The following is a 55977-nucleotide window of genomic DNA, read 5'->3' as shown; positions in this document are numbered from 1 at the left end:
TGAAGGCGTCGCGGTAGTAGCTTCCGAAGTCGCGGATACCGTCGAGAAAGATATCGTTGCGTGCGGTGAAGCCGCGAATGGTCAGGTTGTCGCCCTGTGCGCCTGCCTCGCCTGCCGCCAGACTGATGCCTGGCACGTTGCGTAGAGCGTCGCGCAGAGTGGAGACACCCTCATCTTTGAGCACAAACTGCGGCACCACGTTGACGCTCTGCGGCGTGTCGATCAATGGCTCGGTGAACTTCGAGAGTGAGACCGAATTCGTGACCGAATCAGTTACAGAGACGGTATCCTTCGCCTGGACGCCTACGAGCATCGTCGTGGCATCTTCCACGCGGTAGTTCAGGCCAGTTCCTTCCAGCAGCAGGCGCAGCGCTTCATCTTCGCGATAGAGCCCCACGACTCCCTGCGAGTTGAACCCTGCCACAGTTCCTGACGGCAGCACAACCTTCACGGTCAACCCGGTCGCTCTCTCAAACGCCTTCACCGCCGCATCGAGCGGACCTGCCGGAATATCAAACTTCTTTAGAGGCAACGACGCGTCCACCGCCCCACTGGCCGCCGGATCTACTTTCTCGACCGAGGCCATCGCCGCCTTCGTGGCGCCCATCGCCGCATAAGCCGCCAGCGTTCCTGCCGCGATCCACCCGCGACTCCCGCCAATCCTTAACCGGCTCTTCTTCTTCCCTGATGTTGTCGTCTTGCGCGTCGTCTGCTTCATTCTTATCTCCGGATAAGGTTCGTCTCCGTGAAACCGATCGCGTTCTCTTGCCTTCAGAACGGCGTCGATCTTCACGGTCTCCCTGTCAGATCGAAGTGTGAGGGTGAAAAACAGGCGCACCTCACCGTCGACCGCTAATCCTCAAAAGATCCCGGCTAAATCCCGGGAAAAGTTTTGAGGGGCTTACTGATATGCCATGGAGTTTCGAGCCGAGGTAGAACGATCAGCAGATCGAACCTTATAATGCAGAGAACCTGCAGTCACTCGGCTGTAGCTTCCAGGTCCTCGCGGTCTCCGCCAAGAGATACTCCGCGGGGATCTGGTCAAAACACTCCAATCCCAATCAAGCTCCTGTAAATTTAGCGCTGAAATGCAATAAATTGAATATACGACGGGATGGGTCCGATATCAAGTGAATAGGCGACAAATTTAGTCTTAGATTATTTAATCGACCCCGAGGCCAGGATTGGTCGCTTGATTCTGAATCACTACCTTTGAGGAACTTGTGTCCTGCCGACGGCAGAACACTCGAGAGCCCGTCCTTTTCTTTTTGTCTTTGTCCCGTTTCCGGCCTTGATTCCCTCTAAGTCCCGCCTTTTCTTCAGATCATTCTGCCTCTGGAAAATCCGCTTGATCTGGCGGCTTTACCCCGCCAAATCAAGCATTTATCATAGGAATACACATGGCAGACGATCTGTTTCCGCAGGACCCAAAGAATCCCAACGCACCCTCCCCGCAGGACGCGAACTCTAACAACCCTCCCCCGGCAGGATCTCCGCCCGACGGCTCGACCGTTCAGGGCCGCGGCGCCGCGTTTATGCTCTCCATCAATATAGAAGAGGAGATGCGGAGGTCGTACCTCGACTACTCGATGTCGGTGATCATCGGGCGGGCGTTGCCGGACGTCCGCGACGGCTTGAAGCCTGTTCATCGGCGCATCCTCTATGGCATGCAGGAGATGGGTCTTCAGTTCAACAAGAAGTACACGAAGTCCGCCAAGGTCGTTGGTCACGTGATGGGTAACTATCATCCCCACGGCGACTCGGCTATCTACGACACTATGGTCCGGCTGGCTCAGCCATTTTCTCTCCGCTATCTCTTAGTAGATGGTCAGGGGAACTTCGGCTCCGTCGATGGCGACTCCGCTGCTGCCATGCGTTACACCGAGTCGCGCCTCACTCGCCTCGCTGGGGAGATGCTGGCGGACATCGACTACGACACGGTTGACTTCTCTCCTAACTACGATGAGTCGTCGCTTGAGCCTACCGTGCTCCCGGCCCGCGTGCCGAACCTTATCGTCAATGGCAGCTCCGGCATCGCCGTTGGCATGGCGACGAACATTCCGCCGCACAATCTGACGGAGATTGTGAACGCCTGCATCTCGCTGCTGCAGAAGTCTCCGCAGGATCATCGGCCTGATTTGGATCTGGTGCTCGAGCATGTCCTTGGGCCTGACTTCCCGACGGGCGGCTATCTCTTCGGCAAGACGAATATTCCCCAGGCTTATCGCACTGGCCGGGGACGCTTCATGATGCGTGCCAAGTGCAGCATTGAAAACATCTCAGGCGGGCGTCAGGCGATCATCGTCACTGAGATTCCTTATCAGGTCAACAAGTCCAAATTGATCGAACGCATCGCCGAGTTAGTTAATGAGGGCGTCATCACCGACATTGCACGCGATGAGTTTCGTGATGAGTCGGACCGTGATGGCATGCGTATCGTTATCGGCCTCAAGCGTGGAGCCGAGAGCCAGATTGTGCTGAATCAACTGCACAAACATACGCAGATGCAGGAGTCGTTCTCGATGATCTTCCTGGCTGTCCACAACGGCCAGCCGAAGGAGCTTCCGCTCGATCAGGCTATTCGGGCGTTCCTCGATCACCGCACCGAGGTGGTCCGTCGCCGGACTGCGTTCCTGCTCGCGAAGGCTCGCGACCGCGAACATATTCTGCTTGGCTACCAGATTGCGCTTGACCATCTGGACAACGTCATCAAGATTATTCGTCAGTCTTCCAGCCGCGCCGATGCTCGCGAGAACCTGTTCTCTTACTTCTCGAATAAGCGCATCAACCTGCGTGGGACCGAGTTGCGCGGTGTTACGCTCGACCCTGCGAAGTACGGCGTCGATATGACGTTCAGCACAACCGGGACGCTGATTCTCTCCTACAAGCAGATCGATGCGATCCTGGAACTGCAGCTCTATCGCCTGACGCAGCTCTCTATCGATGAGCTGCTGAAGGAGCTCGCTGAAGTTCGCGATAACATCACGGAGTTCGAGTCGATTCTGGCTTCGCCGGCGAAGTTGCGCAAGGTGATCGTCAAGGAGCTTACCGAGATCCGCGACAAGTATGGCGACGCGCGACGTACGCAGATCATCGACGAGACCGCTGAGCTGCAGCTCGAAGACCTTATCACTGATGAGCAGGTCGCCGTTACGGTTTCGAATACTGGATATCTGAAGCGGACGCCTATCTCTATCTATCGACAGCAGCGTCGTGGCGGTACGGGGCGGCTTGGGATGAAGACTCGTGAAGAGGATTTTGTCGCGCAGCTCATCATCGATTCGACGCATGCGTATCTGCTTTGCTTTACAAATACTGGGCGCGTTTATTGGCTCAAGGTGTATGAAGTTCCCGATGTTGGCGCGGCCGGCAAGGGCAAGGCTATGGCTTCGCTGGTGGCGCTGCAGCCTGGGGAGAAGGTCGTTACGATTCTTCCGGTCAAGGATCTTGAGGAAGAGAACAAGTACATCTTGTTTGCGACCCGCAATGGCACTGTGAAGAAGACAGCGCTGAAGGACTTCTCGAATGTGATGGCGCGCGGGATTATCGCTATCAATATTGAGAAGGATGATGAGCTGATCATTGCGCGGATTACGGACGGGCAGCAGGTGATCTTTATCGCTACGCATGATGGGATGGCGATTCGCTTCAATGAGCAGGATCTGCGTCCTATGGGGCGGCCGGCTACGGGAAATCGCGGCATTACGCTGAAGAAGGGCGACTATGTGATTGGGGCGGCGGTGACGCCTTCGAACGAGGCGCGCAACAAGACACGGCTGGAACGTGCTGCTCAGAAAGGGCTTACGGACCAGGTGGAGGCGGCAATCGACGAGGCCACGGAGTCGACTGAGGCGCAGCCGCTGGAGCTTGCGGAGCCTGGGGAGTTGGCTGCTCCGGTGGCTTCGGCTGAGGTTGCGGCGAAGCTTGAAAAGCTGGATAAACAGCTGGGTTTGACGCCTTGCCTGGTGCTTACGGTGAGTGAGAATGGGTTTGGCAAGCGGACCGATGTTGATCAATATCGCCTGCAATCGCGTGGTGGTAAAGGGGTTATCAATATGAAGACAACTCCTAAGATCGGCAAGGTTACGAGCATTCAGCTTGTGGATGACACGACGGAGATGATGGTGATCAGCCAGTTTGGGAAGATCATTCGCATTGATACGAAGAGTGTTAGGGCGGCTGGGCGTAGTACGCAGGGGGTGAAGCTGCTGGACCTGGAGGATCAGGACAAGGTGGCCGCCGCCGTCGTCATACCGCCCGAAGAGGCGAAGATACAGCCTGAAGAAGGCACTTTGTTGCAGTAATTTTTTTGACGTGGTGACGCCCGTTTTTGCTGGGGTTTTCGGCAAAAACGGGCGTTTCTACATGGTGTTTTGGTGGTGTGATCGTGGTGGATTGCGTGGTAGACGTGGTGTTTTGACAGTCACTTTTTGGGGCTCGAAAAATGCGCCACAATTTCCAGATTTATTTTGCGGCTTTCCCATTTTGGGAAAACAGTTTTGAGATATTTGCACAAGCCGCTAACACCAATGCTCGAACAACTAGCTTTTGCACTCCGAAACAACAATCAGGCTAAGCGTAGCAATGTATATCTGCATGAATTTTGAATAGGGCTTCGCGCGCAATCTCAACTTCGCCAGCAATATGTTCGAAATTTACACGGCTCTCTAGGATGATCGGCAGCTCATCTGGAATTAGTGAAGCCACCTGTTGAAAAGCTAGCTTCGCTCCATACGACAAGGCTTCATGCTGACTTTCGCTATTTACCTCACTAAGATGAACCTGCACAAGCCTTTCTTGAAAGGCTGTAAGCATGAGGAAGGCATCTGTCATCGATGAATCACATTGTCGGGAATGGCCCAGATCAAAACACAGACTCGCGTCCGGGAGCTTTTCAAAGACTAGCTCAAGCTCGCGAACATTACGTCCGATTGGTTTTCTGCGATCCATATTTTCGATCGCAACGCGCCGTCCAAATCGCTTCCAAAGTGTTGCATCACTGATTGCATCGGGATGAACAACTATCGGCCACGTCTCAGGAACGTTTGAGTAGAGTAGATCAGCTAACCATGCTTCGTCACCTGCGGAATAGCTACTCGGCGCGTGGAAAGAGACATAGGAATAACTTTCCAAACGAAGATGAGGGATAGCAGCAACTAAGATCTTTACTTCCGACATGCGCAAAGCTGAGAGTTCTATGCAAGCAAGGTTGCTCAAAGCAAGTATGCTCAGAGCTTTTTCAAAGTCCCCATAAGCTACCGCTCCGGTGGAAAATCCAATTTTTCTCATTAGAAAACTCCGTATTCAATCGTCATTCTGCCAAGTTCATTCTTGTCGCTGAGGAAGATAGCTCCGATGGCATCACGATAACGATGACTTATATCACGTCCTCTGCTTGCTGTTTCGTCGCTGCCCAGCCGTTCAACCGGCAACTTGTCAAGATGTTCTCTAATAGTCTGTCCTCCGCATGATGGAGTGTCATCAGCCAGCATCCCGAGAAATTCGTCGTAAGAGTCGAACAACTGCTTGCTCTGTAAATCGAGGTTAGGGTTGCGGAGTAAAGCAGATGCAAGAATCTCGAGAGGCGGTTTCATGAGGACAAGTCGTAGCCGTTCGATTACAGCCTGTACTTGTTTAAGTGAATAGAATTCTTGCCGTTCCTCCTTTGAAGCAAACCCACAATGACATTCAAAACAAGCAACCATTCCGGCAAGAAAAAGAAGCTTCCTTGACATGCGCAGTTTTAGATTTCTAATTGCGAAGCCCTCATTCTGTCTATTGCGCTGTTTGTAAGCAAAATCGACAGTCATCGTTCGCCAATATCGTGCCACATCATTGAACAGAAAGCGAGGGACTTTGTACTCCCCTGAACCCAGCCAGAGTCCACGATCTTCATCCAAATACCGCCACAGCACATTTCGCAAGACACGTTCATACGCGTCTGGGTGTCCTATTGTGTCAGATTCCAATAACAGTAGAATTCGCAGGGTCGTATTAGCATTCGTATCATCTTGTCCTCCGATATGGTGAATTAAGTCGTGACCGGATGCGATCGTGCCAAACACACCCTCGCGTCCGGGCTGCCTAATATCTAAATCTTTGAGACTCTTTCGAATCTCCTGAGCCACCTTGAGATGTTCAGGATGAGAGATGCCGTCGAGTAATAATGTCCAATCGACATCACTTCCGGAGGTAAACTCCTGTCGGGCAAGCGAACCGACAACCACGATGCTGGAATCAGAACTAGTGAAACCGCCCAGAGTGTCTTCAAGCAGCTTTTTTGTCACCCCACTCTGAGATCTCGCAGACCGAATGTTAGGCCATGAAGCTTTGGTGCGTGCCTCTAATAGGTCTAAGGCAGAGATTTCGGAGAGTTTTTCGGCCAAGTGTCTTCCATCCACGGTGCAAGTCGTTGCTTGGCAATTCTACCGCCATACAAAGGAAAGTGTTCCACAATGAGACCGATTGGTCGGATGAGCTTATTTACCGACCATCTCGGCACTCAACCTGATCGCTCCGGTTCCTACCATCATGCTGCGTGACCAATCCTGATAGCCGGTTTTCTTTACAACGATCTGGTGTTTGCCTGGCGTTAGATTCAGCGTTGATGGAGTGCTGCCTACGAAGCTGCCGTCTACTTCTATGTCGCAGTTGGGTACGCTTGCTTCTATCGTCAGGCCGGAGGGTGCTGCGGTTGCGCTCGCTACTGCGACGCCGGAAGGACTTATTGGGGCGAAGTGCGCCATGTCCAGCTTCATGTTTCCTGAGACGAAGGCGGTGACTTCTGTTCCTTTGGGAATGGTGATGTCTTTGCCGTGGATGAAGAGCAGGAGAGGAGCGGCCGGGAAGAAGACGATTGCCGTTCCTACCATTCCTGCAGTCATGGCTCCGGTGTGACCGCCGCCCTTTGCGTTTTGGGTCGCGGCCAGAGCTGCTTTTTCGCCATCGACCAAGCGAACGCTGTCGATGTTGACGTCGAGTTTTCCGGGGCGGCCCATGGCTCGCTTTGGTTCGGCGAATGTGATCGTCGCCAGTGCTTGTGCGCCTTTGGCGATGACCATTACCCCGTCAACGTCGGTCTCGTCGATGGTTTCGAAGGAGACCTGCTGACCCGTCTTCGCGGTCGCAGAGGTAAGGTTCTCCGCTAGCCGCAGCTTGATTGCTGTTCCGTCCTGCAAGGTGTTTGGTGGGGGTGGTCCGGTGGGTGACGCTACCGGTGGGTTGACCGGAGCCGCAGGAGGTTTAGCAGACTGTGCTGATTGTCCGCTTTGTCCAAGGACGGGATTGCCGAATCCAGAGAGAACCAACAGAAGGGAAGCAAAGAGGGAACGCATGTTTTTTCGTACGACCTAGTCTCAACAAGTTTGAAGTCTTTCAGAAGCTACGCTGTCTCGATTCCCAAGACAAGTGGCAACTTGCTAACTTGCCACGAAAGTCGCAGAACCGTTGCCATGATGCGCCTGAGTTACTGCTTCAGCATCTGGCTTTGGCATCTGGCTTCGGCGCCTAGCTCTAAGGTCTAACTTCGGCATCTGGCTTTAAGCATCTAACTGGGGGAACGCGAAAAGAGGAATGAATCGATGTCTCATCCAGATCCGGCACGGCCGCATGAACACGAAGAAGTTGAGAAGTCCAAAGCTCGTACCGCTCACGCGGAACATGTTGAGCCAGAGAAGGGCCCGCATGACCCGAAGGAGATCAATCCGAAGATGTCGTCCGATGTTCACTACTGGGCGAAGGAGTTTGGTGTGACGGGGGATCAGCTGCATGAGGCGATCCGGGTGCATGGGACGCATGTTGAGAAGGTTCGCGCTGCGCTGAGTCATCACAAGAGCTAACTGATACTGAGATGCCCGCTTTCGTGACTGCTGTGTCGTCACGAAAGCGGGCATTGTTTGTTTCTTTGAGTTGTCGTATTTCGCGAGTGCTACTGACCCTTGTATGCGTTGGTATAGCCTTTCACGAATGACTCACGAAACTCCGTCTTGAACGTGTCTTTGTCCATCCCCTTCGGGATCTTCGCGTGAGCGTAGGCCTTGTTCTCAGTAGGACGGAACGACTGACCACGCGATAGGTCGGCCTGGCCCTGGTTGAAGCCTGCAGCATAGCCTTGACGAGCCACCATGTTGGGGGTGCCGTTCTCTGGATAAGCTATATCGTAGCCGCGTGGCGAAGACCAACTATTCACATCGCTGTCGTGCGGAGCTTGCGCCAAACCAGCGGGCACAACGCTGAAAGAAAGCACACCAGCAAGCATTAGATACGCCCAAGCATTTTTGCGAAAAATCATAAGAACCTCCAGACGGGCAGCATTACAGCACTACTCATCTGAGAGGTACGACTCTGTCTGTATCGGGGGGGTTGCCCTGGTTCGCGCGGCGCTGCAACACAAGGGATAGAGCGCAGACAACTGCGTGAAGAGGGTGGGTGGAAAGGGACGAGCGGTTTGGGCAGGTCAAAGTTCATCGGGGGATCCTTCCCCATTCGACTTCGCTCAGGGTCAGGATGACAGCAAAGGACCGCCCCTCTTCGCGGTTTGAAACTTTGCGGAGAGGGGCGGTTTTGTTGCATGAGAACCACGGGCCCACAACTATTACTGCAGCTTTAGTTTCTATTGGTTCAGATCGTGGAGGGTCTGTCCGACGGCTTCGCCGACGTGTCCTGCAGCTTCTTTCACGTTGCCTATGACGCGGTCCGCAGCGCCTTTGGCGGCCAGGTCCTGGTTGCCGATGAGCTTGCCTGCGCCCTGCTTGATGGCGCCGGCGAAAGAACCGACCTTGCCCTCGGCATGCTTCCTGGTGCCCCAGGCGAAGGTCTTGCGGGCGGCGTCGGTGAAACCGTCATAACCGATGTCGTAGGCTGGCTCGGGTTGATCTGAGAGATCGACGAACAGCACGAACGTTACGGCGATGCCGACTCCGATGCCGGCCAGGATCCATGGGAGTCCCTTCATAACAAATCCTCCAGTTGGTAAGATGCAAAGTTTGCGTGCCGGGGATAAAAAATCTCTGGTCCGACCCCTCGTGACTGATGGGACAGGGTGTTAGTGGGTTGCGGCGCCGGTGCGTAGGGGTTGTAGGTCCTGATCGAGCATTCCGGCGAGGTCCATGGCGAGGCCTGCGCCCTTGGCGTCGGTGTAGGTGCCCAGGGTGCCCTTGAGCTCGACGTCCGTCTTTTTGCCTGCGACCTCCTCGGTGCATGGGGTTCCGGTGAGGTAGGAGGCGGTGAAGCCGATGGTGCGTTTGGCGGTGGTCTGCTCCTGGATGACGACGTGGAGGGTGCGGTCGGCGTTGGCGACGCTGTCGACTACGATGACGCCGGTGAGCCCACTGATGGCCTGACGGATCTGGCCTGCGATGGCGCCGGTGGAGTCGTCGCCTGCGACGGTGAGCAGGACGTGGATCTGGCCGGAGGGCGTGGTTCCGCTGGCTGGGCAGACGAGCCAGTGCTTGCGGGGATCGGGCTTCGCGGAGTTGATGAGGCTGGTGAGCTGGGCCTGGGTGAGCTTGTTGAGGCCGTCGGCCTTGAAGTCGTCGGAGGAGAGGCCGAGTGTCTTCTGGACGTCCGGCGACCAGACCGCCATGGTGGTTCTGGAGGAGCTCCTCGGCTTGTGTGGAGCGGGCGTTTGCGCTGACGCGATGGAGCCGGTGAGGCCCAGGCTTATGATTCGCAACCCTATGAGACTTGCGAGCACCCCTGCCGAAATGCCATAGATCCGATCCTTCACATCCCCCTCCAATCCTGCTCTTTGAAAGCTACTGCATGTGAAGACGATCCAGCACGCCAAATAGACGAAATCGGCGTCGGGTTTGTTTGATAGATGAGGTCTGATGTTAGAAGGGATGGACTTATTGCGGATAGAAACCCTTTGGGGTTACTTTTTTGCGATGTGGGGTTTCGATGTGGGGTTTCTGGGGGTTTCCTAACCTGCTGCCGTTCGTGACTTTACCTTCTCTGGCCACGCTCGCGAATTTTAAACTCCACGCGGTGGGGAGATTCCGCATCTAACCGGGAATGACCAAGCTACGAAATGCGGTCCTACTGACTCCTCTGCTGCTCGCGACCGGCATCGCTCCGGCATTTGCGCAGCGTTACGATAACAGCCGTTACGCTAACAACAATGCCTATTATGGCGGGATGCGTAATGGCGGCCGTGGCGGCAACTACTATAACGATCGCGATCGCCGCTACCACGACGACCACTACCGGGATCAGGGCGGCATTGGACCTGGCAAGGGCGCGCTGATCGGTGCAGGCGGCGGGGCGGTTCTTGGCGCGGTGTTCGGCGGCGGCCTGAAGGGCACCATCATTGGCGGAGCGGCGGGTGCCGGGATTGGTGCCGTGGTCGGCCAGGCTGCCCAGAATAACCGCGACGATCGCTATCACCGGTACTAGACGCTTTCTAACCTACGCAACTAAAAGGAACGATCCCATGCGCCTCTTCTCTCGCCTCGCACTCTGCTTTGCTCTGACTACGGTTGCCCTGGGTGCTTCGGCTCAGCAACCGGCGGCCGCCACGATTACGCCGTCTGCGGACTCGACTGCCGCCCACAACTGGACGAAGGAGCAGATTCTGACCTGCACGGTGTCCGACTGCTGGCAGCTTGCGGGCAAGAATGAGGCTACGTTCTTCGATATCGTCCAGCAGCTGGCGGAGATCTCGGCAGAGACGCGGGGCCTGACGCTTCCAGAGAACGCCGAGGCCGGCAAACGCGCGGGCGAGTACATCAAGGCAAAGGCTAAGGCCGATCATGGACAGCTGCTGTATGCCATCGTCGATGCTTCCGTGCGCCGGGTGGGGACCAAGCCGTCGACGCCGCCGGCGAACTGACTCCGGGGACAACACTCCGCTTCCATAACGGGAGCGAGACGCTAAGATAATCTGCATGCGTCTCCTCCTTCTGGTTATCGCTTCGCTTGTTGCGTCCGGAGCAGTTGCTCAGACCCCTGCGGCATCGACACCGCTGCCTGCCTCGATCGATATCGTCAAGCTGGAACAGAATCTTTGGACGACGATGGCTGAAGGCGACTTCGGGACGGTCCGCAGTCTGTTTACGGAAGACTTCATTCTGGTGGACGAACACATTCAGGCTCTGGACACGCTGCTGATCACGCTGAAACACTGCAAGCTCGAGTCGTACGAGCTTCGTGATCTGCAGGTTCGTATTCTGACGCCGGACTCTGCGCTGACCGCGTATCACGTGGTGAATACGTTCCAGTGCGGCACGGCGGACAAACCCACTGTGATGAACAATGACAACAACTCCGTCACGGTCTGGGTTCGGCAACCTAAGAGCGGGAGATGGCTTGCGCAGGTGCACACGGAGACGCCTGCGAAGCCCTAACGATGGGCGCGTAAATTTGGCGGAATCCTTCGAGCCTCTGATTTCAGGTCGCGTCGAACAAGCTGGATAGCTGCTGAATACTGCGCGAGCTTCTCCATCGCGAGACTGCTTTCTCCATCGTGCCGATCACTCCATGTCGTAACAGGTCGCGAAGATCCCGATATGGGCCGTGCGCGGATTTGCCGCCCGCTTTATTCGATAAAAACCGGCTGCCTGGTCAGCGGCGAACTAAAATTCCGGATAGAAGTTCAAGACGAAATGCAAGATAAAAAGCTGCTTAGCCTTCAAGGAAGCGAAAGTATTCATGGAATCGAAACTTTTGTCTGCACTTTGCGTCTTCACTTTCATTGAGATTGCGCCCACCGAGGCACACCTCCCCAGAGGAAAAGATGATTTATGGTTTCAAGCGGTTCGCGATTACGCTGATGCTTCTTTTAGCGCTCAGCTTTGCCTTCGAACGCCAGGCCCACGCGTACGTCGATCCCGGCTCAGGCCTGCTTATGTTTCAAGGCATCAGCGCGGCGATCTCAGGAGCTCTCTTCTACTTTCGCCGCCGGCTCAAGAATCTCTTCGTCAGGACCGAGGAGAAGCCGGGGGACGGAACAACGACTCCATCCCGCACGTAGGGGATTGGCCGGAGATTCAAGGCCAGAAGATTGAAGGCGATTAACATCGGGCGTGGCGGCGGCTTGCTCACTCAGCCGCTGCAGCATCGCGGCTGCTGCTTGGCTTCAGGTCTTGATCGCGCAGCAGAGATCATTTCGGCGAGATCATTTCGGCGAAGACTTACTGCTGCGGATTCTCCGGCATAATCGCCCCTGCCTTCACCCACTGCTCGACCGTCGCGATGTCCGCATCGGAGAGCTTGGGCTGCTTGGGAGGCATAGGCATGGGATCCTTCGCGGGTCCCTCATGGCGAATCAGCCGCACCAGGAGACTGCTCGCGGGATCGCCCGGGATCAGCACCGAGCCATCGTGGCCGCCCTTCAACATCCCTGCCCGCGTCTGAATGTTCAACCCGCCGCGATGGTTGATCCCGCCGTGACACCGGTAGCAGTTGGCCTGAAGGATCGGCTGAACCCTGGTTGTGTAAAACTCGGGCTTCGCTGCCTCATCCTGTGCCGCCTGCACGGTTCCGACCCGAAACCCCCACCCCATCAATCCGATAGCGGCCAGTCCCAATCCCACCCACATCCTCTTCATCCATTCCTCCTGTTAATCGACAAGTATACGGAACCCACCTCGTCACTTACATGCTCTCTTACCAACGTTTAACTTAGGAGTTGCTCTGGCGCTCCGCGCCTCCGAAAACATGATGCGTTTGAACGCCCCCATACCGGCCCTTCTGGCGCTTGCGGCTCTGTGTTTTTCATCCGCAGACAGCCTCGCCAAACCGATGCATCATCCCTCGGCCCATAAGAAGACTGTCGCCGCTGTGGTGGCGAAGCATCCAGACAAACGGAAGGCCGCTGCGAAACCGACGCATGCGGCGCATGGCTCGAAGCATCACAGTACGCCGAAGACCGATCCGCCTATGAGCGCCCGTGTCCGTGCGCGGTCTGCAAACCGACGTCACCTGCGCCACTCGGTCAGCGCCTCGCTCCCGAAGGCGACGCAACCTGAGCTGACCGCCTCTGCCAGAGCATCGCAGAAGGCGACCTCGGAGGACTTCCTCAGGGCTGCTGCAGCGTCGACCCAGGTGGAGACCCAGGCCGCTTTGGCGATCCACGGAGCCTCACGCTCCGACGCGCGCCCCGAAGAGCTCAACGAGACGCGCCAGGCTGCGGCTGCACCTGCGCGTAAAACAGCGTCTTCGCCGAAGCCGGTCTCGGTGGCCAAGCCTGTTCCTGTTATCAGCGTGGTTCGGCCGGCGACGGAGAGGCCGCAACTGGCCAGCGTGGAAGAGGTGGCCTCGACTCCTGTCATTCTGCCTAATCTGTATAACAAGCGTGGGCGGCTCATCGTGCCTCCGCCGCTGAAGGGCTCGCACGAGATTCTCGTTCATCAGAATGAAGTTGCCGATCGCGATGGGCTCTCCCGCATTCAGGATGATGGCGACCTTATGGACATGCGCAGCAAGAAGCTGCTTGTCGCGTTGCCTGAGAACGACGCTCTCCAGGTGGATGATCGGCTTCCGGTTAACCGGCGTTACTGCCGTCCGTGGACCGCGCAGTTTCTCGGGACTCTGGCGCGCGCGCATTATGCTCGCTTCCACACGCCGCTGCAGGTGAACTCTGCGGTGCGCACGGTTGAATTTCAGCAGCACCTGGTGCACATCAACGGCAACGCCGCACCGGCTGAGGGCGACACGGCCTCTCCGCATCTGACGGGGCAGGCTGTGGACATTGCGAAACACGGCCTCTCGCTGGCGGAGATCGCGTGGCTTCGGGGCTATCTTCTTCCGCTCGTGCAATCGGGAAAAGTTGATGTGGAAGAGGAGTTCCAACAGTCGTGCTTCCACGTGAGCGTCTACAAAAGGTATCTGCCGCTGGCGCCTGAGCGCGACCTTGCCATTCTGCATCACGGCGGGACTTCTGCTCTGGCTGCGGCTCTGCGCTAGGATCTCAGTTTTTCGCCAACTACAATCTCTCGCGAGATCCGCTTCGCCAGCTCTTGATCGCCGCATCCAGCGCCTGCATGTTGTGAACGCCATCTTCGCCGGTGGCCGCAAAGTGAGAGCCTCCGCGCAGCGCAACGGCAAAGCTATCGAGCATGCGCGTGTAGCCATCCCCGTTGTCTACTGTGACTCTCTCGACCACCTCGCCCGCGCGCCGCACAACAATCTCCACCGGGCGATCAACCGTGAGACCCCCTTCGGCGGTCATGACGCCATCGCTGCCGTTGATTTCGACCAGAGAGCGGTAGGGTGTTCGCGCACTCGTCGTCACAGTGGCAAAGACGTCGCCCGTCATCTCCATCTGGAGCGAGGCGACGGCCTCCACCTTGCCAGATGAGGCATCCTTCCTGGCCAGAGTATCGACACTGATCACGTCTTCGCCGAGTACGAAGCGCAGCGCGTCGATGCAGTGCACGCCGACATCTCCAATGGGTCCGCCGTAAGCCAGCGTCGCGTCGATAATCCACTTTCGTGCGGAGTTTGTGGCGGGGTAGCAGTACTCGGCACGCGCAAGTTGTGGCCTTCCGATGAGGCCGGCGGTGATCTGCTGGCGCATCCACTCCAGACTTCGGTTGTAGCGAAAGTTCTGCGCCACGCCGAAGAGCAGACCGGCTGCGTTGGCCGCTGCGTTCATCTCTTCAGCCTGCGTTGCGCTCATGGCCAGCGGCTTCTCGCACAGGACTGCCTTGCCGTGCCTCAACGCCAGCAGCGTATCGTCGCGGTGCATCGCGTCGGGCGAAGTGATGAAGACGACGTCGACGTCCGGCGAAGAGCAGAGTTCTTCGCGCGTGGCGAAGCAGTGAGGGATCTTGTAATCCGCGCAGTTGGCGAGAGCAGCCGCATGGTCGCGCCGCCACATTCCGCTCAGGGTTGAATGCTCACACTTCGGAAAGGCAGGCAACAGGCGACGGATTGCGTGATGACCAAAGCCAAGAATCGCGAAGCGCACAGGCGACTGCGTCATGAGACCTCCCGAAGAGAGACGAATGGCGATTGGTGGAGAGTTAGTGGGCGTCGGTCTTGAAGATCTGTTCGGCGAAGAAGTTCTCCACCTTGGCCTGGTCGTGCACCATCTCCAGGTAGGCGCTCTTGAGCAGCTGCGAGCGCACCTCGCGCAACTGCTGGCGGATGGCCTGCTGGACGCGGGGATCGTTTACATCGCGCTGGCCTGCGGGGTCGCGGGAGATGAGCTTGTAGATCGCATAGCCCGCCGGACGCTTCGACTGCGCATCGAGCAGCGGAAGGATCTCGGTGATCTGGCCGGCCTTCAGCTTGGTCACGGCGGTGAAGACGGTGGGATCTGCGTGGAGCTGCGACTCGCCGACGAAGCCCATATCTCCGCCGTTGGGGGCGAATTCGGGCTGCTCCGACCAGTTGCTGGCGATGGTGCCAAAGTCCTCGCCGCTGTCCAGGCGGTTTTTCAATGCTTGAATCTTCTTCTTCGCTTCGACGTCGTTGGTCGCTTTGCTTCCCTGCAGGTTTCCCGGCTGGGGTGACGGCTGATTTGTCACTTGAATCGCTGCCACGTGATATTTGGTCTCAAGCAGATTGAACTCGGCCCTGTGCTGGTTGTAGTAGCTCGCTACATCGGCGTCGGTGACGGTGATCTTCGAGTTGATCTCTTTGTTCAGCAGCTTGTTGATGGTGAGACTGCGGCGCAGCGAGTGTTTTACATCGTCGATGGTCTGGTTGCTCGCCTTCAGCCGTTCTTGAAACTGCTCCTCCGTATAGGGAGCCTTCATCTCGGCGAGCTTAGCGTCGACCTCTTCATTGGTCGCAGTCAGATTCATCTTTGCTGCGCGCTGCTCGACGATCTCTTCATCGATCAACTCGCGGAGGAGGTTCAGCCGCAGCGAATCCGCCTGCTCCTGCGAGGGCTGCTGCTGTTGTTGAGCGGCGTCTCCGAGCTGTAATTTGTAGGCCTTTTCGAGATCGGCCTGCATGATGGCGTGGCCGTTGACTGTGGCGACGACATCGGCGCTGTGCCCGTGGTTGCATCCTGCAACCGGCAAGAGCCCGGCGGCCATCGTCAGCAGCAATGGAAGCGAGGCGGTGCGAAAGGAGCGCGTGTTAGAAGTACGTTCGTTTTCGGTCGACAAGCTCGGCACATCCGTGTTCCGCATCCAGATCTCCTGCATTCTTCTGCTAGTTGCCGGGTTTGGTCGCCGGCGGGGTTTGAGGCTGTGCCTGAATTGGTGGCGGTGGCGGTGGCGGCGTCTGCCCGGAGGCAATCAGCGCGCTATCGATCATACGATACACGTCCTCGAGCGGCTGCGCTCCCTCCACCTTTTCTCCATTGATGAAGAGCGCCGGCGTGGAGTCCACCCCCAGGCTTTCGCCCAGCTTGATCGACGCTTTGATGGCGGTGTCATCCTGCTTCGCGAGGCACGCATTGAGCGACTCCGCGTTGAGATTCTGCTTCTTCCCCTCGTCGCGCGCCAGGGTGTCGAGCGTCTCGTTGGCCTTGGCGAGACTCTTGTCTGCGCCGCCAAGCTCTCCCGCGTGAGCGTGGATATAGTCCACCAGATTCCAATATCCCGCTGGACTGTGGGCGCCTACGCAGTTGGTATCGATCGCCGCACGCATGGCCCAGGGATGCTGATCGAGCGGGAAGTCGCGATAGACGATATGAATCTGATCCTTGTAGCGCTCGGTGAGTGCGGGAAAGAGCTGCTCGTGCATCTTCGCGCAGTAGGGGCACTCGAGGTCGTCGAAGCCGACGATCAGCACCGGCGCATTCGCCGGACCACCGCGTGAAGGACGCCCCTCGCCGCTCACGAGGAGCTTTGGATCTTTGCTGATATCGAACTTGGTGAACTGGGCCAAGGTGTTGCCGTCGGTCGAGAGCAGAAAGTCGGCGGGCTTGCTCGACTTGCCGTCGGCCAGAAACATCACGCTGATTTTGTCAAAGCCGGGAACCTCGCTCCTGGTGCGCGGTCCGATCTGGATCACATAGGCGGGGGGAATCGACGCCCTGGAACGGATCAGCACCTCCACCCTGCGCATGAGTTCGGGAGAGAGCTTGTCCGAAGCGGAGGCGGCAGTCTGGTTCGCAGATTGGGTCGAAGGGGTCTGTGCATGGCAGCCGAGGGCGGCCAGCGTAAAGGCAAAGATCAGGGCTCGGAACGGCTTCACAGCGATTAACACAATACCTCGATTATCTCACGCAGAGGCGATTTACAAGGCAGCGGACCCCTCTGAGCGGCCCCGGGAACGGTCCCAGGAACAGCCGCGCCATCGGCCCTTAGAAGAGGCTCGCCGCCCGGCGCAGATTGCCCGCGGTTCCGATGTTCAGCAGCGTGAAGTTGAATCTCTCTGTTGTCTCGTTTCGCACCGAGCCCAGCTCGTACTTGCGAACCTCGACGCTGAAGCCGCAGCAGTCCCAGTTATAGGAACCCTGCACGGCTCCGTACTGCACCAGGCCGGTGTTATTCGCGTTGAGATCGAGCCCTACATTCCCTGCCACGCCCAGCCCCGGCTTGGTCGGCGAACCGTAACCCAGAAGCAGCCGAAGCTGATTGAAGTCCGAGACCGCGGAACTCACTCCTTCGGTATAGAAGCGTCCCGGAGCGTTCAACCTCGCGTAGCTGAGCCCGGCAAAGACGTTGTTCTCATGCACGTCCACCAGCACGTTGTTCGACGTAAATTTCTTCGCTCCGGTATCGAGATCGAAGTCCCACTCGACATCCATGTGCGACGAGGTCCGCAAACGCAGACGCGAGACCAGAGGCGAGATGGCGCGGGGCTCCGTGAGAAACGCGATTCCGGAGAAGTTCAGCGTCGTGTCGAAGATGTTGCGCCGGCCGTTGATGACGGCTCCGCCAAAGTTCTCGTTGAAGAAGTACTTCTGCGTCAGCCGCCAGCTGAGCAGCGGGTGACTGCCGCAGCTGGGCAGCGCGTCTTTCCCGTTGCCGATCCCATTGCCGATCCCATTGCCGATCTGGCCCCTGGTCTGAACCTTGCCGCTATCGTCATCCCAGTACTGTGTCTGCGCTGCGGCCACGGGCCTATCCTTGCAGGGCCGGGCCTTCGTCGGTCGCAGGAACAGGCGTTGCGTCACTCCATACTCCAACTCGTTCGTGTTGCTTACGATGTCGGCATCGTCGAAGCGGAGGGCGCTCAAAAAGTTATTGACCCCGGTCACGTAGCGGTAGGTCAGCTCCGGCTCGATGGTGTGCTTCACGTCGTTTCCGTCGAACAGCTTTTCGACGCCTGGCGAATCGAAGGTCCGCTCCACCACAGGCGCCCGCAGATCCGCCTCAACCTCAACATCCGACCGGTTCAGCGGGGTCGGAAGCTCGACCGGCACTCCGATTGGCGAGTAGGGAACCTGCCTGCTTCTGCTGTACGCCGTCTCGCGCACCGCAACCGAGGACAACACTCGCCATCCGTCGAAGCCCATTCGATAGGAGAGCTGGGGATGCACGTCGAAGCGCTGCGTCAAACCACCAGTAGAGAAGCCCGGCTGCACCCGCGAGAGTCCAGCGTGCGAGGCGTCTACGCTCCACAGCAAGCCGGTCCTGCCGATCTCATGCTCGGTGCTGCTGAAGTCGAACGACGGCGCATGAAAGATCTTCACCTGTTCTTCCAGAATCGCTGGAGTGGTCGGGGTCGCAGCCACACCCGCCTGTTTCAATCCCTGATATCGATCCACACGCGCCGACGCCGAATATCCGTCCCACTGGTGCACGCCGTACACGATGGAAAGGATGTCGCTCGATACCGCGACGCTGAAGTTCTCGGCGAACGCCTCGCGATAGGCGTACGAACTCAGATACTCCACGTCCCCGGCCACTCTCGTCTGCGAAGTGAAGTCGTGCCGCCCGGAGATCGTGGCATCCTCTCCGCCCTGGTTCAGGTACGCGCCGTTGGTAAAGATCCCACGGTCGAGCAGGCCGGTATATCGGGCCTTCGCGAAGTCGTTACCCAGCCCGCGATATCGAAACGTCGCTGACTGCTCCCACCCGCGGAGGGAGTAGTACTGCGCGCCTACGGTGAGGTCGGTGCTGCGGTTGATCGCCCAGTAAAACTCCTCGCCGAGGATAAATCCCTTGGTCGACGAGTAGCCCGGCACCGGAATCATGAAGCCGGTCTGCCTCTGCTCGGAGTCCGTTGGATGGGTCACGTAGGGTAAAAACAGCACAGGAATATTCATCAGGCGGAAGGTGCTGTTCTGGGCCTTCGCCTTCTCGCTGTCGACCGCAAACTTTCCTGCGTAGAGCATCCAGTCGGGGTGCGGGAGCTGACAGGTCGTCAAGGTTCCGTCGTAGATCTCGTAGGACTGCGGCCCTGTCCGCACGACCATGCGGCCGGTGAACAGAAACGGATTGCTGCTGGAGTAAGTCAGCGTGTGGCCTGCGCTCTTGAGCCCCACCGAGCCGGTTACGTCGTAAAAAGTTGCCGTCTGCTGCTTGAGATTCATGGTGCCGTGACTGGCGGTGAGGTCCTCGTGGTTTGCGCCTCCGCTTACGCGCAGATGGCCTGTGGCGGTCAAATCTCCGGAGGCCTGATCGAATTCGATGTGATCGGCCTTCACGATGCGGTCGCGATAGGTGAGCACGACGGCTCCATCCAAGGTGACGACGCTACCGTTTCTCGACAGCGTGTCTTCCTCTGTCTTTACGTCGGTGGTGTCATCGGTTGCGGGGAGCACCACTGCCACTGGATAACGCGCCGCTCCCGGCTCATCCGGCAGGCTCGTGGACGACTGCTGCGCATCAGAAAGGGGGGTTGCCTGACTCGTCACCTGCTGCGCCGACAGATGTGGATGACTTGCAGGGAGCACCATGATAGTTATCAAGAGGTAAACAGCCGTCCGGAGGTTGCTCGAGCACCTTCCGTGAACCTTCGCGACGGCAGGCAACGGCATCACGCCGCCGAACAGCAAAGGCGGCAAAGGCAGTCGGCGCTGCCTATGGGGCTTTATCCCAGGTTCGTCCGGCTTGAAACTTGATTTGAGTCTGATCAGGCGCACCACTCTTTGAGGCTAAACGATTTTACGGAAGCGAGTTTGGAATTGAGCACAATGAGCTCTGCACAGCGTGACCTGCTACCACTGGACGAAACCGCAGCCGAAACGGAAGCGGGCGCGCCGTTTGCGCTCCGGGAACAGGTAGCTCAGCGCCTGGCTGCCCACCGGGCCCGCCGGACGCAGCAATCGGGCTCGGCGGTCACTCCCATTGCGCAACCTGGTCCTGAGAAGTCACGCTCCTCCCGCATCGCCGCCGCGGTTGCGGAGCGCTACGCGAACTCGCCGAGCTACCGTACGTTCCTCGCCGAGCAGGCCGAAGCTGCGATTCGCGAGGCCGAAGCTGCAGCCGAGGTTGCTGCCCTCAGCGCCAGGGCCGTGGCCGATGCTCAGTACCAGTTGCTGGCGGATCTGGACCAGTGGACGCTGACTCCTCCGACGCCTGCGCCGCCTGCGCTAGTCGCCGCGCCGAAACTCTCTGCTGTGGAGCTCTCTGACACCGCAGCTCTCGCGCATACTCTTCCAGCGACCACTCAGGTTTTGTCGCCGGCACTCACGGTAAGACGCTACGAAGACGCAACCCGCGGCCCGCTGCGGGAACAAGTCTCGCCCCCCAGCCGCCCCCTGATCTACGAGACCTACGAAGCCTTGAATGAGGAAGAGACTCTCGCGCTCGATGAGGAGATCGCCTTCCGTCAGGCTCCCGTCTTCGAAGAGTCCGGCCCACCGATCGAGATTCCGGCTAACCTTATCGAGTTTCCCCGTCAGCTGGTGGCGGCCAGAAAAGCTCGCCCGCGGCTGGCGGAAGGTCCGCTGCGCGAAGAGGCCGACCAGGCGTCTCACAGCAATCAGACGACGCAGCTTCGCATCTTCGAGGTGGAGGCTGCCCAGATCTCAACCACTCCAGTGGTGGAATCGGTTGCGCCGGAGTGGTCCTCGATTCTGCTTGCGGCACATCCGGTTGCTGCACCGGTCGAAACTCCTGAGGCCCCCTTCCAGCTCGAGCATCGACCGGAGGCCGCGCCTCTCAACCTGCGGCTGATGGCTACGATGGTGGATGGCTGCATCATTACGGCCTCTTTTTTGTGCTTCGTTGCAGCCTTCGCGCTGACCGTCGGGAAGCTATCTGCCAACCCGGCGAATCTTGCTGCCAACAGCATGCATATGAGCCTGCAGACCGCCGCCATCGGTGCGGGTGGAACTCTTGCAGTTTTCTCACTGCTCTATCAGCTTCTCTTCTTTACCTTCAGCGAGGCGACCCCCGGTATGCGGTACGCCCGCATCGGCCTCTGCACTCTTTCGGATGACAACCCTACGCGCTCGGCCATGCGCCGACGTATCTTCGCGACGGTCCTTGCTGCCTGTCCGGTTGGTATCGGCTTCCTTTGGGCGTGGATGGATGAAGACGGTCTCGGGTGGCATGACCGCATCTCCCGCATGTATCAGCGTAGCTACTAAAAGATAGGTCCTGCCGGACGGGCCTCCTGCGCGGAGAGCGCCCACTTCGTGGGGTGTATACCGGTCTGGGCAGGATAATCTGTGCAGGGCCTCCCGTTGGTCGGAAGCATCTTCCGTCGCGACCAACGGGAGCGCCAACTGAAAGGACATACAAGTCATGAAGTAACCGCGGCCCGCGCAGGGCGCACTTCCGGCAGGACATACCTTCGAGCGTCTAGAAGGTCGTGCTTACCGTCAAGCGGAACGTCTTTCTGGGCTCACGCAGGATGTAATCAGCCCCATAGAACTGAAGGGCCTGCTGATAACTGAACTGACCAGCTCCATCGCTCGGGAAGTAGCTCTTGAACGTATTCACGTTGTCCGGACCAGAGTTCGGAACCGCCAACTCCTGCGGAACGGTCTTGTAAAGACGCAGCGGATTGTAGGCGTAGAAGATCCGGAACGGCGCATTGACGATCGGCAGAATCACCTGCAGCTCGGCGCCGAGGGAGTCCCGCGGAACGAAGTTTGTTCCTGGCACAATCTTCAGCAGATTCGGGAACTGCACCGACTTGCCGCCGAAGCAGGCGCCGTTGACGATCGTGGGACATCCATATTGCGCTCCATCGATCAGCGACTGACCTGCCGTGCTCTGCCGCAACTGGCCGTGCAATGCGTCGAAGGTCATACCGAAGTCGTTGAAGAAGGCAAAGGTCACCTGGTTCACGATCGGAATGCGGTACTCGATGTTCGAGACGAGCTGCGTGTCTCCGCCGATGGAGACCATGCGGTAGATCGGCAGCGGAATCTGGACCGGGCCAAGTGCGGGGTTGGTCGGATCGCGCGGAACCGAGGTTCCATCGGGGTTGGTGAGGATGTACTGAACTTTATTCGGAATGAAGGTGTAGGGGCCGACCGACCGGATGTCGAAGCCGCGCAGATCGGATTCGCCTCCGCTATAGAGACGATGCGTTGGGGGAGCGACCTCGCCTGCAAAGCCCTGGGCATGAGTCAGCTGGATACGATACCCCAGCACGTTGTGGCCCTCGCGATTCACCCTGAGGCCCTTCATCGGGAAGAACTGACGATAGCTGGCGGCGGGCAAGATGTACTTGACGTTGCCGCCTACGCCCGCCACCTGCATCGACACATTGAAGTCTTTGCCGTTATGCGGTCCAACCGCGCGATCGAGGCTTGAGAACGTGAAGCTCGGCGTTACGACCGACGTAATGATGCCGGACAGCTGATTCTGCCCTGCAACGCCCGACCGGAACGCGAGCGACTGAAAGACGTTGGTCGTGTTCTGGTTGAATGTCGTCACGGAAGACCGCGACAGCGAGTACGAAAGACCGACACGCGTCACGCCGGTCTTTGCAAACAGATGCCGCAGAGGCTCGCTTGCCGAGATCGTCAACCCCGTCGTCGACTGGTTATAGTTCGTCAGCAGCGATTGCTGCGCCGTCGTCAGGTTTCCCGCCGCCTGGCCGGTCGCCGACTGGCTCTTCGAAGGATTGAAGTCATACTTGCTGGCGAAGATCTGAGCGCCCAGCGAGATCGGCTTGTCGCGCAGATAGGGTTCGGTGAATCCGAGGCTCAGGTTACGCGACAGGTCGCCGATATTTGCCTGCACCGAGAGCGTCTCGCCTAGTCCGAGAAAGTTGTTGGTCTCGTAGTTCAACCCGACAAACGTTCCCGAAAGCCCGCTGATGCCGCCGTTGAGGCCGATCGAGTTCTTGCCCTTCTCCTTCAGCTTCAGCAACAGATCGACGGTTCCGTCGTCAGTATTCTGGCGGCTCTCGGAGTCCTGCTCGGCCTTCAACGCCTCGAAGTAGTTGAGCTGATTCAAGCGCAGGATCGAAAGATCCCAGAGCCGGCTGTTATAGACCTGCCCTTCTTCCAACAGGAGCTCGCGCCGAATCACCTTGTCGCGCGTAATCGTATTGCCGGTAAACTCGATCCGCGAGACATAGAACGCTTTGCCTTCATCGATATCGATGTTCAGCTTGATCGTCTTATTGGCTTCATCGATGGTCGGTACCGGCGTGCCTACGAAGTTGATGAATCCGCCTTCGCCAAAGGCCTTACGCAGCTGATCCAACCCTTTGCCGAACAGGGTCGCGTTGAAGTACTCGCCATCTTTCTGAGCGAACTGCGCACGCAGCGCCTTGGTATTCGTGAAGTGGGTGTTGCCAGAGAAGGTGATCCCGGCGAGCTTGTAGCGCGCGCCCTCTTCTACCGGCATCAGGATATCGATCCGCTTGCCCTTGGACGGGTGCAGTGTGAACGGGTTGATTCCGCCCGCGTCACGAATGTGCGTGGTTGGCTCGCTGGTCAGAGCCTTGAAGTAGCCGCGGTCACGGTATGCCTGACGCACGCGCTCGGTGTCTTCATCCAGCTTGCTCGCGTCGAAGGTTCGCGCAAAAAGATTCTCCAGGATGATCGAGTGCGGAATTCCGATGGGCCGCAGATTCTTCATCGAGGCGCGCAGGGTGCGATCGTTGATGCTGTTGTTGCCCTGAAAGGCGATCTTGCCCACCTTTACGGTCGGCCCCTCTTTAATGTTGAACGTGATCGCCACGGCCGCCGGGGGAATCGTCTTGACCTCGGTCCGGATGGTGGCGAACTGGTGTCCGTGCTCTGCCAGCAGGTCCCTCAGCACCACCTCGGCCCGCTTGATCTTGGTGGGGTCGTACTGGCTCTCGACCGAAAGCGGCACCTTCGCCTTTTTGAACCGGTCCAGAATGTCGGACTGCGTCACCGAGCCGAGACCTTTGTAGTTGATCTCGCGAATCGTCGGCTTCTCTTTGACGTAGATGATCAGTTGCACGCACTTCGGGCTGTCGACGCGCTCAATCCGCACATCGTCGAAGTAGCCGGTGTTCCAAAGCGAGTTGAAGTCCCGCTCCACCACCAGCGGGTCGTAGAGGTCGTTCTGCCGGCTGTAGAGCCTGGCCAGCACGGACTCCTTGGGAATGCGTCGGTTACCGATCACCTGGGGCTGGCACAGCGTCTCCACGTTACCGGACAGCGATCCGGCCTGACCGGAGAGCGACTGGGCCGAAAGCGGCTGGGCCAAAAGAGACGAGGCCGAGAGGGACGAGGCGGCCAGCGCCGTAAACGCAATCATGTACGCGGCATAAGCGATGCGGGAGCGTCTGGAGCGCGTGCACACAGTCTTGGTCTTGCTTTTCAGGGAGCTTCCGCTCTCTCGATTCACGGTAAAGATACGCACACCCTCACTGCTCTAAAAATGACGCTCGCCAGCAAAGTCAGCGAAGTCCTGATTATATGGGAGCGGCCAGCCGTTAGCGAGTTCGCCCCGTGGTTCTGGCTGGACAACCTCAATCCAACCAACGAATTTCCGCGTGATGCTTTGACGAACGCGCCCAACCAAAGGCACCCGCCTAGGGCTTAACTCTCCAACTCCGCCGTAATCGTAAACTCCTGCGCCGACCCGTCCCATCGCACCGTCAGCACATTCGGCTGGCAGCAGACCTGGCAATCCTCCACATACTGCTGCTTCGAGCCGCCCGACTCGTCCACCGTCGTCTCCACCCACTCCCCACAACCCGCACACTGAAAACCGGCTGCATGCATCCGTTACCCCTCACTCAACCTCACGGTGTCTTCGTCTCCCCTTTAAGATACTTGTCGAACCACCTCACCGACCGCGTCAGTTCATCCACCTGATGCTCCCGCTTGATAAAGCCATGCCCTTCTTCGGGGTAGTACACCGCGTCCACCGTGCGTCCCTCCTTCTTCAGAATCTCCACCACCTGCTCGGCCTCCTCCTTCGGCACGCGAATATCGCGCTCGCCCTGCAGCACCAGCAGCGGAGCCTTCTCCTCCCGGATGTACTTCAGCGGCGACGATGCCTCATATACCGCCTTGTCCGCCACCGGATCGCCCAGCAGCGTCTTCTCATACTCCTGCAGCCGCGCGTCGGAGTGCTGCAGCATCGTGTACCAGTCAAGAATCCCGTACTCATCCACGGCCGCCGCCCACATATCAGGGTTCTTTCCGATAGCCATCAACGTCATAAACCCGCCATACGAGCCGCCCCAGATCCCCACCTTCTTCGCGTCGATAAATCCGGTGGCTTTCAAGAAATCCACGCCAGCAATCTCATCCTTCAGATCGGCGCCGCCAAGGTCTTTGTAGTTCGAATTCTGGAACTCCATCCCATAACCGGTCGACCCGCGCACATTCGGCGCAATCACTACGAACCCACGCGATACCAGCAGAATCGCCCGCGGACTGAAGCTGTCCACCGTCTGGCCGGTCGGTCCGCCGTGCGGCATCACCACCACAGGGGTCGTACCATCACGCTTCAAGTTGAACGGTACCCATACAAACGCCGAGATCATCTTTCCATCAAAGCTTTTGTACGTCACCAGCTGCGACGAAGGCAGCACAGCCGCCGCCAGCACCGGACTTTCATTGTGTGTCACCTGCGTAATCGCCCCACCAGCGCTCAGCAGATAGAGATTCGGCGCATGCGTCGAGTCCTGATGAGAAAACAGATAGCTGCCATCATCACGAAACGCCGTCGGCCCGGCACCAGCAGTATTCAACCCCGCCGGTATGCCGCGATCGCTCGCCTTCAGCGTCTTCGCGTCCACAAAACTAATCGTGGCTCGTCCATCCGCGTTCAGGGTGTAAGTAAACGCGTCACCCTTCGGCGAAAATTCCCCCGCGTGCGCCTCCCACTGCGTATCCGTCACCCACCGCTGCTTCTTCGAGGCGATATCCAGCAACGCGACATTCAAATAGCCGCTCTTTTCATTTGAAGTCAGCAGCAGGGTTTTGCCGTCCGGCGACACCGCAGTGGCAAAGACGAGGACCTTTCCGGTATGAGCCGTCAGCTTCTCGGCCGCACCACTCTTTACATCCAACCGGTAGACGTCCGCATCGTCGAGTCCCACCTGGCGCACCACGTACAGGCTCCGTCCATCCGGGCTCCAGTCCTCAACATCCCAGAAGGCCTTCGGATCCGTCTCGTGGGTCAAGACCCGCACCTTCCCTGTCGCCCACTCCATCACCGCTATGTTGGTCGAAGCCTCCACCTTCACCTTGTTGTCGAACGCCAACCACTTGCCATCTTTGGAAAAAAGCGGACTGCTCTCACTGGTCTTATCCGTATTCGTAAGATTCCGCGGCTCGCCTCCACTCACCGGAACCGCGTACAGGTCGTAGAGCTCATCGCCGCCCTTGTCCTGCTCGTAGACGATCTCGTTGTCTTCTTTGGTAAACGCCGGGCTGGACTGCCGGTCATCCGACTTCAGCAGCTGCCGTGCCCCCGTTCCATCCGCCTGCATCAACCAGAGATTCAGACGCCCCGAAGCATTGCTGATGTATCCGATCTGCTTACCGTCCGGCGACCACGTCGCCCCGCCAAGCCGCACCGTCTGCAGCAACTCGGCTACCGGCATCGGAGACGACCCAGCCGCGCTCTCCGCCGAAACCACGCTCCTGGGGTCCGTCGCCACCCTGTCACCCGGTCCCGAAGCAAATCCCGAAACCGAAGCTAGCAAAACTAATCCAGGCAACAAGCGGAAGCGTGTCATCGCAAACTCCGTAGGAATCGAAGTAAACACCAGAAACCGACCGGGCCAGACTAGCACGCCGCAACCCGCAATTTCTCCGGAAAATCACATTCGGCCACAGGCGTTCAACGAATGCGAGGAGTCATTTATCCCCGCTGATCGCCTTCGTCACCTTGCCCTTAGCATTGAAAAAATGCAACACGGTTCCCCATCTGACTTCAGGCAAGACCTACCTTCTCGACGGCAAGACTGGAGGTGATAAGACCGCGTTCGCTGGTGTTGGAGAGGCTGACAGTCTCGTAGCTTTTGGAGCTGAGATCGTAGACCTGACACTCATCGAAGGGGCGTGAGTAGATATGAAGTGTGACTGCGCGGGAGCCGAACGCAGGCGGATTGACGACAAGATGGATCGGTTCGTCAGAGTCGACCTCGGCAGGATTGTCAGCGTCGATGATGTAGCGGTCGGTGGGGGCGAGTTCACAGAAACGCGTCGAGGCGTCCTGGTGAACGAGGCGGTAGTTCTGCACCTGTACCTTGCCGAAGGCGATGCCCATCCAACAGCGCTGGTTCGTGTGATTGTGAATCCTGCTCTTCTGCCCGATGTCCCAGCAGATAGCGATGAGATCGAAGAGCGGTGTATGAAGAATGAGATTTCGGGTGTAGCGCTCAGGGCTGAAGTAGAGATAGGGATGCAAACTCGCGATGGAGACCGGATTCTCACGCATATACTCGAGCACGGCGTTGTCGGTAAACTGCTGTTCCGGGATTTCGCTTAGGCCGGTGGCGAAGGCGCTGATGTCAATCATGAAAGTTCAACTCCTACAGTGTCACTCCCGATTGTTGCTGGTCGCGACAAGAGGAGTCAAGGAACTCCAGAGAGACGAGCGCATTCGAACAGCACGAGTCAGCGTCTCAGTCACGGAATTGAACGTCACCTGATATCGGCCTGCCCCTTCCGTACCTCAACCAAAGTCGAATAAAACGTAGCGCCGCCGCCGATATCGGTCAGGGTCTCCGACGTCAGCGCATTTACATTCGCGCCGTTTGCCGAAAGCTTGTTCCAATCCAGCCGTGCCGCCACCACGCCCGCCGCCACCTGCGCGTTCACCAGCGCCCGCAGCGTGATGCTTCCGCGCCCATTGAAGACCTCCACCGCATCGCCGGTCGCGATCTCTCGCGCCGCTGCATCGGTCGCATGCATCTCGAGTATGCCAGCCGTGCGCGCCTCCATCCGCTGATGCAGAGGAATATTCGCAAACGTCGAGTTCATGTAGTTATCCGCCTTGCGCGGCAGAAACTCCAGCGGATACGCGCCCTTTGCAGCATTCGCGCGGGACTCGGTCGGCGCAGTAAACACCGGCACCGGCAACAACTCGCCGCGTCCGCTTGACGTCTTGAACCACTCGGGTGTGCTGAACGGCAGCACGTCACCGTTTGCGTCCACCGGCATCTGCAGCGGGACGTGCCCCTCGCGCTCCAGCCGCTCGCGCGTAATTCCGGCAAACCAGGGGTTCTCACTCTTCAGCGCCTGATCGATCAACTCGTCCTCGCGATCGTTAAAGCACGGCTCGTCAAAACCCATCCGCCGCGCCAGCTCCCCAAACATCGCGACGTTGCTCCGCGCCTCACCCAAAGGCGCAATCGCACGGTTGCTCACTTGCGCGAACAGATGCCCATACGCTCCCTGCACATCCTTCACCTCGAGAAACGTCGGCGCAGGCAGTAGCACATCGGCATAGTCCGCCGTATCGGTGAAGAACTGCTCGTGAACCACCGTAAACAGATCGTCGCGCTTCATTCCGCGCAGTACATCGTTCTGGTTTGGAGCCACCGCCGCCGGGTTCGAGTTATACACAAACAGCGCCTTCACGCCTGGACCATCCGCTGGGTCGTTGCCCAACGTAGTCAGCGCCTGGCCCAGCTGACTCATATTCACCACGCGCGCCGGTCGTCCCAACGGACTGGCTAACATCAACTCCGGCATCTGCAACGCCTTGTCATTGAACGGAAACGAACCCGACGTAGAGAGCAGCAACCCGCCGCCCTTGTGCTTCCACGCACCTGTCAACAACGGCAGCATGCAGACCGCCCGCGCCGCCGTGCCGCCGTTCTCACTCCGCTGAATCCCGTAGTTCAACCGAATCACAGCAGGCCCTGACGAGCCGTTACGCCCCGCCGCAGCATACGCCCGCGCCAGCCGCACAATCGTGCCCGCATCAATTCCAGTAGCCTTCGCCACACTCTCGGGCGAGTGCTTCGGCTTCAGCGCATGCGCTCGCAGCTCTTCAAATCCGTTCGTGCACGCAGCCACATACTCGCGATCCTCCAGCCCCATGCTCAGGATCACGTGCATCAGCCCCAGCGCCAGCGCAGTATCTGTGCCTGGATTGATGGCCAGATGCTCGTCGGCCAGCGCAGCCGTCCGCGTCCTGTACGGATCGATCACCACCAGCCGCGCACCCTTGCGCCGCGCCTCTTCAATAAACGGCCACAGGTGCACATTGTTTCCGTGGATGTTCGCGCCCCAGGCAATCACCAAACCGGCATGTGCAAAGTCCTGCGGCACCGTCCCCAGCTTCACGCCATAGACATTCTTCAACGCCGTCCCGCCCGCCTCCGCGCAGATCGTCCGCGCCAGCTGCGAGGCTCCCAGCCGATGAAAGAACCTGCGGTCCATCGACCCATAGCCAAGCTGCCCAATCGTCCCGGCATAGCTGTAAGGCAGCACACTCTCTGGGCCGAACTCCGCCGCGATCTTCGTCAGCTTCGCCGCAATCTCGTCCAGCGCTTCATCCCACGAGATCCGCTCAAACGCCTCCGGCTCGCGCCCCTTGACGGATCCATAGCCCAACGGCCCATTCGCGGCACCCTTCTTCCGGCGCATCGGATACAACAATCGATCGGGTGAATAGACACGGTCAAGATACTTTGCCACCTTGCCGCATAAAAACCCGCGCGTTACAGGATGCGAAGGATCACCCTGCACCTTCACCGCTTTGTCGGTCAGCTCATCGACCGTCACCAGCACGCCGCACGAGTCCGGGCAGTCATGCGAACACACCGCATGAACGACCTTCCTCGCACCCAGTTGCGCAGCCGTTTCGATGAGATTTGCAGCCATTTCATTATTTTAGTCTCAACAGCCCGCACCCCCGCACCAATTGGCGTTGTATGCTGCTCCCAACACCAGAGCCCAGTGACAAACCCATGCCCCGCCATCACCTAGCCACTCCAGCCCGCCTCGAAGCCTTCTCCGACGGAGTCATCGCCGTCATCATCACTATCATGGTGCTTGAGCTCAAGGTCCCCCACCAAAACGGCATCTCCGGCCTCTATGCCGTCCTCCCTACCCTGGCCGTCTACGCCATCTCCTTTGCCTTCACCGGCATTTACTGGATCAACCACCACCACCTCGTCCACCGCACCGAAGAGGCCGACGAGCTCGTCCTCTACGCCAACCTCGTCTTCCTCTTCTGCCTCTCGCTCCTCCCCTTCTTCACCTCCTACGTGCTCGAGAAAAAGCTCGACTCTTTCTCCGTCTTTCTCTACATCGCCTCGATGATCTTCACAGGCTTCAGCTTCCTTCTTCTGCGTCTCTCCATCGCTCGCCGTCTCCGCATCGCCAACAAACTCGAGGCGCAGGACACCTCCGTCCAGCGCAAGAACCAGCTCTCCCTCTTCGTCTATCTTGTCGCCTTATCCATTGCCTTCTCGCACCCCCACGTGGCCCTCGGCCTCTGCGCCTTCGTCACGATCATCTGGATCACCCCCACCGTAGGGGTCAAGTCAACCGAAGACCTCGACAACACCCACTTCAACCGCGATTAGCTGCCGCTACAAAGCCGGCTCACGAAGCATCTCCGCATCGACTCTTTCTGCAGCTCGCCGTTCGAAGCGATCCCGAAGCACCATGAACGGGCGCTCCACCAATCCGTACAACACACCAGCCGCCACCAGGCACGTCACCGCATAAACGACCACCGTCTTCCAATCCGGAGAGGCTGTGAGTGAGGGCAGGTAGCTGCGATCCAGATGCGCGACTTCTTTATGCGTCAGATAAAGACTGAATGCGAGCGTAGCCAGCAAACGCGACCCAGGCACTGAAAACCTGCTCAGCCACCCATCGCGGCTAACGCTCGAAACCACCAGCAAACCCAACCCAACCGCGAGCAGCGGGAATCCAATTACCGTCCCCCACGCCGCAATCTTCGTCGCATCGGCCATCGCATCGTCTCGAAACATCCAGCAGACCGCCCCTGTAAGCGCGATCCCTGCAACCATCGCCGCATGACCTCTGCGCGCCAGCCAGGACCACCATTCCGGCCGGAAGATCCGCACCAGCGCCAACGTCACCCCAACCACCAGTCCATCCAGCCGCGAGTACGTTGGGTAGTACAGATAGCGGTAGTAAAAAATCCCGAAGTCGTCCGGCACCTCGCGTCCACTCCATCCCGGCGGCGCAATCAGAGGAAGCAGCTTGTAGCCACGAAAGCAGATCCCAAACAGAATCACGCCACCGATGACAAAGACCGTCCTGCGCAAAGACGGCCTTCGCATCAACCAGATCACCAATAGCGGAAGCACCAGATAAAAATGCTCCTCCACACATAGCGACCAGACATGCGAAAAAGCATGTTGGCTAAAGTCGACGAAGAACAGATTGACCGTGAACGTCAAAAACTGCCATAGGGGGGCAGCACCGGAGACTCCCGCCATGCAGGAAACACAAGATAGATCCACAAAACAAGAAGATACGCGGGAAGAATCCGATAGGCTCTCCGACGGTAAAAACTCCGAATCGAAGGCCGATCGCCAGACGCGTAGGGCTTCAGCAGCTGCATCCCGATCAGATACCCGCTCAACACAAAGAACAGGTCGACACCCATCCAGCCAAACTGCGCAACAACTGCCATGCTCTCCGGAAGAGATGATTTCAGGTGATACGACATTACAGCCACGATCGCAGCCGCCCGCAACGTGTCCAGCCCCGGCAATCGCTGTAAGTTCGATCTTGTCATCAACATCCTTTGTCAAACGATAACCGGCAATTCCCTTACTCTCCGAAGACAGATCGAAGACTATCCGAAGGGTGCACAGACAGTTACCGTAGACAATCCGGCCGCGGAATCCTTCACCCACATCGGCTACTATCAATTCAACCTGACACGGCGTCCTAGGAAGCAAACACACGAAGCAACGCCAAACCAGACAGCTTTTCCTTCGAGGTTCCTCATGCCACTGCGTTCCTCTCTCCGCCTTGCTGCCGTCTTCCTCGTCCTTCTCGCGCCGGTCACCCTACCCGCACAGACCGAGCCACTCCACACAGCCACCCGCCAGGAGCTCGACGTTATCAAGGTCCTCCTCGCCCAGGAGGCTGCCTGGAATCGCGGCGATCTCACCGCCTTCGCCAGCGGCTACAAAGACTCCCCCGACACTCTCTTCATCACTCACCAGATCTCCCGCGGCTACGCTGGCCTGCTCGATCAGTACAAGCGCGACTACCCCAGCCGCGCCGCCATGGGCAACCTCACCTTCTCCGATCTCGAGGTCCACACGCTCGATGAAAACTTCGCCGTCTGCATCGGCAAGTATCATCTTGACCGCGGCAAAAAAGATGGCGGCAACGCCGGAGGCATCTTCTCCCTCGTCTTCGAAAAGACGACCGACGGCTGGAAGATCGTCATCGACCACACCACGTAGCTACCGTAAGCGCTATCCTCGCTCGCCACTAAGCTCCGCGATCAACCCCTCCAGCTCAGTCCGCACCTTGGCGCTCATCATCTCGAACAAGAAACCCGCCCCGCGCGTCCTCACCATCCTGCTGGTCCCTTCGCACCGTAGCACACGGTCATGCGCCCGAAAGATAATCTCCACCGGCGTGCCCGGAGTTAGTCGCAGACGGGCTTCTGTTTCGATGTAGCACCCACCCTGACTCACATCGAGCACCCGCCCGCGAAACAGCATCGTTCCATCCTTCACCATCACCTCGGCCCACGCATCTACGGCGTAGCGCGTATGCTCCCGCCGCTCGACGATTCCCTCCACCGCAACACTTCGCCGCTCCTTCTGATCCTTCTGCTCTTCCTGCTCCGCATGGCCATCGAACTGGCTATCGACTTGACCCTCGAACTTGTCCACGCCCGCCTCCCAGAGATCGTGCCCATCCCGCGAAGCGAGAACGGCTGATCCAATCATCGGCGCAGATCCCGAAAGCATTAAAGCTTTGAAACTCACGCCCAATCGAACATGTGCCGCACTCTCAATTTATTAGTTTTCGGTATCCAAACCGCGCCTCAAAAATTGAGGGCCCGGCAATCCAACCCAAGCCGTCCGCCGTACCTCTTACTAGCGTGTGGCTGTGCAAGGCGAGCCTAACGGAGACACGAGACACCAATGCAATGCACAAAATGCCACTACGGCAAGCTCTCGCGCACAAAACGCGTCGGACTCCTCGAGGGCAGTGTCCTCCCCTTCTTCGGCTACTTTCCGTGGATCTGCTCCACCTGTAAGCAGCGAGTTCTGGTCAAAGACCGCGGAGAACGAAGGCGACTCGTCCGCGACGAAGATTCAGGTCCAACACGATCAGCCCGCCCACAAGAAAACGACCTCCACCAGCTACAGTGAAGGCCGTCCGATCTCAAAGTCTGAAGACGCTCAGACCGTCATGATCTCTTTTTCCTTTGCCTTGAACAGCTCTTCCACTCGCTTGATCTCCACGTCGGTCAGCTGCTGAACCTCTTCGTTCGCCCGCTTTTCATCATCGGCCGAGATCAGCTTGTCCTTCGCGGCCTTCTTGATCTGGTCGTTTCCATCGCGACGAATGTTGCGGATCGCAGTCTTATGGTCCTCCAGCGTCTTGTTCAACTGCTTCACCACATCCTTGCGCCGCTCCTCGGTCATCGGGGGCACCGGCACGCGAATCACCTTGCCATCGGTCATCGGATTCAGCCCCGTTCCCGAAGTGCGAATCGCCTTCTCGATCGCCGATACCATCCCGGCGTCATAAGGCTGCACAAGGATCAGCGTCGGCTCGGGCGTAGAGACCTGCCCCATCTGGGCCACCGGGGTATCCGTGCCGTAGTAATCCACTTTGATCTGGTCGAGCATGTGCACATTTGCCCGCCCCGTCCGCGCCGACAGCAGATGTCCACGGAAGTCTTCGACCGTGCTCTCCATCTTCGCCTTCAGCTGCTGATGCGTACCTTTTAACGCCTCGATCCCTGCCATTGCCGATGCCATACGTTCTCCTCCACTGCCATCCGATATTTTACAGAGACGCGCTCCACCATGCGAGGCTAGCCGTGAAAACCTGCTTGGCGCCGTGTCCTGCCGGACGGGCCCACTGCGCGTGGAGCGGGCGTTCACACGCCTTTTTAGAGCTTCGCGTGGTCCTCCCGTTGGTCGGAGGGAAAGTTGATTTCGACCAACGGGAGAACCGTCGAGGTTCATCCTGCCGTGACCGGTACACGTGTCACGAAGTGACCGCCCCACGCGCAGTGGGCCCGTCCGGCAGGACAGACATCTTTAATGCGCAGCGAGGATCTGATCCGCGATGGCGGCAGCTTCGACGGTAGGGCGGACGTCATGGGTACGGAGGATGCGCGCTCCAGCGAGGATGGCCGCTACGTTGGCTGCGGTGGAGGCCTGAAGGCGGTCGTCCATCGAAGGGGTTGCGCCTTCGAGAAGAACCGACAGGCTGGGGCTTTGGGCCAGAGTGTGGGCGAGAAAGCCCTTGCGCGAGATGCCGGCAAGGATTGGTAGATCGAACCGGTTGAGTTGGTCGAAGTGCGCCAGAAGTGGATAGTTTTCGTCGAGGCGTTTGCCGAAGCCGAAGCCTGGGTCGAGGACGATCTTGTTGCGTTGGACGCCCGCTGCGGTCGCGGATTCGAGGCGCTCGGCTAGGCCGGTGAGAATCAGAGGCAGGACTGCTTCGGGCGCCAGTGGGGGAAGACTCGGCCACTCCTGGGGGCGGCCTCGGGTGTGCATGAGAATGGCTCCGCAACCTGACTGGGCGCAGGTTTTGGACATATCGGGGTCCCAGAGGTGACCACTGACGTCGTTGATGATCTCGGCTCCGGCTTCGAGGGCACGGCGAGCGGTGGTGGCGTGGAAGGTGTCGATGGAGAGGAGGGTGCCGGGTTTTTCTTTGAGGATGGATTCGAGGACGGGGAGGATGCGGGATTGTTCTTCGTCTGCGGAGAGCTGCGTGGCGTTGGGACGGGTGGATTCTCCGCCTATATCGAGGATCTCGGCGCCTTCTTCGAGCATCTTCAGTGCCTGGGCGAGGGCTCGCTCGGGGGCGTGTTGGTGAGAGTAGAAGTAGCCACCGTCGGAGAAGGAGTCGGGCGTGACGTTGAGGATGCCCATGATGACGGTTCGCGCGCCGAGTGGGAGGATGCGGGTGCGGAGGTGCCAGTCGTGATGGGTGCGACGGGTGAAGGGCATGGTTGGATTTTAGCTGTCTGTCCTGCCGGACAGGCCCACTGCGCGGGCGGCGGGCGTTCACACGCCTTGTTAGAGCTTCGCGTGGTCCTCCCCTTGGTCGGCATAATCTTCCTTGCGACCGACGGGAGCGCCAACCGAAGGGGTATACCCGTCACGAAGTGATCGCCCCACGCGTAAGTGGGCCCGTCCGGCAGGACACGAGGCCTTGGAAAGAGGATGCTAGACTGCGCGGATGGTGAGGCTTTCGGAACGGGGTGCTGCTTGGCTGCTCGGGGTTGTGGTGTGCACTCCAACGCTCTGGGCACAGACACAGAGCGTTGGATGTGATGAATCTGTCGTGGGGAAGGTTGGCCGGAGCGGGTCTTGCACAGAGTTGGCACAGACGATTGCCGGGTTGTTGGAGGAGATCGCGGTGGCGCGGGATCACTGGGGCATTGCAGTAGTAGCAATGGACGGCGCACCGATCTATTCGTTGAACGAAGGACAGCTCTTTCAGCCGGCTAGTAATGCGAAGTTGTTTACTACTGCAGCGGCGATGGCTCTGCTGGGAGCGAAGACGACCTACCAGACGAAGGTGCTGGCGCGCGGAGTTTTTGGCGATGGTGGAAAGCTGACGGGACATCTCGTGCTAATCGGAAACGGAGATGCGAATCTGTCGGGCCGCGTCTTGCCGTATGTGGCGCCGGTGCCCGGGCAGAAGCCCGATGCGTCGGAGTCAGGCCCTGCTCCGTTGCGGTATCTGGAGGAGATGGCGGACCAGATCGCGGCGACGGGACTGAAGAGTCTGCGGGGAGATGTGATTGGGGACGACACAGTGTTTCCCTGGGAGCCTTATGCGCAGGACTGGGCCATCGACGATGCCGTGTGGGGATATGGCGCACCGGTGTCGGCTCTGTCGATCAACGATAACCAAATCAAGGTAACGGTGACACCCGGAGATGCGGTGGGTGCGCCGGCGAGTGTGGTGATCGATCCGGCGATGCCTTATTACACGCTGGATGTTGCAATGACTACTGGAGCGGCGAAGAGTGGGAGCACGGTGCAGATGGAACGCGCTCCTGGGTCCAAGGTGTTGCGAATATACGGAGCGATTGGTTTGCACGGGCGGCCGGATGTGGAGGAGATTGCGATTCAGGATCCGGCGGCGTATGCGGCGATAGCGCTGAAGGGAATGCTGGAGGCTCGCGGGGTTCATGTGACCGGAGAGGCCAGGGCGCGGCATCGGGTGTTGCTGGATACGGAGAGCTTCAGTCGCGAGTCGGGCGCGGTTGTGGATGCTGCCACGAAGGAGGTGTCGCCGCAGCAGAGGATTGAACCGGCGGATGATGCGGCTTTTGGAATAGCTGCTACGGGAGAGGAGAGGACTCTGGCGAGTCACGCGTCCGCTGCGCTTTCTGAGGATGTCGTAGTGACGAATAAGGAGAGCCAGAATCTGCATGCGGAGTTGTTGCTTCGGCAACTTGGCCTGGCGCGTGGAAGAGATGGGACGATCGCGCAAGGGGCGCGGGTGGTGCGGGAGTTTCTTGTGAACGCGGGTGTCGATAAGGATGATTTCGCCTTCCTCGATGGGTCGGGGTTGAGCGGGCATGATTTGGTGACGCCGCGGGCGACGGCGCGGTTGCTGCAGTATGCGAGCGGGCAGACGTGGTTTGCTGACTGGAAGAGCAGCCTGCCTGTTGGCGGAGTGGATGGGTCGCTGGAGGGGCGATTTACGAAGGCTTCGCTGATGGGGAAGGTGTTTGCGAAGACGGGGACGCTGGGGGAGGCGCGGGCTTTGAGTGGGTATGTGGAGTGTGCGAGTGGGCGGATGGTGATCTTTTCGATCATGGTGGGGAATCATCTGCCGCAGGTTCATGCAGACCGCGAGGTGATGGACAAGATCGTGGAGGCGATTGCGGCAGCGAATTGATTTCGAAAGATGGATGAGAGAATGAGAGGATGATTCGGGCTTTTTCTTTGTTGATTTTGTTGGGAGTGGTTGTGGGATGCAAGTCGATAGCGCCACCTACTCCGCTGGCGGATTTGAATGCGCAGCAGATGCATGGACACGCGGTGTACGAGGCGCATTGTGCGCAGTGCCACTATGACCGCAAGGATGCGGCGCTGCACGGGCCGGCGCTGATTGGCGTCTTCAAGAAACCTTATCTGCCGAGTGGTGCGCCGGCGAATGATGAGCGCATGACCGCGACGATTGTGCATGGGCGCAACCTGATGCCGGCACAGGGGAGTACGCTGGATCCGCAGGATCTCGACGACCTGCTGGCGTATCTGCATACTCTATGAGCGATCCGGAAGAGATAAAGAAGCTCGAAGCGCGGGCGCATGGAATGTTGCCGGGAGTGGCGGGGATCGCGCTGTTCATGCTGGTGCTGACGATGGTGAATGCGTTCGCTGCATTGAACGGCAAGTTTGGCGGGGGGGCGGGAAAGTATGGTGTGCTGGCGTTGTGCACGCTGCTGGCGGCGGGGGTGTTTGGGCTGCTGCGGCTGCGGCGTTGGGGCTGGGCGCTGGTGTTGGGTGGGTGTCTGACGCTCTGTCTGGGGAACCTGTTTGTGTTTGAGAAGACGCACGCTGGGCCGTTCCTGGTGCAGGGATTGTTTGCGCTGGTGTTCTTTCTTTACCTGGTTAGAACGGAAGTTCGGGATAGGTTGCGATGAGCTGGTGGTTGCGCCATATCGGGTGGTGGCCGCCGTTGTTTGGGACGGGCATCAAGGTGACGCGGCTGGATAAGGATCTGCGCGCGATTGATGTGGAGATGCCGCTGCGGCCGTGGAATCGCAACTATATGGGAGTGCAGTTTGGCGGGTCGCTGTTCGCGCTGACCGACCCGTTTTACATGATTATGCTGGCTACAAATCTGGGGCCGGAGTTTGTGGTCTGGGATAAGGCGGCTTCGATACGTTACAAAAAGCCTGGATTGGGGCAGGTTCGCGCAGAGTTTCGTCTGACGGCGGAGCGATTGGAGGAGGTTCGGGCGTTGTTGGAGGCGGAGGGGCGGACGGATGTTCGGTTTTTGGTGGAGGTGAAGGACGATGCGGGGGGAGTGGTCGCGGAGGTGGAGCGGGTGATCTACTGCGCAACGAAAAAAACGCATGAGGAGAGAAAAAAAATGCGGGATGGTGGCGGGGGATAATTTTGCCGTTTTGCTGGTGTTTTTTGTGGGGGTTTTGAGAAAAAGGTGGTTTTGGGTGTAGTGTTTTGCTGGTGTGGTTGTGGTGGATTGATGGTGGGAGAGTGGTGTTTCGCCGCGTGTTTTTGGGGGCTTAAAGATACGCCAGCTTTTTTGGATTTACTTTTTCTGCACGAGATCTTTGCACAAGACCTCTGCAGTCCTGCCGGACGGGCCCACTTCGCGTGGAGCGGTCACTTCGTGACGCGTGTACCGGTCTTGGTGGGTTAGCGGCTTGGGTCCTCCCTTCGGTCGGGCCTATGATCCGATTATTTGCTGGCTTGCGTGTTTCCCATGGGAAGGGCTGCTTGCCTGGCGTAGGTCGCAGTTGTCTGGACTGAGGCTATGGACACACAGGGGCGCGGGGCTACGTTCTGGCCAGGGAGCACCGGCGGGCCTGCCGTTCGCATCTGGCCTGCGGGACACGGCTGCAGAAGCGGGGTTGGGCGCAGATCGGCAGGCAGGGGCGGAGCCTCGATGGCGCCGGTCAGAACAGCGTTCTCCTTCGAACCCGGCCAGGCGTAGGGAGCCACACGGATAGGTCCGTAGCCCACTACGGGGAATTTGGTTGGTACCGAAAAACTCCTGTCGACCAGGACGTAGGCCGACTCCGGCGTCTTGCCTAACAGGCGGTTGTCGGAGGCCAGCTGCAGGACATGGTCGCCTACGGTTACGGTGAGGGTCTTGTCGTCGAAGGCCTTCTTCTGTTCGACGGCGCCGGGAAAGGGATCGTTCGAGATGATCGTTGTGCCGACGCCGGGCACGTAGACGTAGACGTATTTGAGGTCCTTGATCTCGTAGTTGAGCGCGGCCTTGCCGGTCATCCCGTCGACGGTCAGGGTGCCGCGACTGATCGAAACCGAGACTGTTTTAGGTGGCTTCTCTTTCGGGGCGTGCAGCTTCTTGCCGTTCTCGTCGTATCCGAGCTCGCTCTTGGTCTGCATGACGGGCTTGTTCTGTGCGTCGAAGAGCGGGTGTCCCTTTTTGTCGCGCTGCTGCCGGATCGGCGGGTTGAACATCAGCTTTCCGTCGGGGTCCTGCTGCTGCTTGCCTTCCGCGTCGAGCATCGGGGTGGGCGGCAGCTCCACCACAGTGTTTGGCCCGGTGTACTCCTGCTTGCCTTTTTTGTCCTTCACGGCTGGTGCGGCGGGTAGCGGGGTGGTTGGAGACGGTGCGGCTTTGGTCTCTACGAGGGACGGACTGATCTGCCCCTGATCTGGCGCGGGCTGGGAGATGTCTGTGGACTGGGGGGCGGGCTGCGGGGCCGGCTGCGCCGCCTGTACCTGCGGCGCGGTTTGTGTCTGCTGGTCGGTTTGGACCTGCGCGAGGGCGTGCCCGACTGAGGTAAAGGCCAGGGCCAGACCGAGCAGGCCGGAGAGCGATGGAGTATTCGCTTGCGTTATCGTCCGCATGATTGAGATTCGCGTCATTGAGGTTCATCCTCCGTACTTCTCTGCTGTGCGGTGCACGTGGCGTAAGAGTCCCTAATGGTGAGCATATGCCCAGTTCGTAATCTATCCATGCTCTTTCTCCAGTTACGTCTACGACTTCCGGGTCATTACTTTCTGTGTACCGGGGGAGGAGAGACGGTGTCAGGACTGCCCACAACGTAAAAAGCAGACGGGACGCTTGACATATTCCCATATCGGCATGTAATGTTTTGGGCATGGCAAGGGCGACCACCACTTCGGACAGTTTCAATGCGGTTGCTGAGCCTCGGCGGCGGGAGATTTTGAGCTATCTTGCCGGGGCCGAGCGGCCGGTTGGAGAGATTGTGGCTGCTCTTGGCCTGGAACAGCCTTCGGTCTCCAAGCATCTGCGGGTGCTGCGCGACGTGGGGCTGGTTCGGATGCGTTGCCAGGGTCGCCAGAAGCTGTACCGAACCAACGCCGAGGCGATACGGCCAATGCACGAGTGGGCTGCAACGTTTGAGCGGTACTGGCAGCACCAGTTGCTTCGCGTGAAGGAGCTGGCGGAGGCTACGGTCGGCCGGGGCTCGGCAGATTGGAACGCAGACTCAAAAACACCGGGCTCAAAACCACCAGACTCAAAACCATAAGGAGAGATGATGATTGCTACTGACAAGACGCTCGAAGACATCACTTTTACGATCAACCAGGAGATCCACGTGAAAGCGCCGCTGGATGTAACCTTTGCCGCGCTGCTGGAGCAGCTGGGCCCCGGCAATGAGACAACCGACGGCAAGTCGCTGAACATGAAGATTGAAGCGTGGCCTGGGGGCAGGTGGTACCGCGACCTGGGCGATGGCAATGGGCACTTCTGGGCCAATGTGCAGGCGATCAAGCGGCCTTCGCTGCTGGAGTTCGCTGGTCCGTTGTTCGCGTCGTTCCCGCTGGTGAACAACGTGCAGTATCGGCTGAGTGAAGTCGCTGGGGGAACGCTGATCACCTTCAAGCACACGGCGCTCGGCTTGCTGACGGAGAAAGACAAGGCAGGGATGCCGAACGGCTGGAATTCGATGCATGAGCGTGTTCGCAAGCACGCCGAGGCAGCGCGCCGATAGTGGCTCCATTAACCAGGAGCGCACCAGTTCAACTCCTGATCCGCCTGGAAGGACACAAACCCGAAAGGAGAACCAAATGCTCGCACAATACTTACTCGCAGAGTTTGAAGCTCAGGTCCCAGTTACGCGGAGGTTTCTGGAGCGCCTTCCTGAGAACTCGCTCACCTGGAAGCCACACCCCAGATCGTTGACCGCTGGGCAACTGGCCTATCACCTCGCGTTTGTGCCCGAAGGAGTCGTTCGCGGCGCTCAGAAGAACGAGATTCCGCCACCAGACTTCCAGTTCCCCCAACCGGTAAGCGTGCAGCAGGTGCTCGACACGTTGGACCAGAGCGTGGCGACGGTGCGCGAGGTGCTGCCGGGATTCGATGACGCGGCGATGAACGCAATCTGGCGCATCGTCGACGGCGATCGGGAGCTAGTAGCCATGCCGCGCATCGCCTTCCTGCGCAATATCATGCTCAACCACTGGTACCAGCACCGCGGTCAGTTCTGCGTCTACCTGCGCCTGCTCGACGTTGCTGTGCCGTCAAGCTGGGGTCCTAGTGCCGACGAGAGCTCAGCACTCCAACCGGAGCCTCAGCCGGCGTAATCAGCCCGTATCGCAAGGAGGAGAAGCCTATGTGTCCTGTGTGCCTGGCAACTGCAGCGCTGATTGCCGGCAGCGTCACCTCTTCGGGTGGACTGGCTGCTATTGCAATCAGAAAGCTCGGCGGGAAGCTGTCTCGAGAAGAGAACGGAGCGGGAGAGATCGCTTCGAACTCAAATCACTCAACTGAATAAGGAGAGAGAAGATGTCAACGAGCATGATGGAGAAGGCGAAGGTCGTGTCGCAGGCGGAGTGGCTTGCGGCTCGCGAGGGGCTGCTGGCGAGGGAGAAACAGCTTACGCGGGAGCGTGACGCGTTGGCTGCCGAGCGTCGGCGGATGCCGTGGATGGCGGTGGAGAAGCAGTACGAGTTCGAGGGGCCGAGGGGGAAGGCGAGCCTGCTGGATCTGTTCGAGGGGCGACGTCAGCTGATCGTCTATCGGGCTTTCTTCGAACCGGGCGTGTTTGGCTGGCCTGACCATGCGTGTCGGGGCTGCTCGCTGGGTGCGGACCAGGTGTCGCATCTCTCGCATCTGAACGCGCGCGATACGACCCTGGTCTACGCCTCGCGCGCGTCGCAGCCGGAGATTGAGCGACTGAAGAAGCGGATGGGCTGGACGATGCCGTGGTACACCATCACCGATGGCTTCGATGTGGACTTTGGCGTGGACCAATGGCATGGTCATAACGCGTTTATCCGCGATGGCGATAAGGTGTTTCGCACGTACTTCATCAACAGCCGCGGGGATGAGGCGATGGGGAGCGTGTGGAGCTATCTGGACATGACTGCGCTGGGGCGGCAGGAGGAATGGGAGGATTCTCCTAAGGGCTACCCGCAGACGGTGCCGTATAAGTGGTGGAACTGGCACGATGAGTATGCTTCGAGCACGTCGCCGGATCCTGGATGGGTTAAAGTGCTGGACAACGCTCGGGTGACGCTGGGCTTGAAGGATTAGATTCGCCTGAGGACCCGCAGACCGGCGTGGAGGGTTCGTTGAAGGCGTGGGTCTGCGGGTTGTGGGGCAGGGTTTTGGGGCGGTTGGATACAATTGAGGGATGACTCCGCCCGTGGCCCCGTTGACTCCAGAGCTGGTGCAGATTGATCTGACGCCGCGTAAGCCTGCGCCGAAGCCGGCGTGGTTGAAGGCGAAGGCTCCGATGGGGGAGACCTTTCATAACCTGAAGAAGATGGCGCGCGAGCTGAACCTGCATACGGTGTGCGAGAGCGCGCAGTGCCCGAATATTGGCGAGTGCTGGAATCAGAAGTCGGCTACGTTCATGATGCTGGGGAATCTTTGCACGCGGCGGTGCGGGTTTTGCGCGGTGCCGAAGGGGAAGCCGGAGCCGATTGATTTCGATGAGCCGCGGCGGGTGGCTTATGCGGTGGCGCAGCTTGGGCTGGCGCATGCGGTGATTACGAGCGTGAATCGCGATGACGATAATGTGGGCGCGGCGCGGGCGTTTGTGAGTGTGATTGAAGAGATTCGGATGCAGGCTCCGGGGTGCAGGGTGGAGGTGCTGACGCCGGACTTTCAGGGAAACGAAGAGGCGCTGCGGCTGGTGGTGGCGGCGTGGCCGGAGATTCTGAACCACAATATTGAGACAGTGCCGCGGCTTTATCGGGTCGCGAAGAGTGGTGGGCGGTATGAGAAGTCGCTGCGGTTTTTAGAGCATGCGAAGGAGCTTGCGGCTGAGATGTTTGGCGAGTCGCTGGGGGATCGGCCATTTGTAACCCGTCCTTTTGTAACCAAGACAGGAATTATTGTGGGGATGGGCGAGGAGATGCACGAGCTGCTGGCGGTGTTTCGCGATCTGGCGGATCGGAAGGTGGATATTCTGACGATTGGGCAGTACCTGCGGCCGAGCCGGGATCACCTGCCGATGGCTCGGTACTATACGCCGGAGGAGTTTGCTTTTCTAAAGCATGAGGCGCTGGGGATGGGCTTCAAGCATGTGGAGAGTGGGCCACTGGTGCGGAGTAGCTATCATGCGCAGGAGCAGGCGGAGTCGACTGGGCTGGCTTAGGGTGTTGATGGCGCTGAGATTTATTTTGTGAAGGTGATGGGGACTTCGACGGTGTCGGTGTGGGGTGGTAGGCAGACGCGGTCGTTGCAGGATTGGTAGCGGACGAGGACGTGGAGCGCGGAGGCCCCGAGGGGTGCGTTCTTTGCGAGCGTCAGGTGCAGGGTGAAATCGGCGGTGGTTTCGAAGAAGCCGGTTTGCACGTTGAAGAGGGGATCGAGGAGGATCTTCGGCTTTGCCTCTTCTACGCGAAGGAGATCGGCGGGGTCGCCTTCGGTGAGGCCGATGACCGTGGCGACGGGGCCTCCGGTGGGCTCTTCAAGAGCGTAGAGGTGCCAGCCTGAGTTGATCTGGCCGGTGAGGGCGAGGTTGATCTTCGCTCCCTGCTTGAGGGGTTTGGTGGGTGGGTTTTTGATCTGCCATTGGACGGGCGGCTTCGCGGCATGGGCGGGTGTGAGGCTTAGGACGGCGTAAGCTGCGGCGAGGATGAGGCGAGTAGAGCTAGGCTTCATGTGGAGCGTGGCTTCATTTTGGAGCTTGATTTCATTTTGCAGCTCCGGTCTTCGCTACGGCCTCGGACTGTCGTTGCGTTGGCGGCTCCGATTGCGTCTGATGGATCTGGTCGCCGGTAGAGGCGATGGGGACGAAGGCGGCCTGGAGGACGCGGTGGGTGGCGGTGTCTTCAACCCAGGCGGCGATGGCGAGGTGGGCGGGTTCGAGAGTGGTGTCTTTGGCGAGGAACTGGACCTTTCCGAAGCGATCGTTCTTTTGCTCGTAGGTGTCGAGATAGGTTTTGAGGGTGGCGCTGACGGCTGCGGGATCGAAGGTGGCTTCGAGGGTCTTGCCGGGTTCGACGGGGGAGCCGGTGCCTGCGGGCTGCGCGAGAGAGCGGACGACCATGCGGTGGAAGCGGATTCCGTTTTCGCCGCTGTAGCGTACGTCGTCTTCTACGAGGGCGAAGTTGGCGACGAGGTGCGGTTCGATTGGAGCGGACTGGGCTGCGGGTGCGGGGATAGCTGCGGGTGTTTTGTCGTCGGCTGCCTTCGCCGGGGGATCGGGGGCGAGGCTTTGCTGCAGGAGCTGCGGGTTGTCGATCGAGACGGTGGCGCTGGCCTGGATCATGCCGTCCGGGCTGCGGGTTGCGGTGAGCTGCAACTGCACGCCGCTGGGTTTGTTGGCGTCGGCGTCGATTTTCTTGATGGCTTCGTCGTAGGAAGTTTCGGCGTTGGCGCGTGGGCCTCCGCCCTCCCATAGGTTTTTGCCATTGAGCTTGGATGTGGGAGTGAAGGCGACGCCGTAGGACTTTGCGCGGGCGATGGAGTCGGGGTTGGCGAGGGGATCAGGGTCTGGGATGTGCTGATCGAAGGCGAGGACGACGAGCTGGTTGCGGGAATAGGTCTTGAGGAGGGCGTCGACGGCGAGGTCGGCGCTGACGCAGGGGTCGCAGGCGGAGCCGGTGAAGAGCTCGAGCAGTGCGGTACGGCTGCCGTCGGTTGGCTTCGCCGGTTGGGGGGTGAACGGGTCGGGAAAGATGCGAGCGTACTGGGCGTCCATGTCGGCGAGAAAGCCCTGATCGCTGCCTCCGTGGGCGCTGCGGTAGAGCTCCATCATCTTTTCGCGCCAGGGGGATTTGAGTTCGCCGGTGAGCTGGGCGCGCTCGAGGTCTTCGAGGGCTGCTGCGTCTTTGTGCTGATCGAGCGCCTGCTCTCCGCGCAGGAGGTTGACCTCGGCTACGGTGGGATCGAGGGCGTAGGCCTGATCGATCAGAGCTGCCGCGGGCTCAGGTTTGTGCTCGTCCATCTCGACTTTGGCGAGTGCGGCGAGGGCGTTGGCGCGGCCTTTGGTGAACCTGGAGTGCATTGTCGCGGCGGTGGGCGCGGGGTACTTATACTTCTTCGCGTTGGCGAGGGCGTCTTTGTCGAAGTCGGCTTCGTTGAATTTGCTGGAGGCGTCTTTGCCGAGCTTTTCGGCGCGGGGAAGATCGACGCCGGTGTCGTTCGCCTCGGCAAGACTGTCGGCGACGTCGATCTCGGTGTAGAGCTTGCCTAGACCTTTGCCGGCGTCTTTGACCACGATCTTGGCCTGGGTGTCGATCTCGGCGGTGCGTTGCGGGAAGTATTTGACGAGGGTGTCGAAGATGTCGCTCTGGGCGCGACTGACTCTTGTGCTCTTGGGGTAGTTCTTGAGGAAGAGCTGCATGGCGGCGAGGCGCTCTGCGGGATCGACGGTGGCGCGGGCGGCGTCGAAGGCTCTCTGGTCTGCGGGGAGCTGCATCCTGGGCGGATTTGCGCCGGTGGCCTGCGCATGGCTGCTGGTTGCGAAGAGGAGTAGAACCACTATCCCTGCTGCTGCTGATACCCTGCCGATCCGGTTGCTTCGAAACATTCTGGTTCCCTCGTCCGCCGTGGTGGAAGTTGCGAATTGCCTTCCAGTCTACTGTCTCTCTACCTGTCTCTCCCAGGTTTTGAATAAAGTCCTAAAGGATTAGTTGACAAAAGAGAGTGGGTTGCTGCTTAATCTACTAAAGCATTAGGAGGTGGGTGGGTGACGACGCAGAGGATGACGAATCAGGGGCTGACCCCGCTGGAGCTGGAGATTATGCAGGTTCTGTGGGAGGCGGGGCCGTGCACGGTGAGCGAGGTTCAGCCGAAGTTGAAGGCGGAGCTGGCCTACACGACGGTGCAGACGATGTTGAATGTGCTGCTGCGCAAGAGCAAGGTGAAGCGGGTGCAGGAGGGGCGTGCGTTTCGTTACCGGGCCGCGGTGAGCCGGGAGCGGGCGACGGGGAGCGCGTTGAACGACATGGTGAAGCGGATGTTTGGCGGCTCCAGCGAGGCGTTGCTGATGGCGATGGTGGATGCGCGGCAGATCAGCGCGGAGGAGTTGGAGCGGGTGGGAAAGAGGCTGGCGGCGGCGGAGCGTGATGCGGCGAAGGAGGAGAGATGATCGAACGGACGCTGGTGGAGTATGTGGCGAATGCGCTGTGGCAGGTGCCGATGCTGGCCGGCGGCGCGTGGTTGTTGCTCGCAGCAGTGAAGGCCGGGCCGAGGATGCAGCATGGAGTCTGGTTGATGGTGCTGGGTCTTGCGGTACTGCTTCCGCTGCATGGAATGGGTGGAGAGCTGGCGCCGGTTCGAGTGCGTCCGGACGTTGGCTTGCGGGTGGGAGCTAGCGATGTTGCGGCGGCTGGTGAGGTTTTGGGGACGGAGAGGGTTGGCGAGGAGCGGGCAGTGGGGTCGCTTCGTCCGCGGCGTGTGGAGATTTCGGTGACGGCGGCGCGGTGGGTGGTGAGCCTGTATGCAGGTGCGGTGATGTTTGGGCTGTGGAGAGTGGTGTGGGCCTGGCGTGCGGCGCGGCGGCTGGTGGAGCGCTCGCGGGAGGTGACCCTGGCGGGAGAACAGACTGTAGTGCTGGAGGACTATGGGCGGCGGCTTCGCATCAGGCTGCCGCAGGTGCGCGCGAGTGTGGAGATCTCGAGCCCGATGATCGTGGGGGTGATAGCGCCGGTGCTTCTTCTGCCGGTGGAGTTTGCACGGTATGAGGCTGAGGAGATGAGAGCGGCGCTGCTGCATGAGCTGGCACATGTGAAGCGGAGGGACACGCTGGAGAATGCAGTCTGCCAGTTGGTGGCGCTGCCGGTGAGCTGGCATCCGGTGACACAGTGGGTGCAGGGACGGATTCGACGGACACGCGAGATGGTGTGCGACGCGATGGCTGCGGAGGAGATGCGCTCCGAGATCGGGTATGCGCGGTGTCTGCTGGCGCTGGCGAAGGGCATGATGGCGGGGCGGGAGTTTGAGAGGGAGACGGCAGGGGTTGGGTTGTTCCACAGCAATGTACTGGAGGAGAGAGTGATGAGACTGATGGAGAGTGGAGCGGTGATGGGAGTGCGAATGAAGGTGGTTCGTATGGCAGGCGGAGCGGTGGCGATGGTGGCGACGATGGCGGTGGCTGCGATGTTTCATGTGACGCCGACGATGGCGCAGGAGCAGATGCAGGCTCCGCTGCCGGAGGTTGGACAGAGTGCGGCTCCGCAGGTTGTGCCAGATGCAACTCCGCAGGTTGTGCCAGATGCAGCTCCGCAGGCTGCGCCGAATGCCGCTGCTTCGGATTCAGCGGAGCGCAAGGTCAAGGCCTATGGGAAGCAGGCCGATGTCGTGGCAGGAAAGGGAAAGTATGTCTATCGCTGGGAAGGCTCGGAGGATGAGCCGGTCACGATCGTCAATGGACGGGTTCGCAAGCTCACTCCTGAGGAGCGCAAACAGATAAGGCAGCAGATGGAAAAGGCTAGTAAAGAAATAGCTGCGGCAACGGCGAAGATCAATAGCCCGGAGTTCAGGAAGCAGATCGCTGAGGCCGCCGCAGCTTCCGCGAAGGTGAATAGTGCGGAGTTCAAGAGACAGATCGCTGAGGCGCAGTTGGAGGCCCAAAAGGCTAATGAGATGGTTCATAGCCAGGCGTTCCAAGAGCAGATGGTAGAGGTGCAGAGGATGACGGCGAATCTGAAGACGATGGAGATGCCGCGGATTCAGGAAGAGATTGCGCGGGCTACGGCGCAGGTGAATAGTCCTGAATTCAAGCAGCAGATGGCAGATATGCAGAGGGAAATCAATGTTGAGGTGCAGCAGCGAATGGCGGAGGCGATGAAGCAGATGAAGGAGGCTCAGGAGGGGTTGAAGGAGATATCGCCGAAGTAGAACGGGCTGAACGGTGCTACGAAGTCACTTTGAGGGATCGAGTGGCTTTTTTGTTGTCCTGCCGGACGGGCCTCCTGCGCGGAGGGCGGTCACTTCGTGACGCGTATACCTTGTCTTGGCAGGATCGCGGCGTGGTTCCTCCCGTTGGTCGGGTCGGGATTTGACGGGTTGGGATTTGCGTTGCCCGGTCGGGCTAAGATGATTGCATCTTGGGTTTGGCATCTTGGCTTTGGGGGATCGCGTTATGGGACAGGTTGAGGTTTCATCGAGGCTTGGGCTGAGTGAGCTGGCGCCGCGGCTGGTGCAGTCGGAGATTCGCGCGATGAGCGTGGCGTGCGATGCAATGGGTGGAGTGAATCTGGCGCAGGGAGTGTGCGACACCGAGGTGCCGGAAGTGGTCGCCGAAGGGGCGATTCGCGCGATTCGCGATGGGCTGAATATCTACACGCGGCTGGATGGGATTGCGCGGCTGAGGCGAGCGATTGCAGGGAAGGTGCAGCGGACGCTGGGGATTGTGGTCGACCCCGAGCGCGAGGTGCTGGTGACCAGCGGCGTGACGGGCGCGTTTCAGGCGGCGGCGATGGCGTTGCTGAATCCGGGCGATGAGGTGCTGGTGTTTGAGCCGTTCTATGGGTATCACGTGAATACGCTGAGCTCGCTGCGGGTGGCGGCGGTGGCTGTGGCTCTGACTGCGCCGGACTGGGGGTTAGATCTGGCCGCGGTTCGAGCGGCGATTACGCCGAAGACGCGCGGCATGGTGATCAATACGCCGTCGAATCCGGCGGGAAAGGTGTTTACGCGATTTGAGCTGGAGGGGCTGGCGAAGATCGCGGAGGAGTTCGATCTGTTTGTGTTTACGGATGAGATCTATGAGCACTTTGTTTATGGAGGAGCGACGCATCTGAGTCCGGCGGCGATTCCGGGGATGCGGGAGCGGACGATCCTGATGTCGGGGTTTTCGAAGACGTTTTCGGTGACGGGATGGAGGGTGGGATATCTGATCGCCGATGCGAAGTGGCTGGGGTCGATTGGGTACTTTCATGATCTGACGTATGTGTGTGCGCCTGCTCCGATGCAGCAGGGGGTGGCAGATGGTGTGGAGCAGCTGGGGGAGGATTTTTATGCTGGGCTGGCGATGGAGCATGAGGTAAAGCGCACGATGATTGTGGAGGCGCTGCGGGAGGCTCGCATGACGCCGCATGTGCCGGATGGGGCGTACTACGTGCTGGCTTCTGCGGCTGGGCTGCCGGGGGCTACGGCGGCGGAGAAGGCGCGGGCGTTGTTGGCGAAGACGGGGGTGGCTTCGGTGGCGGGGTCGGCTTTCTTTCGGCCGGGGAGGGGTGAGGATCTGCTGCGGTTCTGCTTTGCGAAGAAGGACAGGGATCTGGCGGAGGCTTGCCGGAGGCTGCGGGAGCTGCGCTAACATTCCGCCGACTTGGTTCAAGAAATCAGGGTATTTCATCAGCTTCGTGTGAGAGAAGTGACGAATGAATGTGCTGACTCGTGACAGGATCATAATTTCGCAGTCTTACCCGGTCGCGTGTGTCTGTGAGCACGATCAAAAGCTCCTGTTTACCCTCTTTCCAACCGAAGCGTGTTCGGGCCGTTTCTTCCTTTGCCTCGTCGACGTTAGCGATCGACAGGCCTCTTGGCCAGCCCATTGTGAGAAAGCTATATGTGATGGGGACAATCAGAATGTGCGACTGAATTATGAGATCGGTAATGGTCGAGAGTAGTTGAATTTGTTGATTGAACTTTGCTGACTGCGGTCCCGCGGCAAAGATGTGCAGAAGAGGTCGTCGGATCGGCGCAGAGGGGATAGTCGTTAAATGCTTGGCTTTCTGAGCTTGTGCGACTCCGATCAGAGCCACTATGCAAACCAACCCTCGCAGATAAGGCATGTTTAGGTAGACACCTGGTCTTTACAATTGGTTCCCTGGAGACCTTTTGAACCAGACCATAGGCTGCTGTGTGCATTTCGGATACTGACTTATAAGATGGGCATCAGGTATGCCGCCATTCTCTGAAGTGACGCGGATTGAAGCTGCGATCAAGAACAAGAGCTCGAAGGAGCTGGAGTGGTCGCTGTGGTACTGCCGGATGCGGCAGACGGTGCCGAGTGCTCGACCGGCGGATCTGAAGTACTGGCGCGGGATTGAAGCGCTGGTGAAGGAGACGATGGCGGGGCCTGTTGAGGCGAAGGTCTATCCGGCGAAGAAGAAGAAGGCGGGGCGTGGGTTGGGGCTGGGGCCGGTGGATGCAGGGAAGGATTCTTGAGAGACTGTGTCCTGCCGGACGGGCCCACTGCGCGTGGGGCGGGCGTTCGCACGCCTTTGTAGAGCTTCGCCTGGTCCTCCCGTTGGTCGGAATCAATCTTCCCTCGCGACCAACGGGAGCGCCAACCGAAGGGGTATACAAGTCACGAAGTGACCGCCCTCCGCGCAGGAGGCCCATCCGGCAGGACATGATCCTCTAAACCGGATTGCCAGTCGAATCCGTACTCCAGCTCTCCGTCTGAAATGCGATAAACACCGCGGTCCACGTACCCTTTGACGGTAAGTTGATAAACAGCGCACCATCCTGCCACACGCCATTATCCCGGCTGAACCCGCCGCCCTTGCCACCTACAGGGTTTCCCTGGTTCATGTGGATGTCGTGGATTCCATCCACCTTCCCGGAGTCGGCGTACGCACTGCCGAATGCGTAGATCACGCCGTCTTTATCCGCGATCGTCATATTTAGCAGCGTGACCACGGCGTTCTCCAGCGCCTTCACCTTTGCCCGCTGGATCATCTCCTGCTCAGCGCTCGCGCCCTTGGCCTTGGCACTTGCCTGCGGCAGCAGCGTCATCTGCGCCTTCGTAATCATCGGCGCGCCGTTCACCGTACTCCGCACAAAGTCCAGCGCCAGCCCGCCCGGTTCACTCTTGAGCGCTGTCATCCCCAGCGGAAGCGCCTGCAACCCGGCCAGATCCGGCGGCGCAAAGTCTTCGACGATGTCGTACAAGACCTCCGAGCCATCGACGGACTGAATATTGACGGCAACGGTGAACGGGCCGCACGGAGCCTGCATCGTGATCTGGTAGTGCGTGCTCGCCCCCGTGACGACTTTGCCCGCTGTCGGCTTTCCCGCCAGCACGCTGTAGTTTGTAATCGGCATCCTTACTCCTCACCTCTTCGATGAACGAAATGCGTCATAGCCACCCATCTCACACGCCCGCCTTGTCTTCGACGTCTACCTCTTCGTCCTCTTCGTCGTCCTCCTCTTCGGCTGCGGCGGCGTCGTCTTCTTCTTCGAGCTCCTCATCGTCACCGTCCGCAGCAGTCGCGGCGTTGGTTGCCTCGCTGCTGGCGTATTTGATCGGATTGCTGGTTGAGTTATCGAACATCGCCGTCGCATCCGGCCCGATCTTGGGCAGGATCTCGTCGAATCCCTGGTTCCTGGAAGCCTCTGCCATCTCGTCACCCCTGTTTCCACAAAAAGTTAGCGTTGCGGTAAGGCCGTATCTCCAGCCTGCCCGGTTGGATGCGGATTTATCCAGCTCGGCTACCCTCCCGATTTTCCAGAGCCTACTTCTCCGTCCGAGGTATCCTCAGGGGAGAAGGAAATACGAATATGCTCGCAGCCCTGCTTGCCCTCGCCGCCGCCAATCTGATCTGCCTCATCCTCCTTCTGCTTCGCAAGCAACCTGCGCCCGCGACGGACGTCCGCCTCGCCCAGATTCCCGAGCAGCTTACCCGGCTCGATGCCCGAAACGAGGCGCTCGATGCTCATCTGCGCAGTGGCCTGGCTGAGATACGCCGCGACGCCGCCGACGATGCCCGCCGCACCCGCGAGGCCGCAGCGACAGACTTCACCAGCCTGCGCACCGAGATCACGGCCACCATCGCCGAGCTCAGCGGACTGTTGCAAAACGGCCTCAACGCCTTTCGCAGCGACAACAAGACCTCCGACGAAGTGCTCCGCACTGCGGTTCAGCAGAATCTGGATGCGATCGCGCAGCGGCTCTCCTACTTCATCGCTGAGGTTAATCGCAATCAGATCGAGGCTCGGGAGGCCCTGCACAGCCGGCTCAACGAGCTCTCCGGCGAGGCCAACGATCAGCAGGAAAAACTACGCTTCACCGTCGAAGACCGCCTTTCCAAACTCAACGACGCCAATACCGCAAAGCTTGAGGAGATGCGCGTCACTGTTGACGAAAAGCTCCATGCCACGCTGCAGACCCGGCTTACGGAATCCTTCGGCCAGGTGACCACTCACCTCGGCGAAGTCCAGAAGGGCCTGGGCGAGATGAAGGAGCTTGCTACCGGTGTGGGAGATCTCAAGCGAGTTCTTTCCAACGTGAAATCACGCGGCGTCGTCGGCGAGTTTCAGCTTGGCCAGCAGCTTGAGCAGATGTTCTCGCCTGAGCAGTACATCAAGAACGCCCGCATCAAACCGGGGACGCTTGAGTCCGTCGAATACGCCCTCAAGTTTCCCTCTGGCGAAGGCGCCGACAGCCACACTCTGCTCGCCATCGACGCCAAGTTTCCCAAAGAGGACTGGGAGCGGCTGGAACACGCCTACGAGACCGGGACCGTCGAAGAGATCGCTGCGGCAGGACGAGCCTTTGAGCGTGGCATCCGCGCCGAGGGCAAACGCATCTGCGACAAGTACATCGACCCTCCCACCACGATGCCCCACGCCATCATGTTCCTGCCGACGGAGAACCTCTACGCGGAGGTCGTCCGCCGCCCGGGGCTCCAGTCTGAGATACAGTCCACCTACCGCGTCACTATCGCCGGACCGTCGACTTTTATGGCCATCCTTACCAGCTTCCAGATGGGCTTTCACACCCTCGCCATCCAGAAGAAGGGGGACGAGGTCTGGCGCGTCCTCTCGAGCGCCAAAAAGGAGTTCGAGACCTATGGCGGGCTGATGCAGAAGGTCGAAGATCAGGTGGGGACGGTTCAGAACACGATTGAAAAGCTCAACGTGCGTACGCGGGCTATCAACAGAGCCCTTAAAAACGTCTCCTCCGTCGACAACGGCGCTCCCGTATCCAACCTGATTGGCTTCGACGACGTGCCTGGCGTCGCCCCGCTGCTTGCCGCATCGGGCGAGGAAGACTGAAAAGATCCTGTCGCCCACTCCCCACGGCTGCCTGCGGTTGCTTTACACTCACTGAGGCGCTCAGTATGCTTGAGGTTGGCCGGGTCGACCAGCGACAAAACATCCAGGCTTCAGATTCCAGACGCAAACAGGAGAACGCAATGGCAGCAGTAGACGAGAAGGTAAAGCAGATTATTGTCGAGCAGCTTCAGGTGGATGAAGCAGAAGTCACCCCGGGCGCAAGCTTTCAGGAAGATCTCGGCGCAGACTCCCTCGACGTCGTCGAGCTCGTCATGCAGTTCGAAGAAGCCTTCGACATCCAGATCCCCGACGAGGATGCCGAGAAGATCAAGACCGTCAAAGACGCCGTCGACTATATCGAAAAGAACCAGAAGGCCAAGTAAACAATGGAGCATCGTCGCGTAGTTGTCACCGGCCTCGGCCTGATCTGCGGGGTCGGCAAAACCGCCCCTGAGGTTTGGGAAGGGCTCATGGCCGGACGCAGTGGCATGGCGGAGATCAAGGCATTCGATCTCACGGGCCATCCCGTCCGATTCGCCGCGGAGGTCAAGGACTTCGATCCTCTCCTCTTCGTCGACAAGAAAGAGTCCCGCAAGATGGGCCGCTTTATTCACTTTGCCCTGGCCGCATCGGCCGAGGCGATGGCTCACTCCGGACTAAATATCACCGAAGAGAACCGCGATCAGGTGGGCGTCCACATCGGCTCCGGCATCGGCGGCTTCGATGTCATTGAGCGGGAACATCAGAATCTGCTCAGCGGCGGCCCGCGCAAGGTCTCGCCGTTCTTCATCCCCGGCTCGATCATCAACCTCGCCGCCGGCCACGTCTCGATCAAGTACGGCGCGCGCGGGCCGAATGAGGCGACGGCGACCGCCTGCACCACCTCGGCGCACTCCATCGGCGACGCCTTCCGCATCATCCAGCGCGGCGATGCCGACGCTATGATCGCCGGCGGCACCGAAGCCTCCATCACGCCGCTGGGTGTGGCTGGGTTCGCCGCTATGCGTGCGCTCTCCACGCGCAACGACGACCCCGAGCACGCCAGCCGCCCCTTCGACAAGGATCGCGACGGCTTCGTGGTCGGAGAAGGCGCAGGCATTCTCATCCTCGAAGAGCTTGAGTTCGCCAAGGCCCGCGGCGCAAATATCCTGGCGGAAGTTCTCGGCTACGGCCTCTCTGCCGATGCCTTCCACATGACCGGCATGGCCCCCGACGGCGAAGGCTGCTATCGCTCCATGAAGCATGCCCTCAAGGTTGCGGGGATCTCACCGGACCAGATCGACTACGTCAACGCGCATGCCACCTCGACGCCTCTCGGCGACGCGCTCGAATCGAAGGCGATCGAGAACGTCTTCGGCGAACGCGCCACCGGCGGCAAGCTCATGGTCAGCTCCACCAAGTCCATGACCGGGCATCTGCTCGGCGGCGCCGGCGGCCTCGAAGCCGGCATCACCATCCTGGCCATGCAGCACCAGATCGCGCCCCCCACGATGAATATCGTCGAGCTCGATCCGCAGTGCCGCCTCAACTACGTTCCTAACAAGCCCCTGCCTGCGAAGATCGACTACGCGCTCTCGAACTCCTTCGGCTTTGGCGGCACCAACGGCTCGCTCGTCTTCAAGCGCTGGACTAAGTAATCAGCACCAACCGTGATAGACACCAATCGCATCAACCAAGGCCCGGCTTCTGTCGGGCCTTTCCTTTGCTGCGATCACGATCTCGCAACGAAGGGGCAAGCGAAACCTTCCCGCTGCGGGCCTCGTCAACACAAAGTCCAGCCAGTATAAAAGTAGTCGGAGACCCGTTCATGAAGCTTCGCCTCACCCTCTGCCTCCTCGCCGCCACCCTCACCACGCAAGCCGAAGTCTCCCTCCCCAAACTCTTCTCCAGCCACATGGTCCTGCAGCGCGACCTGCCCATTCACCTGTGGGGCAGCGCTAATCCCGGCGAGTCCATCACCGCCACCTTCCACGACCTCACGAACACTGCGACCGCCGACGCCACCGGCCGCTGGAGCCTCTATCTTCCCCCGCAGCCCGCCGGCGGTCCGTACACGCTCACCGTCCGAAGCACCAACACCATCACCTATGACGACATCCTGCTCGGCGATCTCTGGTTCGCTTCCGGCCAGTCCAACATGGAGATGCCTCTCTCCGGCTTCGGCGCCGACACTCAGGTCCAAGACGCCGCCAAGGAGATCGCAGCCGCCAACTATCCCGAAATCCGCCTCCTCCTCGTCGAAAGAGACAATGCCGACTATCCGCTCGAAGACATCAAGACCCCTACCGGGTGGTCCCTCTGCACGCCCGACACTGCGAAGAACTTCTCCGCCACCGCCTACTTCTTCGCCCGCGACCTGCAAAAGGCCCTTGAGGACAAAAAGCAGCACGTCCCCATCGGCCTGATCGACTCCACCTGGGGAGGCACACCCGCGGAAGCCTGGACCAGCCTCGACGCCCTCGGTTCCAACGCCTCGCTGATGCCCGTCTTCGCCGCTCGCGCAGAAC

The 55977-nt window shown here is 59.3% G+C and carries 55 protein-coding genes (2 of these 55 running past the window's edge); 28 read left to right on the top strand and 27 right to left on the bottom strand.

Translation table 11 applies throughout. The annotated features are described in order from the left end of the window. On the bottom strand, positions 1–718 hold the beginning of the coding sequence (locus tag HDF09_RS16635) for a TonB-dependent siderophore receptor (RefSeq protein WP_183768361.1). 1934 nt of this gene lie to the left of the window's left edge; 718 of the gene's 2652 nt are visible here — the first part of the coding sequence; it begins with the start codon at positions 716–718; the stop codon falls past the left edge of the window. Between the two features lie 682 nt (positions 719–1400). On the opposite strand from HDF09_RS16635, the gene gyrA reads away from it, so the two are divergent. Then, positions 1401–4304, top strand: coding sequence for a DNA gyrase subunit A (gyrA, locus tag HDF09_RS16630; protein WP_183768359.1), 2904 nt, complete (start codon positions 1401–1403; stop codon positions 4302–4304). A 268-nt stretch (positions 4305–4572) separates the two neighbouring features. Here gyrA and HDF09_RS16625 read toward each other — a convergent pair whose 3' ends face one another. From HDF09_RS16625 to HDF09_RS16615, 3 genes are all read right to left on the bottom strand, one after another. Further along, complete coding sequence (locus tag HDF09_RS16625; RefSeq protein WP_183768357.1) at positions 4573–5289, bottom strand: hypothetical protein; 717 nt, start codon at positions 5287–5289, stop codon at positions 4573–4575. Next, positions 5289–6287: a hypothetical protein gene (locus tag HDF09_RS16620; protein WP_221270184.1), complete on the bottom strand. Its 999-nt coding sequence runs from the start codon at positions 6285–6287 to the stop codon at positions 5289–5291. The genes HDF09_RS16625 and HDF09_RS16620 overlap by 1 nt, the downstream gene beginning before the upstream one ends. Positions 6288–6479: 192 nt before the next feature. After that, positions 6480–7334 carry a PEGA domain-containing protein gene (locus tag HDF09_RS16615; RefSeq protein WP_183768353.1) on the bottom strand — a complete coding sequence of 285 codons (855 nt, stop codon included), beginning with the start codon at positions 7332–7334 and terminating at the stop codon, positions 6480–6482. 246 nt (positions 7335–7580) lie between these two features. Between HDF09_RS16615 and HDF09_RS16610 the strand changes: the two genes are divergently transcribed. Continuing rightward, the gene (locus tag HDF09_RS16610) at positions 7581–7838 is read left to right on the top strand and encodes a DUF3606 domain-containing protein (protein ID WP_183768351.1); all 258 of its coding nucleotides are present in this window, start codon (positions 7581–7583) and stop codon (positions 7836–7838) included. Positions 7839–7927: 89 nt separating this feature from the next. Here the strand turns inward: HDF09_RS16610 and HDF09_RS16605 are convergent, their stop codons facing one another. The 3 genes from HDF09_RS16605 to HDF09_RS16595 form a co-directional block, all read right to left on the bottom strand. Further along, a complete protein-coding gene (locus HDF09_RS16605; protein ID WP_183768349.1) occupies positions 7928–8290 on the bottom strand; it encodes a hypothetical protein in 363 nt (120 codons plus the stop codon). 321 nt (positions 8291–8611) lie between these two features. Further along, positions 8612–8953: a CsbD family protein gene (locus tag HDF09_RS20525; protein WP_221270183.1), complete on the bottom strand. Its 342-nt coding sequence runs from the start codon at positions 8951–8953 to the stop codon at positions 8612–8614. Positions 8954–9043: 90 nt separating this feature from the next. Beyond that, positions 9044–9727 (bottom strand): hypothetical protein, encoded by a 684-nt coding sequence (locus HDF09_RS16595; RefSeq protein ID WP_183768347.1) that lies wholly within the window; start codon positions 9725–9727, stop codon positions 9044–9046. A 287-nt stretch (positions 9728–10014) separates the two neighbouring features. On the opposite strand from HDF09_RS16595, the gene HDF09_RS16590 reads away from it, so the two are divergent. From HDF09_RS16590 to HDF09_RS16575, 4 genes are all read left to right on the top strand, one after another. Then, positions 10015–10395, top strand: a complete 381-nt coding sequence (locus tag HDF09_RS16590; protein ID WP_183768345.1) for a glycine zipper 2TM domain-containing protein — start codon at positions 10015–10017, stop codon at positions 10393–10395. Positions 10396–10432: 37 nt separating this feature from the next. Continuing rightward, positions 10433–10831: a hypothetical protein gene (locus HDF09_RS16585; RefSeq protein ID WP_183768343.1), complete on the top strand. Its 399-nt coding sequence runs from the start codon at positions 10433–10435 to the stop codon at positions 10829–10831. 55 nt (positions 10832–10886) lie between these two features. Next, positions 10887–11345, top strand: coding sequence for a nuclear transport factor 2 family protein (locus HDF09_RS16580; RefSeq protein WP_183768341.1), 459 nt, complete (start codon positions 10887–10889; stop codon positions 11343–11345). Positions 11346–11734: 389 nt separating this feature from the next. Further along, on the top strand, positions 11735–11971 hold the full coding sequence (locus HDF09_RS16575) for a hypothetical protein (protein ID WP_183768339.1): 237 nt from the start codon (positions 11735–11737) through the stop codon (positions 11969–11971). Positions 11972–12131: 160 nt separating this feature from the next. Here the strand turns inward: HDF09_RS16575 and HDF09_RS16570 are convergent, their stop codons facing one another. Beyond that, entirely contained in the window at positions 12132–12548 is a 417-nt protein-coding gene (locus HDF09_RS16570; RefSeq protein ID WP_260181399.1) for a c-type cytochrome domain-containing protein, read from the bottom strand. A 109-nt stretch (positions 12549–12657) separates the two neighbouring features. On the opposite strand from HDF09_RS16570, the gene HDF09_RS16565 reads away from it, so the two are divergent. Then, a complete protein-coding gene (locus HDF09_RS16565; RefSeq protein ID WP_183768337.1) occupies positions 12658–13905 on the top strand; it encodes a DUF5715 family protein in 1248 nt (415 codons plus the stop codon). A 19-nt stretch (positions 13906–13924) separates the two neighbouring features. On the opposite strand, the gene HDF09_RS16560 is transcribed toward HDF09_RS16565, so the two are convergent. The 4 genes from HDF09_RS16560 to HDF09_RS16545 all read right to left on the bottom strand — a co-directional run bounded on the left by HDF09_RS16560 (position 13925) and on the right by HDF09_RS16545 (position 19750). After that, a complete protein-coding gene (locus tag HDF09_RS16560) occupies positions 13925–14926 on the bottom strand; it encodes a Gfo/Idh/MocA family protein (protein ID WP_183768335.1) in 1002 nt (333 codons plus the stop codon). A gap of 40 nt (positions 14927–14966) precedes the next feature. Then, positions 14967–16085 (bottom strand): SurA N-terminal domain-containing protein, encoded by a 1119-nt coding sequence (locus HDF09_RS16555; RefSeq protein ID WP_183768333.1) that lies wholly within the window; start codon positions 16083–16085, stop codon positions 14967–14969. A 22-nt stretch (positions 16086–16107) separates the two neighbouring features. Then, positions 16108–17109 (bottom strand): DsbA family protein, encoded by a 1002-nt coding sequence (locus HDF09_RS16550; protein WP_183768331.1) that lies wholly within the window; start codon positions 17107–17109, stop codon positions 16108–16110. A 97-nt stretch (positions 17110–17206) separates the two neighbouring features. Further along, positions 17207–19750, bottom strand: coding sequence for an LPS-assembly protein LptD (locus HDF09_RS16545; RefSeq protein ID WP_260181398.1), 2544 nt, complete (start codon positions 19748–19750; stop codon positions 17207–17209). A gap of 237 nt (positions 19751–19987) precedes the next feature. Between HDF09_RS16545 and HDF09_RS16540 the strand changes: the two genes are divergently transcribed. After that, complete coding sequence (locus HDF09_RS16540; RefSeq protein ID WP_183768329.1) at positions 19988–21388, top strand: RDD family protein; 1401 nt, start codon at positions 19988–19990, stop codon at positions 21386–21388. A 214-nt stretch (positions 21389–21602) separates the two neighbouring features. Here HDF09_RS16540 and bamA read toward each other — a convergent pair whose 3' ends face one another. The 5 genes from bamA to HDF09_RS16515 all read right to left on the bottom strand — a co-directional run bounded on the left by bamA (position 21603) and on the right by HDF09_RS16515 (position 30034). After that, positions 21603–24599: an outer membrane protein assembly factor BamA gene (gene bamA / locus HDF09_RS16535; protein ID WP_183768327.1), complete on the bottom strand. Its 2997-nt coding sequence runs from the start codon at positions 24597–24599 to the stop codon at positions 21603–21605. Between the two features lie 179 nt (positions 24600–24778). Next, entirely contained in the window at positions 24779–24964 is a 186-nt protein-coding gene (locus HDF09_RS16530) for a CPXCG motif-containing cysteine-rich protein (protein WP_179580454.1), read from the bottom strand. Positions 24965–24984: 20 nt separating this feature from the next. Beyond that, positions 24985–26934: a S9 family peptidase gene (locus HDF09_RS16525; RefSeq protein WP_183768325.1), complete on the bottom strand. Its 1950-nt coding sequence runs from the start codon at positions 26932–26934 to the stop codon at positions 24985–24987. Positions 26935–27131: 197 nt separating this feature from the next. Continuing rightward, the gene (locus HDF09_RS16520; RefSeq protein WP_183768323.1) at positions 27132–27719 is read right to left on the bottom strand and encodes a cysteine dioxygenase; all 588 of its coding nucleotides are present in this window, start codon (positions 27717–27719) and stop codon (positions 27132–27134) included. 125 nt (positions 27720–27844) lie between these two features. Next, positions 27845–30034: a molybdopterin-containing oxidoreductase family protein gene (locus HDF09_RS16515; protein ID WP_183768321.1), complete on the bottom strand. Its 2190-nt coding sequence runs from the start codon at positions 30032–30034 to the stop codon at positions 27845–27847. Positions 30035–30120: 86 nt separating this feature from the next. Here HDF09_RS16515 and HDF09_RS16510 point away from each other — a divergent pair, with 86 nt between their 5' ends. Next, on the top strand, positions 30121–30741 hold the full coding sequence (locus tag HDF09_RS16510; protein ID WP_183768319.1) for a TMEM175 family protein: 621 nt from the start codon (positions 30121–30123) through the stop codon (positions 30739–30741). A gap of 6 nt (positions 30742–30747) precedes the next feature. Here the strand turns inward: HDF09_RS16510 and HDF09_RS16505 are convergent, their stop codons facing one another. Then, positions 30748–31629: an acyltransferase family protein gene (locus HDF09_RS16505; RefSeq protein WP_183768317.1), complete on the bottom strand. Its 882-nt coding sequence runs from the start codon at positions 31627–31629 to the stop codon at positions 30748–30750. Further along, a complete protein-coding gene (locus tag HDF09_RS16500; RefSeq protein ID WP_183768315.1) occupies positions 31587–31931 on the bottom strand; it encodes an acyltransferase family protein in 345 nt (114 codons plus the stop codon). Before HDF09_RS16500 ends, HDF09_RS16505 begins: the two co-directional genes overlap by 43 nt. Positions 31932–32145: 214 nt before the next feature. Between HDF09_RS16500 and HDF09_RS16495 the strand changes: the two genes are divergently transcribed. Beyond that, the gene (locus HDF09_RS16495) at positions 32146–32613 is read left to right on the top strand and encodes a YybH family protein (protein WP_183768313.1); all 468 of its coding nucleotides are present in this window, start codon (positions 32146–32148) and stop codon (positions 32611–32613) included. A 12-nt stretch (positions 32614–32625) separates the two neighbouring features. Here HDF09_RS16495 and HDF09_RS16490 read toward each other — a convergent pair whose 3' ends face one another. Further along, positions 32626–33108 carry a PilZ domain-containing protein gene (locus HDF09_RS16490; RefSeq protein WP_183768311.1) on the bottom strand — a complete coding sequence of 161 codons (483 nt, stop codon included), beginning with the start codon at positions 33106–33108 and terminating at the stop codon, positions 32626–32628. 198 nt (positions 33109–33306) lie between these two features. Here HDF09_RS16490 and HDF09_RS16485 point away from each other — a divergent pair, with 198 nt between their 5' ends. Continuing rightward, a complete protein-coding gene (locus HDF09_RS16485) occupies positions 33307–33537 on the top strand; it encodes a hypothetical protein (RefSeq protein ID WP_183768309.1) in 231 nt (76 codons plus the stop codon). 30 nt (positions 33538–33567) lie between these two features. Here the strand turns inward: HDF09_RS16485 and frr are convergent, their stop codons facing one another. Together frr and folP are read right to left on the bottom strand one after the other, a co-directional pair. Then, complete coding sequence (gene frr / locus HDF09_RS16480; protein ID WP_183768307.1) at positions 33568–34152, bottom strand: ribosome recycling factor; 585 nt, start codon at positions 34150–34152, stop codon at positions 33568–33570. A gap of 285 nt (positions 34153–34437) precedes the next feature. Continuing rightward, entirely contained in the window at positions 34438–35358 is a 921-nt protein-coding gene (gene folP / locus HDF09_RS16475) for a dihydropteroate synthase (RefSeq protein WP_260181396.1), read from the bottom strand. A 373-nt stretch (positions 35359–35731) separates the two neighbouring features. Between folP and dacB the strand changes: the two genes are divergently transcribed. Genes dacB through HDF09_RS16455 form a run of 4 tightly spaced genes read left to right on the top strand, consistent with a single transcriptional unit; the run spans position 35732 to position 38491 of the window. Beyond that, positions 35732–37267 carry a D-alanyl-D-alanine carboxypeptidase/D-alanyl-D-alanine endopeptidase gene (gene dacB / locus HDF09_RS16470; protein WP_260181395.1) on the top strand — a complete coding sequence of 512 codons (1536 nt, stop codon included), beginning with the start codon at positions 35732–35734 and terminating at the stop codon, positions 37265–37267. A 29-nt stretch (positions 37268–37296) separates the two neighbouring features. Beyond that, positions 37297–37641 carry a c-type cytochrome gene (locus tag HDF09_RS16465; RefSeq protein ID WP_183768303.1) on the top strand — a complete coding sequence of 115 codons (345 nt, stop codon included), beginning with the start codon at positions 37297–37299 and terminating at the stop codon, positions 37639–37641. Further along, positions 37638–38015 carry a hypothetical protein gene (locus HDF09_RS16460; RefSeq protein ID WP_183768301.1) on the top strand — a complete coding sequence of 126 codons (378 nt, stop codon included), beginning with the start codon at positions 37638–37640 and terminating at the stop codon, positions 38013–38015. The genes HDF09_RS16465 and HDF09_RS16460 overlap by 4 nt, the downstream gene beginning before the upstream one ends. Beyond that, positions 38012–38491 carry a DUF4442 domain-containing protein gene (locus HDF09_RS16455; protein ID WP_183768299.1) on the top strand — a complete coding sequence of 160 codons (480 nt, stop codon included), beginning with the start codon at positions 38012–38014 and terminating at the stop codon, positions 38489–38491. Before HDF09_RS16460 ends, HDF09_RS16455 begins: the two co-directional genes overlap by 4 nt. A 305-nt stretch (positions 38492–38796) precedes the next feature. Here HDF09_RS16455 and HDF09_RS16450 read toward each other — a convergent pair whose 3' ends face one another. Next, positions 38797–39957 (bottom strand): hypothetical protein, encoded by a 1161-nt coding sequence (locus HDF09_RS16450; RefSeq protein ID WP_183768297.1) that lies wholly within the window; start codon positions 39955–39957, stop codon positions 38797–38799. A 236-nt stretch (positions 39958–40193) separates the two neighbouring features. On the opposite strand from HDF09_RS16450, the gene HDF09_RS16445 reads away from it, so the two are divergent. The 5 genes from HDF09_RS16445 (at position 40194) to lipA (ending at position 43664) form a co-directional block, all read left to right on the top strand. Then, on the top strand, positions 40194–40586 hold the full coding sequence (locus tag HDF09_RS16445; protein WP_183768295.1) for an ArsR/SmtB family transcription factor: 393 nt from the start codon (positions 40194–40196) through the stop codon (positions 40584–40586). A 6-nt stretch (positions 40587–40592) separates the two neighbouring features. Then, the gene (locus HDF09_RS16440) at positions 40593–41051 is read left to right on the top strand and encodes an SRPBCC family protein (RefSeq protein ID WP_260181394.1); all 459 of its coding nucleotides are present in this window, start codon (positions 40593–40595) and stop codon (positions 41049–41051) included. A gap of 76 nt (positions 41052–41127) precedes the next feature. Further along, positions 41128–41643, top strand: coding sequence for a DinB family protein (locus tag HDF09_RS16435; protein ID WP_183768293.1), 516 nt, complete (start codon positions 41128–41130; stop codon positions 41641–41643). 202 nt (positions 41644–41845) lie between these two features. Then, positions 41846–42595 (top strand): DUF899 domain-containing protein, encoded by a 750-nt coding sequence (locus HDF09_RS16430; protein ID WP_221270182.1) that lies wholly within the window; start codon positions 41846–41848, stop codon positions 42593–42595. Positions 42596–42695: 100 nt separating this feature from the next. Then, complete coding sequence (lipA, locus tag HDF09_RS16425; protein WP_183768291.1) at positions 42696–43664, top strand: lipoyl synthase; 969 nt, start codon at positions 42696–42698, stop codon at positions 43662–43664. Positions 43665–43684: 20 nt separating this feature from the next. On the opposite strand, the gene HDF09_RS16420 is transcribed toward lipA, so the two are convergent. Beyond that, on the bottom strand, positions 43685–44173 hold the full coding sequence (locus HDF09_RS16420; RefSeq protein WP_183768289.1) for a protein-disulfide reductase DsbD domain-containing protein: 489 nt from the start codon (positions 44171–44173) through the stop codon (positions 43685–43687). 31 nt (positions 44174–44204) lie between these two features. Next, entirely contained in the window at positions 44205–46046 is a 1842-nt protein-coding gene (locus tag HDF09_RS21180; RefSeq protein WP_183768287.1) for a tetratricopeptide repeat protein, read from the bottom strand. A 159-nt stretch (positions 46047–46205) separates the two neighbouring features. Here HDF09_RS21180 and HDF09_RS16410 point away from each other — a divergent pair, with 159 nt between their 5' ends. The 4 genes from HDF09_RS16410 (at position 46206) to HDF09_RS16395 (ending at position 50635) form a co-directional block, all read left to right on the top strand. Beyond that, complete coding sequence (locus tag HDF09_RS16410; protein WP_311719749.1) at positions 46206–46607, top strand: BlaI/MecI/CopY family transcriptional regulator; 402 nt, start codon at positions 46206–46208, stop codon at positions 46605–46607. After that, positions 46604–48358 carry a M56 family metallopeptidase gene (locus HDF09_RS16405; protein ID WP_183768285.1) on the top strand — a complete coding sequence of 585 codons (1755 nt, stop codon included), beginning with the start codon at positions 46604–46606 and terminating at the stop codon, positions 48356–48358. The genes HDF09_RS16410 and HDF09_RS16405 overlap by 4 nt, the downstream gene beginning before the upstream one ends. A 244-nt stretch (positions 48359–48602) precedes the next feature. Continuing rightward, complete coding sequence (locus HDF09_RS16400; RefSeq protein WP_183768283.1) at positions 48603–49781, top strand: pyridoxal phosphate-dependent aminotransferase; 1179 nt, start codon at positions 48603–48605, stop codon at positions 49779–49781. Positions 49782–50368: 587 nt separating this feature from the next. Beyond that, positions 50369–50635 carry a hypothetical protein gene (locus HDF09_RS16395; protein WP_183768280.1) on the top strand — a complete coding sequence of 89 codons (267 nt, stop codon included), beginning with the start codon at positions 50369–50371 and terminating at the stop codon, positions 50633–50635. A gap of 195 nt (positions 50636–50830) precedes the next feature. On the opposite strand, the gene HDF09_RS16390 is transcribed toward HDF09_RS16395, so the two are convergent. Next, complete coding sequence (locus HDF09_RS16390; RefSeq protein ID WP_183768278.1) at positions 50831–51517, bottom strand: YukJ family protein; 687 nt, start codon at positions 51515–51517, stop codon at positions 50831–50833. Between the two features lie 49 nt (positions 51518–51566). Then, a complete protein-coding gene (locus HDF09_RS16385; RefSeq protein ID WP_183768276.1) occupies positions 51567–51815 on the bottom strand; it encodes a hypothetical protein in 249 nt (82 codons plus the stop codon). Positions 51816–51973: 158 nt separating this feature from the next. On the opposite strand from HDF09_RS16385, the gene HDF09_RS16380 reads away from it, so the two are divergent. The 4 genes from HDF09_RS16380 to HDF09_RS16365 all read left to right on the top strand — a co-directional run. Further along, positions 51974–53470, top strand: coding sequence for a DNA recombination protein RmuC (locus HDF09_RS16380; protein WP_183768274.1), 1497 nt, complete (start codon positions 51974–51976; stop codon positions 53468–53470). A 140-nt stretch (positions 53471–53610) separates the two neighbouring features. Beyond that, complete coding sequence (locus HDF09_RS16375; RefSeq protein WP_179580522.1) at positions 53611–53853, top strand: acyl carrier protein; 243 nt, start codon at positions 53611–53613, stop codon at positions 53851–53853. A gap of 3 nt (positions 53854–53856) precedes the next feature. Beyond that, the gene (gene fabF, locus HDF09_RS16370; RefSeq protein WP_183768272.1) at positions 53857–55107 is read left to right on the top strand and encodes a beta-ketoacyl-ACP synthase II; all 1251 of its coding nucleotides are present in this window, start codon (positions 53857–53859) and stop codon (positions 55105–55107) included. Positions 55108–55277: 170 nt separating this feature from the next. After that, on the top strand, positions 55278–55977 hold the 5' portion of the coding sequence (locus tag HDF09_RS16365) for a sialate O-acetylesterase (RefSeq protein WP_183768270.1). Its footprint extends 827 nt past the window's final position; the window shows 700 of its 1527 coding nt (coding positions 1–700); its start codon is at positions 55278–55280; its stop codon lies off the right edge, out of view.

This window comes from Edaphobacter lichenicola (genome assembly GCF_014201315.1).
Taxonomy (GTDB): domain Bacteria; phylum Acidobacteriota; class Terriglobia; order Terriglobales; family Acidobacteriaceae; genus Edaphobacter; species Edaphobacter lichenicola_B.
This window is presented reverse-complemented; position numbering and strand designations above follow the sequence as displayed.

Excerpts from the sequence above, each read along its gene's own strand:
- HDF09_RS16435 (WP_183768293.1), top strand. The coding sequence starts at position 41,128 with ATGCTCGCACAATACTTACTCGCAGAGTTTGAAGCTCAGGTCCCAGTT.
- HDF09_RS16445 (WP_183768295.1), top strand. The coding sequence starts at position 40,194 with ATGGCAAGGGCGACCACCACTTCGGACAGTTTCAATGCGGTTGCTGAG.
- HDF09_RS16455 (WP_183768299.1), top strand. The coding sequence starts at position 38,012 with ATGAGCTGGTGGTTGCGCCATATCGGGTGGTGGCCGCCGTTGTTTGGG.
- folP (WP_260181396.1), bottom strand. The coding sequence starts at position 35,358 with ATGCCCTTCACCCGTCGCACCCATCACGACTGGCACCTCCGCACCCGC.
- HDF09_RS16525 (WP_183768325.1), bottom strand. The coding sequence starts at position 26,934 with ATGACACGCTTCCGCTTGTTGCCTGGATTAGTTTTGCTAGCTTCGGTT.
- HDF09_RS16545 (WP_260181398.1), bottom strand. The coding sequence starts at position 19,750 with ATGGTGCTCCCTGCAAGTCATCCACATCTGTCGGCGCAGCAGGTGACG.
- HDF09_RS16590 (WP_183768345.1), top strand. The coding sequence starts at position 10,015 with ATGACCAAGCTACGAAATGCGGTCCTACTGACTCCTCTGCTGCTCGCG.
- HDF09_RS16520 (WP_183768323.1), bottom strand. The coding sequence starts at position 27,719 with ATGATTGACATCAGCGCCTTCGCCACCGGCCTAAGCGAAATCCCGGAA.
- HDF09_RS16570 (WP_260181399.1), bottom strand. The coding sequence starts at position 12,548 with ATGAAGAGGATGTGGGTGGGATTGGGACTGGCCGCTATCGGATTGATG.
- frr (WP_183768307.1), bottom strand. The coding sequence starts at position 34,152 with ATGGCATCGGCAATGGCAGGGATCGAGGCGTTAAAAGGTACGCATCAG.
- HDF09_RS16495 (WP_183768313.1), top strand. The coding sequence starts at position 32,146 with ATGCCACTGCGTTCCTCTCTCCGCCTTGCTGCCGTCTTCCTCGTCCTT.
- HDF09_RS16610 (WP_183768351.1), top strand. The coding sequence starts at position 7,581 with ATGTCTCATCCAGATCCGGCACGGCCGCATGAACACGAAGAAGTTGAG.
- lipA (WP_183768291.1), top strand. The coding sequence starts at position 42,696 with ATGACTCCGCCCGTGGCCCCGTTGACTCCAGAGCTGGTGCAGATTGAT.
- HDF09_RS16375 (WP_179580522.1), top strand. The coding sequence starts at position 53,611 with ATGGCAGCAGTAGACGAGAAGGTAAAGCAGATTATTGTCGAGCAGCTT.
- HDF09_RS16380 (WP_183768274.1), top strand. The coding sequence starts at position 51,974 with ATGCTCGCAGCCCTGCTTGCCCTCGCCGCCGCCAATCTGATCTGCCTC.
- HDF09_RS16440 (WP_260181394.1), top strand. The coding sequence starts at position 40,593 with ATGATGATTGCTACTGACAAGACGCTCGAAGACATCACTTTTACGATC.
- HDF09_RS16605 (WP_183768349.1), bottom strand. The coding sequence starts at position 8,290 with ATGATTTTTCGCAAAAATGCTTGGGCGTATCTAATGCTTGCTGGTGTG.
- HDF09_RS16565 (WP_183768337.1), top strand. The coding sequence starts at position 12,658 with ATGATGCGTTTGAACGCCCCCATACCGGCCCTTCTGGCGCTTGCGGCT.
- HDF09_RS16420 (WP_183768289.1), bottom strand. The coding sequence starts at position 44,173 with ATGAAGCCTAGCTCTACTCGCCTCATCCTCGCCGCAGCTTACGCCGTC.
- HDF09_RS16450 (WP_183768297.1), bottom strand. The coding sequence starts at position 39,957 with ATGACGCGAATCTCAATCATGCGGACGATAACGCAAGCGAATACTCCA.
- HDF09_RS16430 (WP_221270182.1), top strand. The coding sequence starts at position 41,846 with ATGTCAACGAGCATGATGGAGAAGGCGAAGGTCGTGTCGCAGGCGGAG.
- HDF09_RS16555 (WP_183768333.1), bottom strand. The coding sequence starts at position 16,085 with ATGCGGAACACGGATGTGCCGAGCTTGTCGACCGAAAACGAACGTACT.
- HDF09_RS16490 (WP_183768311.1), bottom strand. The coding sequence starts at position 33,108 with ATGATTGGATCAGCCGTTCTCGCTTCGCGGGATGGGCACGATCTCTGG.
- gyrA (WP_183768359.1), top strand. The coding sequence starts at position 1,401 with ATGGCAGACGATCTGTTTCCGCAGGACCCAAAGAATCCCAACGCACCC.
- HDF09_RS16530 (WP_179580454.1), bottom strand. The coding sequence starts at position 24,964 with ATGCATGCAGCCGGTTTTCAGTGTGCGGGTTGTGGGGAGTGGGTGGAG.
- HDF09_RS16390 (WP_183768278.1), bottom strand. The coding sequence starts at position 51,517 with ATGCCGATTACAAACTACAGCGTGCTGGCGGGAAAGCCGACAGCGGGC.
- HDF09_RS16460 (WP_183768301.1), top strand. The coding sequence starts at position 37,638 with ATGAGCGATCCGGAAGAGATAAAGAAGCTCGAAGCGCGGGCGCATGGA.
- fabF (WP_183768272.1), top strand. The coding sequence starts at position 53,857 with ATGGAGCATCGTCGCGTAGTTGTCACCGGCCTCGGCCTGATCTGCGGG.
- HDF09_RS21180 (WP_183768287.1), bottom strand. The coding sequence starts at position 46,046 with ATGTTTCGAAGCAACCGGATCGGCAGGGTATCAGCAGCAGCAGGGATA.
- HDF09_RS16625 (WP_183768357.1), bottom strand. The coding sequence starts at position 5,289 with ATGAGAAAAATTGGATTTTCCACCGGAGCGGTAGCTTATGGGGACTTT.
- HDF09_RS16405 (WP_183768285.1), top strand. The coding sequence starts at position 46,604 with ATGATCGAACGGACGCTGGTGGAGTATGTGGCGAATGCGCTGTGGCAG.
- HDF09_RS16465 (WP_183768303.1), top strand. The coding sequence starts at position 37,297 with ATGATTCGGGCTTTTTCTTTGTTGATTTTGTTGGGAGTGGTTGTGGGA.
- HDF09_RS16540 (WP_183768329.1), top strand. The coding sequence starts at position 19,988 with ATGAGCTCTGCACAGCGTGACCTGCTACCACTGGACGAAACCGCAGCC.
- HDF09_RS16560 (WP_183768335.1), bottom strand. The coding sequence starts at position 14,926 with ATGACGCAGTCGCCTGTGCGCTTCGCGATTCTTGGCTTTGGTCATCAC.
- HDF09_RS16500 (WP_183768315.1), bottom strand. The coding sequence starts at position 31,931 with ATGACAAGATCGAACTTACAGCGATTGCCGGGGCTGGACACGTTGCGG.
- HDF09_RS16585 (WP_183768343.1), top strand. The coding sequence starts at position 10,433 with ATGCGCCTCTTCTCTCGCCTCGCACTCTGCTTTGCTCTGACTACGGTT.
- HDF09_RS16385 (WP_183768276.1), bottom strand. The coding sequence starts at position 51,815 with ATGGCAGAGGCTTCCAGGAACCAGGGATTCGACGAGATCCTGCCCAAG.
- HDF09_RS16505 (WP_183768317.1), bottom strand. The coding sequence starts at position 31,629 with ATGGCGGGAGTCTCCGGTGCTGCCCCCCTATGGCAGTTTTTGACGTTC.
- HDF09_RS16515 (WP_183768321.1), bottom strand. The coding sequence starts at position 30,034 with ATGGCTGCAAATCTCATCGAAACGGCTGCGCAACTGGGTGCGAGGAAG.
- HDF09_RS16580 (WP_183768341.1), top strand. The coding sequence starts at position 10,887 with ATGCGTCTCCTCCTTCTGGTTATCGCTTCGCTTGTTGCGTCCGGAGCA.
- HDF09_RS16485 (WP_183768309.1), top strand. The coding sequence starts at position 33,307 with ATGCAATGCACAAAATGCCACTACGGCAAGCTCTCGCGCACAAAACGC.
- HDF09_RS16615 (WP_183768353.1), bottom strand. The coding sequence starts at position 7,334 with ATGCGTTCCCTCTTTGCTTCCCTTCTGTTGGTTCTCTCTGGATTCGGC.
- HDF09_RS16400 (WP_183768283.1), top strand. The coding sequence starts at position 48,603 with ATGGGACAGGTTGAGGTTTCATCGAGGCTTGGGCTGAGTGAGCTGGCG.
- HDF09_RS20525 (WP_221270183.1), bottom strand. The coding sequence starts at position 8,953 with ATGAAGGGACTCCCATGGATCCTGGCCGGCATCGGAGTCGGCATCGCC.
- HDF09_RS16395 (WP_183768280.1), top strand. The coding sequence starts at position 50,369 with ATGCCGCCATTCTCTGAAGTGACGCGGATTGAAGCTGCGATCAAGAAC.
- HDF09_RS16510 (WP_183768319.1), top strand. The coding sequence starts at position 30,121 with ATGCCCCGCCATCACCTAGCCACTCCAGCCCGCCTCGAAGCCTTCTCC.
- HDF09_RS16575 (WP_183768339.1), top strand. The coding sequence starts at position 11,735 with ATGATTTATGGTTTCAAGCGGTTCGCGATTACGCTGATGCTTCTTTTA.